Annotated in this window: 53 protein-coding genes and 1 riboswitch (1 of these 54 cut by a window edge); of the genes, 39 read left to right on the top strand and 14 right to left on the bottom strand. The window is 61.3% G+C overall.

Features of this window, described 5'->3' with window-relative positions:
- The 12 genes from zapE to G9X64_RS13665 form a co-directional block, all read left to right on the top strand.
- Window positions 1–772 carry the 3' portion of a cell division protein ZapE gene (gene zapE, locus G9X64_RS13720; protein WP_171376709.1) on the top strand. It extends 392 nt beyond the left edge of the window, so the window shows 772 of its 1164 coding nt (coding positions 393–1164); its start codon lies beyond the left edge, outside the window; the stop codon is at window positions 770–772.
- Window positions 773–948: 176 nt separating this feature from the next.
- Window positions 949–1911 (top strand): malate dehydrogenase, encoded by a 963-nt coding sequence (gene mdh / locus G9X64_RS13715; protein ID WP_003543522.1) that lies wholly within the window; start codon window positions 949–951, stop codon window positions 1909–1911.
- A 36-nt stretch (window positions 1912–1947) separates the two neighbouring features.
- Window positions 1948–3141 (top strand): ADP-forming succinate--CoA ligase subunit beta, encoded by a 1194-nt coding sequence (gene sucC, locus G9X64_RS13710; protein WP_168314797.1) that lies wholly within the window; start codon window positions 1948–1950, stop codon window positions 3139–3141.
- Between the two features lie 19 nt (window positions 3142–3160).
- Window positions 3161–4063 carry a succinate--CoA ligase subunit alpha gene (gene sucD / locus G9X64_RS13705; protein WP_065281498.1) on the top strand — a complete coding sequence of 301 codons (903 nt, stop codon included), beginning with the start codon at window positions 3161–3163 and terminating at the stop codon, window positions 4061–4063.
- A gap of 171 nt (window positions 4064–4234) precedes the next feature.
- Window positions 4235–7219 carry a 2-oxoglutarate dehydrogenase E1 component gene (locus G9X64_RS13700; RefSeq protein WP_168310268.1) on the top strand — a complete coding sequence of 995 codons (2985 nt, stop codon included), beginning with the start codon at window positions 4235–4237 and terminating at the stop codon, window positions 7217–7219.
- 15 nt (window positions 7220–7234) lie between these two features.
- A complete protein-coding gene (locus G9X64_RS13695) occupies window positions 7235–7543 on the top strand; it encodes a YciI family protein (RefSeq protein WP_011653809.1) in 309 nt (102 codons plus the stop codon).
- 39 nt (window positions 7544–7582) lie between these two features.
- On the top strand, window positions 7583–8860 hold the full coding sequence (gene odhB, locus G9X64_RS13690) for a 2-oxoglutarate dehydrogenase complex dihydrolipoyllysine-residue succinyltransferase (RefSeq protein ID WP_168314795.1): 1278 nt from the start codon (window positions 7583–7585) through the stop codon (window positions 8858–8860).
- 13 nt (window positions 8861–8873) lie between these two features.
- The gene (locus G9X64_RS13685) at window positions 8874–9623 is read left to right on the top strand and encodes a DUF4241 domain-containing protein (protein ID WP_168310270.1); all 750 of its coding nucleotides are present in this window, start codon (window positions 8874–8876) and stop codon (window positions 9621–9623) included.
- The gene (locus G9X64_RS13680) at window positions 9620–10150 is read left to right on the top strand and encodes a hypothetical protein (protein ID WP_171376708.1); all 531 of its coding nucleotides are present in this window, start codon (window positions 9620–9622) and stop codon (window positions 10148–10150) included. The genes G9X64_RS13685 and G9X64_RS13680 overlap by 4 nt, the downstream gene beginning before the upstream one ends.
- Window positions 10147–10899, top strand: a complete 753-nt coding sequence (locus tag G9X64_RS13675) for an SDR family oxidoreductase (RefSeq protein ID WP_168310272.1) — start codon at window positions 10147–10149, stop codon at window positions 10897–10899. The genes G9X64_RS13680 and G9X64_RS13675 overlap by 4 nt, the downstream gene beginning before the upstream one ends.
- A gap of 96 nt (window positions 10900–10995) precedes the next feature.
- Window positions 10996–12402 carry a dihydrolipoyl dehydrogenase gene (gene lpdA / locus G9X64_RS13670; protein WP_168310273.1) on the top strand — a complete coding sequence of 469 codons (1407 nt, stop codon included), beginning with the start codon at window positions 10996–10998 and terminating at the stop codon, window positions 12400–12402.
- Window positions 12403–12504: 102 nt separating this feature from the next.
- Window positions 12505–13005 carry a cytochrome b gene (locus tag G9X64_RS13665; RefSeq protein ID WP_168314793.1) on the top strand — a complete coding sequence of 167 codons (501 nt, stop codon included), beginning with the start codon at window positions 12505–12507 and terminating at the stop codon, window positions 13003–13005.
- Window positions 13006–13014: 9 nt separating this feature from the next.
- On the opposite strand, the gene G9X64_RS13660 is transcribed toward G9X64_RS13665, so the two are convergent.
- Together G9X64_RS13660 and G9X64_RS13655 are read right to left on the bottom strand one after the other, a co-directional pair.
- The gene (locus G9X64_RS13660; RefSeq protein ID WP_168314792.1) at window positions 13015–14091 is read right to left on the bottom strand and encodes a TraB/GumN family protein; all 1077 of its coding nucleotides are present in this window, start codon (window positions 14089–14091) and stop codon (window positions 13015–13017) included.
- A gap of 192 nt (window positions 14092–14283) precedes the next feature.
- On the bottom strand, window positions 14284–15219 hold the full coding sequence (locus tag G9X64_RS13655) for a tyrosine recombinase XerC (RefSeq protein ID WP_168310276.1): 936 nt from the start codon (window positions 15217–15219) through the stop codon (window positions 14284–14286).
- A 139-nt stretch (window positions 15220–15358) separates the two neighbouring features.
- On the opposite strand from G9X64_RS13655, the gene G9X64_RS13650 reads away from it, so the two are divergent.
- On the top strand, window positions 15359–16309 hold the full coding sequence (locus tag G9X64_RS13650) for a lysophospholipid acyltransferase family protein (protein ID WP_171376707.1): 951 nt from the start codon (window positions 15359–15361) through the stop codon (window positions 16307–16309).
- A gap of 14 nt (window positions 16310–16323) precedes the next feature.
- Window positions 16324–16821 carry a GNAT family N-acetyltransferase gene (locus G9X64_RS13645; protein ID WP_168314790.1) on the top strand — a complete coding sequence of 166 codons (498 nt, stop codon included), beginning with the start codon at window positions 16324–16326 and terminating at the stop codon, window positions 16819–16821.
- Here G9X64_RS13645 and G9X64_RS13640 read toward each other — a convergent pair.
- Genes G9X64_RS13640 through G9X64_RS13630 form a run of 3 tightly spaced genes read right to left on the bottom strand, consistent with a single transcriptional unit; the run spans window position 16802 to window position 20330 of the window.
- Window positions 16802–17734, bottom strand: a complete 933-nt coding sequence (locus G9X64_RS13640) for a dihydrodipicolinate synthase family protein (protein ID WP_171376706.1) — start codon at window positions 17732–17734, stop codon at window positions 16802–16804. The two genes, G9X64_RS13645 and G9X64_RS13640, sit on opposite strands and share 20 nt — an antisense overlap.
- A 14-nt stretch (window positions 17735–17748) precedes the next feature.
- Complete coding sequence (locus tag G9X64_RS13635; RefSeq protein ID WP_168314788.1) at window positions 17749–18621, bottom strand: amidohydrolase family protein; 873 nt, start codon at window positions 18619–18621, stop codon at window positions 17749–17751.
- Entirely contained in the window at window positions 18618–20330 is a 1713-nt protein-coding gene (locus G9X64_RS13630) for an IlvD/Edd family dehydratase (RefSeq protein WP_168314787.1), read from the bottom strand. The genes G9X64_RS13635 and G9X64_RS13630 overlap by 4 nt, the downstream gene beginning before the upstream one ends.
- 239 nt (window positions 20331–20569) lie before the next feature.
- Here G9X64_RS13630 and G9X64_RS13625 point away from each other — a divergent pair, with 239 nt between their 5' ends.
- Window positions 20570–21595 (top strand): Gfo/Idh/MocA family protein, encoded by a 1026-nt coding sequence (locus tag G9X64_RS13625; protein WP_168310282.1) that lies wholly within the window; start codon window positions 20570–20572, stop codon window positions 21593–21595.
- Between the two features lie 30 nt (window positions 21596–21625).
- Window positions 21626–22297, top strand: coding sequence for a GntR family transcriptional regulator (locus G9X64_RS13620; RefSeq protein WP_168310283.1), 672 nt, complete (start codon window positions 21626–21628; stop codon window positions 22295–22297).
- Between the two features lie 54 nt (window positions 22298–22351).
- Here G9X64_RS13620 and G9X64_RS13615 read toward each other — a convergent pair whose 3' ends face one another.
- A complete protein-coding gene (locus tag G9X64_RS13615; RefSeq protein WP_168314786.1) occupies window positions 22352–23980 on the bottom strand; it encodes a GH39 family glycosyl hydrolase in 1629 nt (542 codons plus the stop codon).
- A gap of 350 nt (window positions 23981–24330) precedes the next feature.
- Here G9X64_RS13615 and G9X64_RS13610 point away from each other — a divergent pair, with 350 nt between their 5' ends.
- From G9X64_RS13610 to G9X64_RS13550, 13 genes are all read left to right on the top strand, one after another.
- Complete coding sequence (locus G9X64_RS13610; RefSeq protein ID WP_171376705.1) at window positions 24331–26232, top strand: ABC transporter substrate-binding protein; 1902 nt, start codon at window positions 24331–24333, stop codon at window positions 26230–26232.
- A 67-nt stretch (window positions 26233–26299) separates the two neighbouring features.
- Window positions 26300–27304, top strand: coding sequence for an ABC transporter permease (locus G9X64_RS13605; RefSeq protein ID WP_029870994.1), 1005 nt, complete (start codon window positions 26300–26302; stop codon window positions 27302–27304).
- 6 nt (window positions 27305–27310) lie between these two features.
- The gene (locus tag G9X64_RS13600) at window positions 27311–28168 is read left to right on the top strand and encodes an ABC transporter permease (RefSeq protein ID WP_171376704.1); all 858 of its coding nucleotides are present in this window, start codon (window positions 27311–27313) and stop codon (window positions 28166–28168) included.
- 4 nt (window positions 28169–28172) lie between these two features.
- Complete coding sequence (locus tag G9X64_RS13595; protein ID WP_168314784.1) at window positions 28173–29207, top strand: ABC transporter ATP-binding protein; 1035 nt, start codon at window positions 28173–28175, stop codon at window positions 29205–29207.
- The gene (locus G9X64_RS13590; RefSeq protein WP_168310288.1) at window positions 29204–30094 is read left to right on the top strand and encodes an ABC transporter ATP-binding protein; all 891 of its coding nucleotides are present in this window, start codon (window positions 29204–29206) and stop codon (window positions 30092–30094) included. Before G9X64_RS13595 ends, G9X64_RS13590 begins: the two co-directional genes overlap by 4 nt.
- A 106-nt stretch (window positions 30095–30200) precedes the next feature.
- On the top strand, window positions 30201–32417 hold the full coding sequence (locus G9X64_RS13585) for a primosomal protein N' (RefSeq protein WP_171376703.1): 2217 nt from the start codon (window positions 30201–30203) through the stop codon (window positions 32415–32417).
- A gap of 80 nt (window positions 32418–32497) precedes the next feature.
- Window positions 32498–32887: an AGROH133_08824 family phage infection protein gene (locus G9X64_RS13580; protein ID WP_168314782.1), complete on the top strand. Its 390-nt coding sequence runs from the start codon at window positions 32498–32500 to the stop codon at window positions 32885–32887.
- 255 nt (window positions 32888–33142) lie between these two features.
- Window positions 33143–33709 carry a F0F1 ATP synthase subunit delta gene (locus G9X64_RS13575; protein WP_171376712.1) on the top strand — a complete coding sequence of 189 codons (567 nt, stop codon included), beginning with the start codon at window positions 33143–33145 and terminating at the stop codon, window positions 33707–33709.
- Complete coding sequence (gene atpA, locus G9X64_RS13570; protein WP_168310291.1) at window positions 33709–35238, top strand: F0F1 ATP synthase subunit alpha; 1530 nt, start codon at window positions 33709–33711, stop codon at window positions 35236–35238. Before G9X64_RS13575 ends, atpA begins: the two co-directional genes overlap by 1 nt.
- Window positions 35239–35266: 28 nt before the next feature.
- On the top strand, window positions 35267–36151 hold the full coding sequence (locus G9X64_RS13565) for a F0F1 ATP synthase subunit gamma (protein WP_168310292.1): 885 nt from the start codon (window positions 35267–35269) through the stop codon (window positions 36149–36151).
- Window positions 36152–36174: 23 nt separating this feature from the next.
- Entirely contained in the window at window positions 36175–37611 is a 1437-nt protein-coding gene (gene atpD, locus G9X64_RS13560; protein WP_168310293.1) for a F0F1 ATP synthase subunit beta, read from the top strand.
- Entirely contained in the window at window positions 37611–37850 is a 240-nt protein-coding gene (locus tag G9X64_RS13555; protein WP_003543462.1) for a hypothetical protein, read from the top strand. The genes atpD and G9X64_RS13555 overlap by 1 nt, the downstream gene beginning before the upstream one ends.
- Complete coding sequence (locus G9X64_RS13550; protein WP_168310294.1) at window positions 37850–38257, top strand: F0F1 ATP synthase subunit epsilon; 408 nt, start codon at window positions 37850–37852, stop codon at window positions 38255–38257. The genes G9X64_RS13555 and G9X64_RS13550 overlap by 1 nt, the downstream gene beginning before the upstream one ends.
- Window positions 38258–38468: 211 nt before the next feature.
- On the opposite strand, the gene G9X64_RS13545 is transcribed toward G9X64_RS13550, so the two are convergent.
- The 7 genes from G9X64_RS13545 to G9X64_RS13515 form a co-directional block, all read right to left on the bottom strand.
- The gene (locus G9X64_RS13545; RefSeq protein WP_168310295.1) at window positions 38469–39206 is read right to left on the bottom strand and encodes a sugar transferase; all 738 of its coding nucleotides are present in this window, start codon (window positions 39204–39206) and stop codon (window positions 38469–38471) included.
- Window positions 39207–39373: 167 nt separating this feature from the next.
- Window positions 39374–40594, bottom strand: a complete 1221-nt coding sequence (locus G9X64_RS13540; RefSeq protein WP_171376702.1) for an acyltransferase family protein — start codon at window positions 40592–40594, stop codon at window positions 39374–39376.
- Between the two features lie 122 nt (window positions 40595–40716).
- Window positions 40717–41727, bottom strand: a complete 1011-nt coding sequence (locus G9X64_RS13535; protein WP_168310297.1) for an ABC transporter substrate-binding protein — start codon at window positions 41725–41727, stop codon at window positions 40717–40719.
- 124 nt (window positions 41728–41851) lie between these two features.
- Complete coding sequence (locus tag G9X64_RS13530) at window positions 41852–42607, bottom strand: ABC transporter ATP-binding protein (protein ID WP_168310298.1); 756 nt, start codon at window positions 42605–42607, stop codon at window positions 41852–41854.
- Complete coding sequence (locus G9X64_RS13525; RefSeq protein ID WP_168310299.1) at window positions 42604–43410, bottom strand: ABC transporter permease; 807 nt, start codon at window positions 43408–43410, stop codon at window positions 42604–42606. Before G9X64_RS13525 ends, G9X64_RS13530 begins: the two co-directional genes overlap by 4 nt.
- 12 nt (window positions 43411–43422) lie before the next feature.
- A complete protein-coding gene (locus G9X64_RS13520; RefSeq protein WP_168310300.1) occupies window positions 43423–44031 on the bottom strand; it encodes a YkoF family thiamine/hydroxymethylpyrimidine-binding protein in 609 nt (202 codons plus the stop codon).
- Window positions 44022–44135: riboswitch (TPP riboswitch) on the bottom strand. It overlaps the preceding gene by 10 nt.
- A gap of 162 nt (window positions 44136–44297) precedes the next feature.
- Window positions 44298–44873, bottom strand: coding sequence for an NADPH-dependent FMN reductase (locus G9X64_RS13515; protein WP_171376701.1), 576 nt, complete (start codon window positions 44871–44873; stop codon window positions 44298–44300).
- A gap of 83 nt (window positions 44874–44956) precedes the next feature.
- Here G9X64_RS13515 and soxR point away from each other — a divergent pair, with 83 nt between their 5' ends.
- From soxR to G9X64_RS13465, 10 genes are all read left to right on the top strand, one after another.
- Complete coding sequence (gene soxR, locus G9X64_RS13510) at window positions 44957–45421, top strand: redox-sensitive transcriptional activator SoxR (RefSeq protein WP_171376700.1); 465 nt, start codon at window positions 44957–44959, stop codon at window positions 45419–45421.
- Between the two features lie 111 nt (window positions 45422–45532).
- Window positions 45533–46303 (top strand): SDR family NAD(P)-dependent oxidoreductase, encoded by a 771-nt coding sequence (locus tag G9X64_RS13505; RefSeq protein WP_168310335.1) that lies wholly within the window; start codon window positions 45533–45535, stop codon window positions 46301–46303.
- A 102-nt stretch (window positions 46304–46405) separates the two neighbouring features.
- Window positions 46406–46747 (top strand): ArsR/SmtB family transcription factor, encoded by a 342-nt coding sequence (locus tag G9X64_RS13500; protein ID WP_171376699.1) that lies wholly within the window; start codon window positions 46406–46408, stop codon window positions 46745–46747.
- Between the two features lie 191 nt (window positions 46748–46938).
- Window positions 46939–47832, top strand: a complete 894-nt coding sequence (locus G9X64_RS13495) for a LysR family transcriptional regulator (protein WP_003543441.1) — start codon at window positions 46939–46941, stop codon at window positions 47830–47832.
- Between the two features lie 135 nt (window positions 47833–47967).
- Window positions 47968–48447 (top strand): formate dehydrogenase subunit gamma, encoded by a 480-nt coding sequence (locus tag G9X64_RS13490; RefSeq protein WP_171376698.1) that lies wholly within the window; start codon window positions 47968–47970, stop codon window positions 48445–48447.
- Window positions 48444–50000, top strand: a complete 1557-nt coding sequence (locus G9X64_RS13485) for a formate dehydrogenase beta subunit (RefSeq protein WP_171376697.1) — start codon at window positions 48444–48446, stop codon at window positions 49998–50000. The genes G9X64_RS13490 and G9X64_RS13485 overlap by 4 nt, the downstream gene beginning before the upstream one ends.
- A gap of 57 nt (window positions 50001–50057) precedes the next feature.
- A complete protein-coding gene (gene fdhF, locus G9X64_RS13480; RefSeq protein WP_171376696.1) occupies window positions 50058–52937 on the top strand; it encodes a formate dehydrogenase subunit alpha in 2880 nt (959 codons plus the stop codon).
- Window positions 52938–52974: 37 nt separating this feature from the next.
- Entirely contained in the window at window positions 52975–53799 is an 825-nt protein-coding gene (gene fdhD, locus G9X64_RS13475) for a formate dehydrogenase accessory sulfurtransferase FdhD (RefSeq protein WP_168310336.1), read from the top strand.
- Window positions 53789–54025 carry a formate dehydrogenase subunit delta gene (locus tag G9X64_RS13470; protein ID WP_168310306.1) on the top strand — a complete coding sequence of 79 codons (237 nt, stop codon included), beginning with the start codon at window positions 53789–53791 and terminating at the stop codon, window positions 54023–54025. The genes fdhD and G9X64_RS13470 overlap by 11 nt, the downstream gene beginning before the upstream one ends.
- A gap of 191 nt (window positions 54026–54216) precedes the next feature.
- Window positions 54217–55836 (top strand): OFA family MFS transporter, encoded by a 1620-nt coding sequence (locus G9X64_RS13465; RefSeq protein WP_171376695.1) that lies wholly within the window; start codon window positions 54217–54219, stop codon window positions 55834–55836.
- Window positions 55837–56240: 404 nt separating this feature from the next.
- Here the strand turns inward: G9X64_RS13465 and G9X64_RS13460 are convergent, their stop codons facing one another.
- Window positions 56241–56717, bottom strand: coding sequence for a chemotaxis protein CheW (locus G9X64_RS13460; protein WP_003543427.1), 477 nt, complete (start codon window positions 56715–56717; stop codon window positions 56241–56243).
- Window positions 56718–56901: the final 184 nt, after the last annotated feature.

The raw sequence follows: 56901 nt of genomic DNA, 5'->3' as shown, positions 1-56901 counted from the left end.
TCCGATGCCGCCGGTCGCCGCAGCGCTCTACGACGAGGCACAACTGCTCTGCTTCGACGAATTCACGGTCACCGACATCGCCGATGCGATGATCCTGTCGCGGCTGTTCTCCGAGCTTTTCGCGCGCGGATGCGTGCTGGTCGCGACCTCGAACGTCGAGCCCGACAATCTCTACCGGGATGGTCTCAATCGCGGCCTCTTCCTGCCCTTCGTCGACTTGCTCAAGCAGCATGTCGATGTCGTCACGCTGGATTCGCCGACCGACTACCGGATGGAGAAGCTGAGCAGCCAGCCGGTCTATCTGGTGCCGATCAACGAGCATAACGACATGGCAATGGATGCGTCATGGACGCAGGCGCTGCATGGGCGCAAGGCGCAACCGCTGGATATTCCGATGAAGGGGCGCCACATCCATGTGCCTCTCGCCGTCGACCGCATGGCGCGCTTCTCTTTCGCCGATCTTTGCGACAAACCGCTCGGGGCGGTCGACTTCCTGGCCATCGCCGAGCGTTTCGATACGGTCTTCCTCGATCACATTCCGTTGCTCGGGCCGGAAAAGCGGAACCAGATCAAACGGTTTATCATTCTTGTCGATACGTTCTACGATCATGCCGTGCGGCTTTACATTTCCGCGGCGGCCATGCCGGAGGAACTGCTGCTGCACCGCCGCGGTACCGAGGGCTTCGAATTCGACCGCACGGCATCGCGACTGTTCGAAATGCGCAGTGCGGAATATCTTGCGCTGCACCATGAAAAACGCGCCGCAGAGTAACAATTTGGTGACAGAATACCTTACGTTTACGTAAGAATTTTTGTATCTAAACGATTGAAAATGCTGCATCAAAATTAATGGATTGCCATTTTTAGGCTTTGGGTCTATGCGATTGCGTCATTGGGCGGTGCCTTGCGCGTCCGTTCGTCGAATTTGATCGCAAAGGAAACAGCGAAATGGCGCGTAACAAGATCGCACTCATTGGTTCTGGCATGATTGGTGGCACGCTGGCGCACCTCGCCGGCCTGAAGGAACTGGGCGACATCGTTCTCTTCGACATCGCGGACGGCATTCCCCAGGGCAAGGGTCTCGATATTTCCCAGTCATCGCCGGTCGAAGGCTTCGACGTCAATCTGACGGGCGCCAGCGACTATTCCGCGATCGAAGGCGCTGACGTCTGCATCGTCACGGCGGGCGTCGCCCGCAAGCCCGGCATGAGCCGCGATGACCTTCTCGGCATCAACCTCAAGGTCATGGAGCAGGTCGGCGCCGGCATCAAGAAATATGCCCCGAACGCTTTCGTGATCTGCATCACCAATCCGCTCGACGCCATGGTCTGGGCGCTGCAGAAGTTTTCCGGCCTTCCGGCCAACAAGGTCGTCGGCATGGCCGGCGTTCTCGACTCCTCGCGTTTCCGTCTTTTCCTCGCCAAGGAATTCAACGTGTCCGTCCAGGACGTCACGGCCTTCGTTCTCGGCGGCCACGGCGACACGATGGTGCCGCTCGCCCGCTATTCGACGGTCGGCGGCATTCCGCTCACCGATCTCGTCACCATGGGCTGGGTCACCAAAGAGCGCCTCGAAGAGATCATCCAGCGCACCCGTGACGGCGGCGCCGAAATCGTCGGCCTGCTGAAGACCGGCTCGGCCTATTACGCGCCGGCCGCCTCGGCGATCGAGATGGCCGAATCCTACCTCAAGGACAAGAAGCGCGTCCTGCCCTGCGCGGCCCATCTCTCCGGTCAGTACGGCGTCAAGGACATGTATGTCGGCGTTCCCACCGTCATCGGCGCCGGCGGCGTCGAGCGCATCATCGAGATCGATCTCAACAAGACCGAGAAGGAAGCCTTCGACAAGTCCGTCGGCGCCGTCGCCGGTCTCTGCGAAGCCTGCATCAACATCGCGCCTGCCCTCAAGTAGTCGCTGGGCTGAAGTAATCGAAACAGGGATACACCCATGAACATTCATGAATATCAGGCCAAGGCTCTGCTGAAGGGCTATGGCGCGCCGGTTGCCGAAGGTGTGGCTATTCTCAAGGTTGAAGAAGCCGAGGCTGCCGCCAAGTCGCTTCCCGGTCCGCTTTACGTGGTCAAGAGCCAGATCCATGCCGGCGGCCGCGGCAAGGGCAAGTTCAAGGAGCTCGGCCCTGATGCCAAGGGCGGCGTGCGTCTCGCCAAGTCGATCGACGAAGTCGTCGCCCATGCCAAGGAAATGCTGGGCAACACGCTGGTGACGGCGCAGACCGGCGAAGCCGGCAAGCAGGTCAACCGCCTTTACATCGAAGACGGCGCCGACATCGCTCGCGAGCTCTATTGCTCGCTGCTGGTCGACCGCTCGGTCGGTCGCGTGGCTTTCGTGGTCTCCACCGAAGGCGGCATGGACATCGAAGCTGTCGCCCACGACACGCCTGAGAAGATCCAGACGATCGCCATCGATCCGGAAGCCGGCGTGACGGCTGCCGACGTTGCTGCGATCTCCAAGGCTTTTCAGCTCGAGGGTGCTGCCGCCGAAGACGCCAAGACGCTTTTCCCGATGCTCTACAAGGCCTTCGGCGAGAAGGACATGGCTCTGCTGGAGATCAACCCGCTGATCGTCATGAAGGACGGCCACCTGCGCGTCCTCGATGCAAAGATGTCTTTCGATGGCAATGCGCTCTTCCGTCACGACGACGTCAAAGCGCTGCGCGACGAGACCGAAGAAGACGCCAAGGAGATCGAGGCCTCGAAGTGGGATCTCGCCTATGTCGCGCTCGACGGCAACATCGGCTGCATGGTCAATGGTGCAGGCCTTGCCATGGCGACCATGGACATCATCAAGCTCTACGGCAAGGAGCCGGCTAACTTCTGCGACGTCGGCGGCGGCGCCGGCAAGGAGAAGGTTGCTGCAGCTTTCAAGATCATCACCGCAGACCCCAAGGTCGAAGGCATCCTCGTCAACATCTTCGGCGGCATCATGAAGTGCGACGTCATTGCCGAGGGCGTGATTGCCGCGGTCAAGGAAGTCGGCCTCAAGGTTCCGCTCGTCGTGCGCCTTGAGGGCACCAATGTCGAGCTCGGCAAGAAGATCCTGAACGAGTCGGGTCTGGCGATCACGGCGGCTGACGACTTGGACGATGCGGCCAAGAAGATCGTCGCGGCGATCAACGGCTAATTTTGAGGGATCTGAAAGAATGTCTATTCTCGTCAATAAAGACACCAAGGTCCTCGTTCAGGGGCTGACCGGCAAGACCGGCACGTTCCACACCGAACAGGCGCTTGCTTACTACGGCACGCAGATGGTCGGCGGTATCCATCCGAAGAAGGGTGGCGAAACCTGGACCGGCGCAAAGGGCGAAAGCCTGCCGATCTTTGCAACCGTTGCCGAGGGCAAGGAAAAGACCGGCGCCAACGCGACGGTCATCTACGTTCCGCCGGCAGGAGCCGCTGATGCGATCATCGAAGCGATCGACGCCGAGATCCCGTTCATCACCTGCATCACCGAAGGCATACCGGTCATGGACATGGTGCGGGTCAAGGCTCGTCTCGACCGCTCCAAGTCGCGCCTGCTCGGTCCGAACTGCCCGGGTATCATGACGCCGGAAGAGTGCAAGATCGGCATCATGCCGGGTTCGATCTTCCGCAAGGGTTCGGTCGGTATCGTTTCCCGCTCGGGGACGCTGACCTATGAAGCCGTGTTCCAGACCTCCAATGAAGGTCTCGGCCAGACGACGGCCGTCGGCATCGGCGGCGACCCAGTCAAGGGCACCGAGTTCATCGACGTCCTGGAAATGTTCCTGGCCGATGAAGCCACCCAGTCGATCATCATGATCGGCGAAATCGGTGGTGCGGCTGAAGAAGACGCAGCGCAGTTCCTCAAGGACGAAGCCAAGAAGGGCCGCAAGAAGCCGATGGCCGGCTTCATTGCCGGTCGTACGGCGCCGAAGGGCCGCACCATGGGCCATGCCGGCGCTGTGGTTTCCGGCGGCAAGGGCGATGCGGAATCGAAGATCGCGGCGATGGAATCGGCAGGCATCAAGGTATCGCCCTCTCCGGCCCGCCTCGGCAAGACGCTGGTTGAAGTCCTCAAGGGCTAAGCCACCTATATAGACCGGGCGGAGGAACGGCATCTGCGCCTTCCGCCCGGCCTCGACAACACGAGACAGCAGATGCGCCGCGGACAGGCGGCAATCGGAATGCGACAGCCGGCCGTCAAGCCGGCAAATTCATCAAAGTCAGGAGGCGGACGGAAGCGTCCGCATATCACCATGGCACGGCAAGAAGCCAACGAGCAGTTTCAGATCACCTCGTTTCTGGATGGCGCCAACGCTGCCTATATCGAGCAGCTTTACGCCTGTTATGAAGACGATCCCAATTCGGTCGACGATCAGTGGCGGTCCTTCTTCAAGGCGCTGGAAGACGATCCGAACGATGTGAAGAAGGCGGCCAAGGGCGCTTCCTGGCGCAAGAAGAACTGGCCGCTTCAGGCAAGCGGCGATCTGGTATCGGCTCTCGATGGCGACTGGGGCATCGTCGAGAAGGTGATCGAGACCAAGGTCAAGGCCAAGGCCGAAGCTGAGGGCAAGCCTGCCGACAGCACCGAGGTGTTGCAGGCGACGCGCGATTCCGTGCGCGCCATCATGATGATCCGCGCCTACCGCATGCGCGGCCACCTGCATGCCAAGCTCGACCCGCTCGGCATCGCCGCTCCGGTCGACGACTATCGCGAGCTGTCGGCGGAGAATTACGGCTTCACGGCCGCCGATTACGACCGCAAGATCTTCATCGACAATGTGCTCGGCCTGGAATACGCGACCATCCGCGAGATGATCGAAATCCTCGAGCGAACCTATTGCTCGACGCTCGGCGTCGAATTCATGCATATCTCCAATCCGGAAGAGAAGGCCTGGATCCAGGAACGCATCGAAGGACCGGACAAAGGCGTGGCCTTCACACCGGAAGGCAAGAAGGCGATCTTGGCCAAGCTCGTCGAAGCTGAAGGCTACGAGCAGTTCCTCGACGTCAAGTTCAAGGGCACGAAGCGTTTCGGCCTCGACGGCGGCGAATCGCTGATCCCGGCGCTGGAACAGATCCTCAAGCGCGGCGGCCATCTCGGCCTCAAGGAAGCCGTGTTCGGCATGGCCCATCGCGGCCGCCTGAACGTGCTCTCCCAGGTCATGGGCAAGCCGCACCGGGCGATCTTCCATGAGTTCAAGGGCGGCTCGGCTGCTCCTGACGAAGTCGAGGGCTCGGGTGACGTCAAGTATCATCTCGGCGCTTCCTCCGACCGCGAATTCGACGGCAACAAGATCCACGTTTCGCTGACGGCGAACCCGTCGCATCTCGAAATCGTCGATCCCGTCGTCATGGGCAAGGCCCGCGCCAAGCAGGACATGAATGCCACCGTCTGGGACGGCGACATCATCCCGCTTTCCGAACGCGCCAAAGTGCTGCCGCTGCTGATCCACGGCGACGCGGCCTTTGCCGGCCAGGGTGTCATTGCCGAAATCCTCGGCCTTTCCGGTCTGCGCGGTCACCGCGTCGCCGGCACCATGCATGTGATCATCAACAACCAGATCGGCTTCACGACAAACCCGGCCTTCTCGCGCTCGTCGCCTTATCCGTCCGACGTCGCCAAGATGATCGAGGCGCCGATCCTGCACGTCAACGGCGACGATCCGGAAGCGGTGGTTTATGGGGCGAAGATCGCCACCGAATTCCGCATGAAGTTCCATAAGCCGGTCGTGCTCGACCTGTTCTGCTACCGCCGCTACGGCCACAATGAAGGCGACGAACCGTCCTTCACGCAGCCGAAGATGTACAAGGTGATCCGCGCCCACAAGACCGTGCTGCAGCTCTATGCGGCCCGCCTCATTGCCGAGGGCCTGCTCACCGACGGTGAAGTCGAGAAGATGAAGGCCGACTGGCGCGCCCATCTCGAGCAGGAGTTCGAGGCCGGCCAACACTACAAGCCGAACAAGGCCGACTGGCTGGACGGCGAGTGGTCGGGCCTGCGCACGGCCGACAATGCCGACGAGCAGCGCCGCGGCAAGACCGCCGTGCCGATGAAGACGCTGAAGGAAATCGGCCGCAAGCTCTCTGAGATCCCGGCGGGCTTCAACGCGCACCGCACGATCCAGCGCTTCATGGAAAACCGCGCCAACATGATCGCCACCGGCGAGGGTATCGACTGGGCGATGGCCGAAGCGCTCTCGTTCGGCGCACTCTGCGTCGAAGGCAGCAAGATCCGCCTCTCCGGCCAGGATTGCGAACGCGGCACCTTCTCGCAGCGCCACTCGGTTCTTTACGATCAGGAAACCGAAGAGCGTTACATCCCGCTCGCCAATCTTTCGCCGACGCAGGGGCGCTACGAAGTCATCAATTCGATGCTTTCGGAAGAGGCCGTGCTCGGTTTCGAATATGGCTATTCGCTTGCCCGCCCGAATGCGCTGACGCTCTGGGAAGCCCAGTTCGGCGATTTCGCCAACGGCGCGCAGGTGGTCTTCGACCAGTTCATCTCGTCGGGCGAACGCAAGTGGCTGCGCATGTCGGGGCTCGTCTGCCTGCTGCCGCACGGCTATGAAGGTCAGGGTCCGGAACACTCCTCGGCCCGCCTCGAGCGTTTCCTGCAGCTTTGCGCGGAAGACAACATGCAGGTCGCCAACGTCACGACGCCGGCGAACTACTTCCACATCCTGCGCCGGCAGTTGAAGCGCGACTTCCGCAAGCCGCTGATCCTGATGACGCCGAAGTCGCTGCTGCGCCACAAGCGGGCGGTCTCGACGCTTGCCGAAATGGCCGGAGAGTCCGCCTTCCATCGCCTGCTCTGGGACGATGCCGAGGTGATCAAGGACGGTCCGATCAAGCTGCAGAAGGACAACAAGATCCGCCGCGTCGTCATGTGCTCCGGCAAGGTCTATTACGATCTTCTCGAAGAGCGTGAAAAGCGCGGCATCGACGACATCTATCTCCTGCGTGTCGAACAGCTCTATCCGTTCCCGGCAAAGGCGCTGATCAACGAGCTGTCGCGCTTCCGCAATGCCGAGATGGTCTGGTGCCAGGAAGAGCCGAAGAACATGGGCGCATGGTCGTTCATCGACCCCTTCCTCGAATGGGTGCTCGCCCATATCGACGCGAAGTACCAGCGCGTCCGTTATACCGGCCGTCCGGCCGCCGCCTCGCCGGCGACGGGCCTGATGTCCAAGCATCTGTCGCAGCTCGCCGCATTCCTCGAGGATGCATTGGGCGGTTAAAACAAGGGGGGCGCAATGGCTTATTTCTTTCTGAGACTGCAGCCGCCGCGCCCCACTTTCCCGCATGACGGGACCGGGGAGGAAATGGCGGCGATGAAACGCCATGCCGAATACTGGCATCGGAACGCTCTCGCGGGATCGGCGATCATCGTCGGCCCCGTCTTCGAGGGTGAAGGCGCCTGGGGCATGGCGATCGTCGAGGTCGAGGATCAGGCGGCGGCGCAGGTTCTTGCCGACGGCGATCCGATCATCGCTTCCGGTTTCGGTTTCCGCTTCGATATCCTGCCGATGCCCTCGATCATCTCGCGGCCGCCCGCCGTCTGAAACGCATAAACGAAAACACACGAAATCAGGATCTGAACAATGGCCACAGAAATCCGCGTTCCAACTCTCGGTGAATCCGTCAGCGAGGCAACCGTCGGCACCTGGTTCAAGAAGGTCGGCGACGCCATCAAGGCCGACGAGCCGATTCTCGAGCTTGAGACCGACAAGGTGACCATCGAAGTTCCAGCACCTGCCTCCGGCACGCTTTCGGAAATCGTTGTCGCCGCCGGCGAGACCGTCGGCCTCGGCGCATTGCTCGGCCAGATCGCCGAAGGTGCTGCCGCTGCTGCGGCGCCGGCTGCTGCTGCACCGGCCGCCGCGCCTGCTGCTCCGGCTCCCGCCCAACCGGCCGCTGCTGCTCCGCCCCAGCCGGCGGTTGCCGCTGCTGCTGCGTCGTCATCGAGCGCCTCCGTCTCCACCATGCCGCCGGCACCGGCAGCTTCGAAGATGCTTGCCGAAAACAACCTTTCCGCCGATCAGATCGACGGTAGCGGCAAGCGCGGCCAGGTGCTGAAGGGCGACGTCATCGCCGCCGTCGCCAAGGGCATTTCCGCTCCGGCCGCCGCCCCCGCGGCGACGCCTGCCGCCGCGCGCGGCCCGTCGACGGTCGAGGATGCCTCGCGCGAAGAGCGCGTGAAGATGACGCGCCTGCGCCAGACGATCGCCAAGCGCCTCAAGGATGCGCAGAACACCGCCGCCATGCTGACCACCTATAACGAGGTGGACATGAAGGCGGTCATGGATCTGCGCAACAAGTACAAGGACATTTTCGAGAAGAAGCATGGCGTCAAGCTTGGCTTCATGGGCTTCTTCACCAAGGCGGTGACGCATGCGCTGAAGGAACTGCCGGCCGTCAACGCCGAAATCGACGGCACCGACGTCATCTACAAGAACTACTGCCATGTCGGCATGGCCGTCGGCACGGACAAAGGCCTCGTCGTTCCTGTCATCCGCGACGCCGACCAGATGTCGATCGCCGAAATCGAGAAGGAACTCGGCCGTCTTGCCAAGGCGGCCCGTGATGGCTCGCTCTCCATGGCCGACATGCAGGGCGGCACCTTCACTATCACCAATGGCGGCGTCTACGGTTCGCTGATGTCTTCGCCGATCCTGAACGCACCGCAGTCCGGCATTCTCGGCATGCACAAGATCCAGGAGCGGCCGGTCGCGATCGGCGGCCAGGTGGTCATCCGTCCGATGATGTATCTGGCGCTGTCCTACGATCACCGCATCGTCGACGGCAAGGAAGCGGTCACCTTCCTCGTGCGCGTCAAGGAAAGCCTGGAAGATCCCGAACGTCTGGTTCTCGATCTTTAAGGGAGCGCTTTCGATGCGGAACCGGATCATGCGAGCGGCGCGCCTTCTTCTTTGCGCTGCCGCCGCGCATGTTCCAGTCTCCGCATCTGCCGCCGGTTGGGATATCGGCAAGGCAAGCAGCAATTTCGAGCTGGTGACGCTTGGTGACGCCGAACTCTCCGGCCGGTCGATCGGCGTGATCCACATGGGCAATGTCGAGCTGACCTCGGGACGCATCGTTGCGGCCGATCCGCTCGCCCAGCCCGATCGTCCGGCGCTCGCGAGAACGGTTGCGCCGGGCGACTATCCGGTGACGCTCTACCAGGCCTTCGGGCGCATCGCCGCCGCCAGCATGCGGTTTGCCGAAGGCAAGCCGGATCATTGGGAGCTTGCGGTCCTGCCCGGGCAGGACCCGGCGACGCTGAAGGACGGCGAGATCTTCGGCTATCCCGTCGATGCCGGCCTCGGCTGTTACATGGACGCCGATACGCCTGATCTGATCGGAGAGCGCGAAGAGCAGGTGCAGGCGCAGAAACCGGATTCCGACGTCAACTATTACGACGACGTGCTGGCGTCGGACCTCGATGCCAACAAAGGCATCTATGCGCTGCACCGGCCGGTCGCCGGCCGACGAGGCAATGTCGCGGTGTTCTGGAGCGGCTGGGGCGACGGTTTCTATCCGGTTTTCTGGGGGCTCGACAGGGATGGCCGCGCGTTGGTGCTGCTGACGGATTTCAGCGTTGTCGAGAATGCCGACGGACGGAAGGAGCCGAAGCTGCAATGAGCGGAAGGAGCGGGATCACGACGAGACGGACAGGCGTGGCTGCAATCGCAGCCGCCGCGTTTTTCGTTGTGCCGGCCTCCACCTTCGGTGCCGAATGCAAGCAGGAGCAGGCTGTCTACGCCGATCGCGACGGTGCCTATGAATTGCGTTTTGCACCGCTGAATTCTCCATCGGCTGCCGCCAGCAACCAGTTCAAGGTCAGCGCACTCAGGACACCCGTCGTGATGGACGGTTATGTCATGCCGTCGGAAGATCCGGTGCGCGCCATCGGCATCCTGATGTTCAACTGCCCCGAAGGCGACGCTACCGGCGCCGATCTTGATGCCTGCACGGTCTGGCAGGGCGCCGTCTATGGCATGGATGCCGAGGGCGAGATGGACAACCTGCAGCCCGAAGGGGCTGCGGCGGCCGAAAAACTCGTTCTCCCCGGCCTTGGTCCCGCCATTCGCGAATCCAGCGCCTGGGGCGAGGGCAAGGCTACGGTGGCACCCTGGGACGTGCTGACATTTAAGGAGTGTGCGACATGAGCGATGCACCTGTTGTTCTCGTTACCGGCGGAAGCCGGGGTATCGGCGCTGCGGCCGCGCGGCTCGCCGCACGTCAGGGCTGGCGTGTTGCGGTGAATTACGCCGCCAACCGCCAAGCCGCGGATGCCGTCGTGGCTTCGATCACTGAGGCCGGCGGCGAGGCCGTGGCGATCCAGGGCGATGTCGGCAATGCTGCGGATATCGTCTCGATGTTTACGGCAGTGGACCGGCATTTCGGCCGGCTCGACGGGCTCGTCAACAATGCCGGCATCGTCGACTATCCCCAGCGCGTCGACGAGATGTCGGTAGAGCGGATCGAGCGCATGCTGCGCGTCAATGTGACTGGCTCGATACTCTGCGCCGCGGAGGCGATACGTCGCATGTCGAGCCGGCATGGCGGGAAGGGTGGGGCGATCGTCAACATCTCGTCGATGGCGGCGATTCTCGGTTCCGCGACGCAGTATGTCGATTATGCCGCTTCGAAGGCAGCGATCGACACCTTCACTGTCGGGCTGGCGCGTGAGGTCGCTGCCGAGGGCATTCGCGTGAATGCGATACGGCCCGGCGTCATCGAAACCGACCTGCATGCCTCCGGCGGTTTGCCGGATCGCCCGCGCGAGTTGGCGCCGTCGATCCCGATGCAGCGCGCCGGCACGCCCGAGGAGGTGGCGGATGCGATCCTCTATCTTCTGTCACCTTCGGCTTCCTATGTAACCGGCGCGATCCTCAATGTGAGCGGCGGCCGCTAGACCGACAGGTGAAAACAACATGCGGTATGTTCTCGAATTCCTCGGCCTGATGTCGCGCGCGGCCAATTAAACGAAAAATCCAAAGGGAAAGAAGCAATGTCCTACGATGTGATCATTATCGGAACCGGCCCGGGCGGCTATGTTTGCGCTGTGAAGGCAGCCCAGCTTGGCCTCAAGGTTGCCGTCGTCGAAAGGCGGGCGACCTATGGCGGCACCTGCCTGAACGTCGGCTGCATTCCGTCGAAGGCGTTGCTGCATGCCTCCGAAATGTTCCATCAGGCCGGCCACGGGATGAGCGCGCTCGGCATCGACGTGCCGGCGCCGACGCTCAATCTCGGCAATATGATGGCCCACAAGGATGCGACGGTGAAGTCGAATGTCGACGGCGTCGCCTTCCTCTTCAAGAAGAACAAGATCGATGCCTTCCAGGGCATCGGCAAGATCGTCTCGGCCGGCAAGGTCTCCGTCACCGCCGATGACGGCAAGGTGCAGGAGATCGAAGGCAAGAATATCGTCATCGCCACCGGCTCCGACGTCGCCGGCATTCCCGGCGTGCAGGTCGAGATCGACGAAAAGACCATCATCTCATCCACCGGCGCCATAGCACTGGAGAAGGTGCCGGAAACGCTGATCGTCGTCGGCGGCGGCGTCATCGGGCTCGAGCTCGGTTCCGTCTGGTCGCGCCTCGGCGCCAAAGTCACCGTCGTCGAATATCTCGACACCATCCTTGGCGGTATGGACGGCGAAGTCTCCAAGCAATTCCAGCGCATGCTCGCCAAGCAGGGCATTAATTTCAATCTCAGCGCCAAGGTCACCGGCGTCGAAAAGGCCGACACGGGCGCCAAGGTCACCTTCGAGCCGGTCAAGGGCGGCGACAAGGTGACGCTCGACGCCGAGGTCGTGCTGATTGCCACCGGCCGCAAGCCCTATACGGCGGGTCTTGGCCTCGAAGAGGCCGGTGTTACGCTCGACAATCGCGGCCGTGTCGAGATCGACGGCCACTACAAGACCAATGTCGACGGCATCTATGCGATCGGCGATGTGGTCAAGGGTCCAATGCTGGCGCACAAGGCGGAAGACGAGGGCGTGGCGCTTGCCGAAATCCTCGCCGGGCAGCATGGCCATGTGAACTACGAGGTCATCCCGAGCGTCGTCTACACCCAGCCGGAAATCGCTTCCGTCGGCAAGACCGAGGAAGAGCTGAAGGCGGCAGGCGTCGCCTATAAGGTCGGCAAGTTCCCCTTCACGGCGAACGGCCGCGCGCGTGCGATGCTGGCGACCGACGGCTTCGTCAAGATCCTTGCCGACAAGGAAACCGACCGGGTGCTCGGCGGCCATATCGTCGGCTTCGGCGCGGGCGAGATGATCCACGAGATCGCCGTACTGATGGAGTTCGGCGGTTCGTCGGAAGATCTCGGCCGTACCTGCCACGCGCATCCCACCATGTCGGAAGCGGTGAAAGAGGCCGCGCTCGCGACCTTCTTCAAGCCGATCCATATGTAATCTTACATATTCGTAACAAAGCATACAGCCGCTTGCCGGAAGGCAGGCGGCTGTTTTAGTTGTTGCGTATCGTAGAATTCAGCATCCGCGAAGGTCCAGAAAATGCAGCAGCCGTCCATCGAGGGTTACAGCCTGAACCAGCGTTTTCTTCACTGGACCGTGGCGCTGCTGATCTTCTTCAACCTGCTGTTTCCCGGCGGTATGAATATCTGGCATCGTCTGATGCGCAGAGGCCAGGTACCGACGCCGGAACAGATTTCGTCGGCGAATATCCATGCCTATGTTGGCATCGCCATCCTGCTGCTTGCCGTCCTCAGGCTCGGGCTGCGTTTTACCAAGGGCGTTCCGGACGAGGTCGCACAGGAGCCGGCGATCTTCCGTCTTGCAGCGAGGCTTGCTCATGCCGGCCTCTACATCCTGATCTTCGCGATGCCGCTTTCAGGCGTCGCCGCCTACTATTTCGGTATCGATCCCGCCGGTTCGTTCCACGCGGATGTCCTGAAGATCATTCTCTGGGCGCTGATCGCGGCGCATGTCGCCGGCGCCCTCGTCCATCAGTTCTATTGGAAAAGCAATGTTCTGCGCCGCATGACGCTCGGCTGACCGGCGGATTCAGTTCACCGCGGTGACGGTGAAGCCCTGCTGGCGCAGCAGTTCGATGACGCCATCCTTGCCGGGCAGGTGCAGGGCGCCGACGGCCATGAAGACGTTGCCGCCGTCGAGAATGGGGGCGGCGCGCTCGGCCATCACCTTATTGCGGTCAAGGATGACGCGCTGCTCGAAGGCGGTATAATCGCTGTTTTCGCCTTCCTCCTCCGGTGTCACGGTTTTCAGCATCGGCATGGTCATGCCGATGTCGCCGGAGAGGTAGAGGTCGGTCATCGTCTCGACGACGTCGCTCATCTTGTCGCCGAGCTCCAGCGTCTGGATCAGCGATTTCAGATGGAATTCGATCGGCAGATCGGCCATGGCCTGGATCTGCTCGGCAAGGGTTTCCAGCCCCTTGACCTGCTTGCCTTCGGCAATCGCATCGGTGGCGATCTTCTGGTCGAGGAACTGCGCGCCTTTTGCCTTGCGGGCGATTTCGCAGGCCGGCAGGGCGACGGCGCTCGAAATCATCCAAGGCCGCATCCTGGAAACGGCGCTGATCGGGATACCGCGCTGCTTGAGGCCGGTTTCGAGACGCGTGTAATCCTCGGGAGAAAGCAGCTTGTCGATCGTCGTGCCGTCGGTGAACATCGTCAGCTCCGGCTTTGCGAGCAGGGCGGCGGTCGCCTTCCGCTCATCGAGGATCTCGTCGGATTCGATGATGATCGTGTCGGCGGCGTCGTGGGCGGCCTGGGCGCGCGGTGGCAGGGCGAGCACGCGCGGATCGGTGACATGCATGCTGCCGAGCAGCCACGAGGGTGCAAGTCCGGGCTTTTCGATCTTCCAGAAGATGCCCTGGCCGTTTGGTGTGGCGTCGGCTTCCTTCAGCGCCTCTGCGTAGCGGGCGGGGTCGTTCTGCTGCAACTCGACCATCAGGTTGCGGCCGGTGCAGGCGACGTCTTCGGCCGCCGCCGGCCTTGCCGTCAGGAAGGCGGCAAACAGGGCAGCGAGAAGCAGCATGTGAAAGGCTGCAATCAGCCAGAGCAACAGATTGGCCGGCACTGCGAGGTAAGACGTCCGGCGGCCGATTGATGTCGTCATGATGGGTGTTCCGATCACATACTCTATAGGCTTCATGCTCTACGCCCGGCTTGCGCATATTCCTTTAAGAGAATGCCTTAACGGAAGCTTAAAGCGCCTCTCATCAAATTGGAGTCATGCGAGGCGCTTTAAGCCCTATGGTTTATGCATGCTGTTGTCCCAAAACCGCTGCGCACTTTTGGGCGACATGCATTACGCGCGCGGATGCGCCCGATCATACACCTCGAGCAGCCGCGATGCATCGACGCCGGTATAGACCTGTGTTGTGGAAAGGCTGGCATGGCCGAGCAATTCCTGGATGGTGCGCAGATCACCGCCACCGGCAAGCAGATGGGTGGCGAAGGAGTGGCGCAGTGCATGGGGTGTCGCCGTCTCCGGCAGGCCGAAGGCGCTGCGCATCTTCTGCATCGTGCGCTGGATGATTGCCGCCTGCAGCTTGCCGCCGCGGGCGCCGCGAAACAGCGGTTCTCCGTTTTCGAGATGATATGGGCAGAGCGCTCGGTATTTCTCGACCGCGTCGAAGACCACAGACAGCAGCGGCACCAGCCGCGTCTTGTTGCCCTTGCCGGTGATGCGCAGCGTCGTCGCGCCCTTCTGCAGGGCGGCGGGAGTAAGATCCAGCGCTTCGGAGATGCGCAGGCCGCAGCCGTAGAGCAGCGTCATGACAGCGGCGTCGCGCGCCGCAATCCAGGGTTCATCATGGAGCTGGGCGTCGTCGCTGACGACGGTGATCGCCTGGGTGTCGGACAGCGGCTTGGGCAGTGATTTCGGCTGTTTCGGCGAGCGCACCGCGCCGGCGCCTGCGGCGTTGACCAGGCCCTTCTTTTCGAGATGGCGCAGCAGCGAACGAAGACCGGCGAGATTGCGGCCGAGCGATCGGGCACCGGACCCCTGCTTGCGCCGGGCCGCCAGGAAGGCGCGGAAATCAGCGGAGCGCAACTCCCTGATATCGCCAAGCGTCACCGGGCCGGCGAGATGGCCGGTCAGAAAGGTCAGAAACTGGCGGGTATCGCGCTCGTAAGCGTCGAGCGTGTGCTCGGAAAGACGGCGCTCACTGGCGAGGTTGTCGAGCCACGCGGCCCGTTCCGCCATCAGGCGCTGATCGGCGATAACAAGCAGTTCGTTCACGTTGCTGGCCTTGATTTTGCCTTCAAGTCCGCCAATTTGGAGCAGGAACAGTTATGGAATTGCTAATGCCGGCCAAGCCTTTGTCATCCTTCGATCATATTCTACTGCGATAGCTTATTCCCCATAGACAGGATCTTTCATGGCACGGCGCGATTCCATGACGGCTTTCGGACAGCTCGCGGAAGCGATCGCTCTCGTTTCACAGGGAAAGCCCGGTCATATCGTCGATACGCTGATTGCCGAACGCGGCCAGAGGATCGTGAAAAATCCGCTCTGGCCGGTCATGCGGCCATTTCTCTATACGCTGCTGCGCTACAACAAAGCGCTCGAATTCGCCAATGCGGTCGCCAAAATGCCGGGCTTCCAATCGTTCGAATATCTGAGCGACGTGCTGAAGCTCGACATCGGCATCACCCATGGTGAACGCATTCCTGATACCGGCGGCTTCATCCTCGTCAGCAACCATCCGACCGGCATTGCCGACGGCGTTGCCGTGTTCGATCTTTTGAAAACGCGCCGGCCGGACATGATGTTCTTTGCCAATCGCGATGCCATCCGCGTCAATCCGCGGTTTGCTGAGATGATCATTCCCGTAGAATGGCGGGAGGAGCACAAGAGCAAGCTGAAAGCGCGCGAGACGCTGCAACTGACGAACCATGCGGTGAAGGAAGGCAAGGCGACAGTGCTTTTTCCCTCAGGCCGCATCGCCTATTGGGCGAATGGCCGGCTGAATGAACGCCCATGGAAGACCTCGGCCGTCGGGTTGGCGCGCAAATATAATCTGCCGATCCTTCCCGTCCATATGACGGCACGCAATTCCGGCCTGTTCTACTGGATGGCGAAGTGGTCGACCGAGCTTCGCGACATGACCGTGTTCCACGAACTGCTGAACAAACGCGGCGACCGCTTCGATTTCGTCATCGGCAATCTCATTCCGGCCGAACAGCTGGACGGCGATCTCAACGAGGTGACGAAGGCGCTGGAGAAACATACGGTGCACGACATGGCCAGGGATGGCGACGCGAGTTTCGTGCCGGCCGGCCTGCCGGTTGCGGCGACGCGCAGCGAGATTCCGGTTCCTGCCATCTAACTACCGGCATTGCCATGACAATCGATATTCGCAGGCTCCGCGATCGGTTGCCGCGGGAGATCGCAGATCTCGAAAGGGAGGCCCGGCGGGAAGGCTATCGCCATGTCGCCCGCCTTATCGACGAATGGTCGATCGGCGATAACAGGTTCGAACATCACGGCGAAAGGCTGCTTGGCGCCTATGTCGATGACGCCATCGTCGGCATCGGCGGCATGACCGTCGAATCAGCCATATCAGGGGCGTTACGGATGCGGCGTTTCTATATTCGTCCCGCAATGCGCAGGCGCGGCATCGGCCGGATGCTTGCCCTAGCTCTGCTCGACCACGCGCGTTCCTGCTGCAGCATCGTCACCGTTCATGCGGGCAACAATGGTGCGGCAAGATTCCGGGAGTCGCTCGGGTTTCAGCCCCACGGACGAGATGGACATACGCATCTGCTCGAGCTGCAGCGCCACAGCGATGATCCAGCGGCTTCGGATTTGCGCCAGTGCATCACGCCCCGATCTCCTTGAGGCGGATGGCTTGGCGCGCCAGCAAGCGCTCGACATCGGCAATATCGAGTGCCGAGAGCTTGGCGCCCGGCTTGCGCAGGGTGGCGGACTTGATTACGCCGCGCTTGGCAAGCACATATTTGCGCGACGCAAGACCGATGCCCTGCTGCTGTTCGTAGCGGGCGAGCGGCAGATAGGCATCGAAGATCACATGGGCGCGATCGGGATTTCCGGCTGCATAGGCCTCGACGACGCCGACCATCATCTCGGGATAACAAAAGCCGGTCATAGCGCCATCGGCGCCGCGGCCCATCTCTTCGGGCAGGAAAAGCCCGCCATTGCCGCAGAGGATCGAGATGCGCCGCATGGCGCCCTTGTCGCTGGCGGCACGAAGTGCCGAGATCTTCGACAGACCCGGCCAATCCTCATGTTTGAGCATGACGCAGTTCGGCACCTCGTTGACGATGCGCTCGATGACCTTGGGCGCGATCGTCACGTTGGTGGTGAGCGGATAATCCTGCAGCACGAAGGGCGTATCGCCCAGGGCCTCGCCGACCGACTGGTAGAAGGCGAAAGCCTGATCGTCGGTCTTGACGGTCCAGGGCGGCGCGACCATGACGCCGGCGGCACCTTCACCCATGACGGCTTCGGCGAGTTCGCTCATCGGCGCAAGCCCCGGCGCCGAAACGCCGACGACGACGGGAAGGCGCCCGTCGAGGCGCCTCAGCACCCGTTCGACCACTGTCCGCGACTCCTCGGCGGTCAGCTTCGGAGCCTCGCCGAGCTGACCAAGCGCCGTCAGGCCGGTGACGCCGGCACCCTCGTAGAAATCGACCATGCTGTCGATACTGGCGAGATCGAGCGCGCCGTCATCGGTGAACGGGGTTACGGCGATCACATAGACGCCCTTGGCATCTTCAGTCAGTCTGGCCATTCGTGCTCTCCAATTCAGCGGCCGAAGAACAGCGCTTCGGCATTTCGAACAAAAATCTTTTCAGCAATCGCGGGGTCGTCGATGGCGGCCTGCATGGTCTCTACCAGCTCAGTGTCATCGGGCATGCCGTCCCACAATTCGGTGTGCGGCCAATCACTGCCCCAGAGCAGCCTTTCTGCATGGCTGGCGGCAAGAGCGCAGGCGACCTCGGCAAAACCGTCGCAATTCACATCCTTCGTCAGACGATAGGGCGCGGTGACTTTGACGTAGGCCTCGGCTCCGTCCATCAGTCTTTTCAGCGCATCGACATGCGATGATCTCGTCTCTCTGGCAAGCGGAATGAAGCCGAGATGATCGATGACGATGGGCAGGCGGATGCCGGACAACGTTGCCGCAATATCGGGAAGTTGTTCGGGATTGATCTGCAACTGCAGCGACCAGCCGAGGGGGACAATGCTTTCCGCCAGTGTCCTGGCGGCGGCGAGTGGGAGGCCGCCCTTGTTGCGCGTATTGATCCGCACGCCGCGCACGCCGAGCCGGTCGAGCCGCTCTATCTCGGTTTCTGCGGTTTCGGGATCGATGACGACGATGCCGCGCAGACGATCTGGATAGGCGGCCAGCGCATCGAGCAGCACCCTATTGTCGAGGCCATAGACGCTTGGCTGCACCAATATGCCCTTGGCGATGCCAAGGCTGCCGGAGAATTCGATCCAGTCGGAAATCGTCGCGATGTCTGGCGTGTAGCTGCGTGGGGTGTTGAGCGGAGCGCCGGCGCGAAAGACGTGGAAATGCGTATCGACCGTGCCCTGCGGCAGTGCCGCCCGCGGCAGTCGCGTCAGCGGCCGGCGGGGCAGGCAAAGCGGTGCCTCCATATCAGCGGCGCTCATCGCGCGTCGAGCTCCTCGCTTTGCAGGAAATCGAAGTCGGCGCCTTCGTCGGCCTGGAGCACGCGCTCTTGATAGAGCTTCGCATAACCGCGCGACGGCGCAGGGGAAGGCCGATTGACGACATCAATCATGCGGCGATCGAATTCCGCCTGGTCGATATCGAGGTCGATACGCCGGCCCTCGACGTCGAGGCGAATGCGATCGCCGGTGCGTACGATGGCCAGAGGGCCGCCATCGGCAGCCTCAGGCGCGATATGGAGGATGATCGTGCCGAAGGCCGTGCCGCTCATGCGGGCATCGGAAATTCGCACCATGTCCTTCACGCCCAGCCGCGCAAGCTTGCGGGGGATGGGTAGGTAGCCGGCTTCCGGCATGCCCGGCGCACCCTTTGGTCCGGCATTGCGCAGAACCAAAACGTCATCGGCATGGACGTCGAGATCGTCGCTGTCGATGCGCTGCGTCATATCCTCGACCGAATCGAAGACGACGGCGCGTCCGATATGCTGCAGCAGATCCTTGGAGGCAGCCGATTGTTTGATGACGGCGCCGCGCGGCGCAAGATTGCCGTGCAGGACGGCGATCGTTCCGATCGGCTTCAACGGTTTCTCGACGGTGCGTATGATGGTCTGGCCCGGCTCGTCGACGACATCGTCGATGATTTCGCCGATCGTTCTGCCGTAGACCGTCGCGGCGCTGCCGTCGATTTCATGGCGCACCGCCTTCAACAAAGCCGGGACGCCGCCCGCCTCGTGGAACTGCTCCATATAATGCTGGCCGGAGGGCTGCAGGTCGACGAGCAGGGGAATGCTTCGGCCCAGCCGGTCGAGTTCGGCCATGTCGAGGCGCAGGCCGAGGCGGCCGGTGATTGCGGCAAGATGGACGACGGCATTGGTCGAGCCGCCCATCGCCTGCAGCGCGACGAGACCGTTGCGGATTGTCTGCGGCGTCAGGATATCGCGCACCGTCGGGGCAGCCTCATCCATGGCGAGACGCGCGGCGACACGCCCCGTCTCCTCGGCAAGGCGAACCCGTTCGGATTCGACGGCGGGCGCCGAACCGGCGCGAGGGAGGCAGAGGCCCATGACTTCGGTCAGGTTCGCCATGGTGCTCGCCGTGCCCATCACCGTGCAGGTGCCGATCGAGCTGGCCAGCTTGTTGTTGACCTCGGCGATCTCGGCCTCGTCGATCTCTCCGGCGCGGAAGCGTCCCCAGAAACGGCGACAATCCGTGCAGGCGCCAAGCCGTTCACCCTGGTGGTGGCCGACGGCCATCGGACCGGTCGGCAGGAAGATCGCCGGTATCTCGCTGCTGGCAGCTGCCATGATCTGGGCCGGCAGGGTCTTGTCGCAGCCGCCGATCAGGACGACGGCATCCATCGGCTGGGCGCGGATCATCTCTTCCGTTTCCATCGCCATCAAGTTGCGCAGATACATCGAGGTCGGCGAGGCAAAGCTCTCGTGGATCGAGATCGTCGGAAACACCATGGGCATCGCACCCGCCAGCATCACGCCGCGCTTGGTTGCCTCGATGAGTTGCGGCACATTGCCGTGACAGGGATTGAAATCGCTGTAGGTATTGGCGATGCCGACGATCGGACGGTCGAGCGCATCGTCCGAATAACCCATGGCCTTGATGAATGCTTTGCGCAGGAAAAGGGAGAATCCCTGATCGCCATAACTCGTCAGCTTGCGGCGAAGACCGTTCGACAAACCTGTTCCTCCCTCGCCAAATTGATCCATGGCCGTGGCGTCAGGGTAGAGGGATACGGAGGATTGTCAATAAATAAGATGGCGCCACTGTATCGTATTTTTGGATTTCGTCGGTAATCACCATAAAATACAATGGGAATCTCGAGATTCGTGCTTTCGTTTAACAATCAACCGATTGGCTTTTGCGGAGAAGCAGGATAGATTATTGATAAAATGGGATTGAATACAGAGGAAGCGCGATGATGGGAACGGAACGACGGCGTATCGGCATTGTCGGTGCCGGCTGGGTCAGTGCCTACCATCTGCCCGCATGGATGCGGCAATCGGAAAGAGCCGAGGTCGTGGCGATTGCCGACCCGTCGCCGAGCGCCATCGAAGCCCGGCTTGCCGCCTTCGATATTGCGCGCAACTATGCCAGCGTGCAGGCGATGCTGGATGCCGAGCAGCTCGATGCCGTTGATATTTGCGCGCCGCGGGAATTCCATGTCGAACTGGTCCGGCTGGCGGCAGCAAAAGGGCTCGACATCATCTGCCAGAAGCCGCTCGCACCCTCCTGCGGCGAGGCGGTCGAGTTGCTGGAAGGCCTTTCCGGCAGGGGCAGGCTGATGGTCCATGAGAACTGGCGGTTCCGCGCCTATTATCGACGGCTGAAGGCGTGGCTCGACGAGGGGCTTGCCGGCGAGATCCGCCAGGTGCAGTTCGAATTCCTGTCCAGCGGCATGATCGCGGATGCGGAGGGAAGAAGGCCGGCGCTGATACGCCAGCCGTTCTTTCGGACGCAGGAGCGGCTGCTGGTCATGGAAGTCATGATCCATCATCTCGATACGCTGAGATATCTTCTGGGCGAGATGGAGGTGGTCAGTGCGCGGCTTGAGAGGAGTAATCGCGATATCGTCGCTGAGGATGTCGCCAGCGTCGTCCTGCGCCGGACGAGCGACGGCGTTCTCGTCACCGCAAATGCCAATCTCGCCGTGCATGGCGCGCCGCCGGCGCCGCGCGATCACCTACGCATCTTCGGTACGCGCGGCACGCTCGAACTTAACGGCAATCTGCTCTCGGCTGAGGGTGCGCAGCAGCGCCGGGAGAGCTTCGATCCCGACGAGACCTACCAGGGCGCCTATGACGCGACCATTTCGCATTTCCTCGACAGCCTCGACGGAAAGGTGGCGATGGAGACATCGCCGGGCGATAACATCAAAACGCTTGCTCTCGTCGAAGATATCTATCGCTTGAGCCGGTTCGACCCGGAACGCAATCCACTGTAACATGGCCCGCCGCCGTCAGAGGAGATGACATTGCAGACGCTCAACGAAAGCCGCGAAGACGGTATCGAGCATGATGATCTCAGCATTGCCCGCGCGCTGGAGGAGGATATCATTTTCGGGCGGCTTGCGCCCGGAACCCGTCTGACCGAAGACGCGCTCCTTGCCCGCTTTCATGTCACGCGCCATTTCGCCCGGCAGGCGATCGTGCAGCTCGAGACGATGGGCATCGTCGTTCGGGAGCGCAACAAGGGGGCGACGGTCCGTTCGCTGACTGCTCGCCAGGTTCAGGAAATCTACGATGTGCGTGAGTTGCTGCAACGGCAGGCAGCGCTGTGGATAAAGCTGCCGGCACCCGAGGCATTGATCGAGGAACTGCTGGCGCTGCACGAGGAGCATGGCAGACACATCGAATCCGGCTATCTCAGGGGAGTGCACGAGGCCAATGACAAATTTCACCTGACGCTCTTCGGCGCCTGCGGCAATGCCCATCTGGTGCAATCGATCGAGCTCTATATGCGGCTCAGCCTGCCGGTTCGCGCCAATTCAATGTCGAGCAAGGAATCGTTGCGCATCTCGCATGAGCACCACCGGTTGATGATCGAGATGTTGCGCGGTGGGGATAACTGGGTGCTCGCCCAGCTCTGCGTCGACCATCTGCAGCCGAGCAAGAAACGTTATCTCGCCTATGTCAGCGAGAATTGACCGTGTCACGTGAAGGGAGCGCAAACTTTCGATCGCGCTCCCTCGCCTACCGGCTCACCAATCAAGGCGCAGGAGAGACACGCCCTGACGCGGTAGGGAGACCTTGAGGGCGACCCTGCCGTCATCGACCTTGACCGACGCCTCACCGTCGATCTCGGCGAGCTTTCCCGAGGCTTCCAGTCTGGCATAGTCTTCGCCGGCCGGATTCTGCGGTTTGCCCATCGCCTTCCAGACGCCAAAGGCGTTGGAATGCTCCTCGTCCATCCTGAAATGCTTGAGCGAGGCGGACTTGTCGCCCCAGCCGTCGAGATTGACCGTGATATTGGCGGTCGGCCCGGCTTCATCATCGTCGTGGTAGTGCCAGACGAGAATGGAAATGCCCTTGTCGTCACGGGTTGCCACGACGTTGATATCGGGCTTGCCGCGCACGCCATGGCTCATGATATCTTCGATGTCCCGGCGATAATCGCTTTCCGATTCCAGCCATTCGCCGCCGAGTTTGCCGAGCATGCGGAAGCCGTTGAGAACAGCCTTGTCGACGCCGTTGGTGGCAAGATCGCGGAAGCCGTCGAAATAGGGCTGGTCATCGAAGAGGAACGCCCAGGTGACCGCGCCTTCGATGTGGATGTTGGCGCGTCGTGCAAGCTCATAGGTGCGGATCATGCTCTCGACGACATAGACGCCGTAGAGCGGGCCGTTGCGATAACCGTTCTGGGGATGGACGCGTGCGGAGCAGGCCGCACAGCCTTCTGGATCGGATTCGCCGATCACCACGGGCAGGTGGCGGAGTTCCGGAAACTCGTTGATGATGGCAAGGTTCGTCTCGATGTCGCGGAGCTGTTTGTGCAGGCCCATCCGCACGTGACCCTCGTAGATCACAGGATTGCCCTTGGCGTGGAAGGCGAGGAAATCGATCGGCGACTTGTTGTCGACCACGTGCTTGAGGAAGGCGCGCAGGAAGGTCTGGGCCTTTTCGTTGGCAAAGGCGCCGCAGGTATGCGGACCGCCGACGCGGGCCTTCGGAAGCGCGCGTTTCAAGGCCTTGGCGCTGACGTCATACATTTCGCAAAACTGCGGGATGGTGCCTGTCCAATAGTGACCGTCCGGCTCGTTCCACACTTCCCACGGCCAGCTGGAAACGACGTCTTCGCCATATCTTTCGGCAAGATGGCGCGCCCATGCTTCGATCAGGTCGCCCCATTTCTTCAGGTCGTTTGGCGGGGCCGTCCAACCCGTGGTGATCGTTGCGTATTTGTCGGCCGGCTCCCATTGGTGGCGATAAGGACCGCCGAAATCGGAGAGCGCTTCGGGCGTGAAGCCGATCTGGATGAGCGGGATGTTGCCGGCCTCGACATAGGTGTCGAAGATCTTGTCGATGATTGTCCAGTCGTAGACCGGATTACCGCTCGCATCCTCGGTATAGGCATTGGTCGAACCCCATTTGAGGGCAGGCAGGCCATCGCCGCTGGTCAGAAGATTGTGCGCGCGGATGCGCGGCGGCTCCGGGCTGAGCTCTGTCAGTTCCTTGAGCAGCTTCCTGCCATGCGGTGAGTAAGTGTAGTTCGGCTCGTCGTATCCGAACCAGTTCCACAAGGGTTCGTATTTGCCGGTCGGCCGGTTGGCGTGAACGGAGATTGTCACGTCATAGGGGCTGCTCATCCTGGTGTCCTCTTGAACGGTCATGCAAAAGCCTCCTCCCGAAAGCAGCTGACCTGTCTGGTGATCAAGTACGGCCTCTTGGGAGGGCGCCGTGCTCGCCGCAAAAGCTAAGCCAAACACTCACTTTGTCAATAATATAAAAAAGCACGTTACTGCGCTACGCCAAAAATGCCTGAAAATGCGCAATTTTTTATAGGCCGCAAAATTATCAGTTGCCGTTTATCAAAAAATTGTCGATAACTATGGCGTGGGTTCTCCCGTCGCCGAGGAGTGCACGTGCCCTGCGGCACGCGCAGGCAGGGGTTCGCTGGACGCCATCGTCAATTGATTACGGGAAGCGCTCGCCGTGGCGAGTTGAGGAGGAGGAACATCCGATGAAGTTCCCTAAATATGCAGCCATTGCCTTATTGTCGCTCATGGCCCTTCCGGCATTTGCGCAGGATTTCATTGCCGGCATACCGCGCAACGAAACGCTGATCATCCAGGGTACGCCGCAGCAGAATGCCGACTGGTTCAACCTCTGGGCTCCCGGCGGCGGGGCGGCGGCAAACATCAACGGCCTGCAGCAGCTGACTACCGATACGCTGTGGTTCATCAATCCCGAGGGCGGCAAGGATGCCTGGCAGAATGCGCTGGCCAGCGAGCCGCCGAGCTACAACGCCGATTTCAACGAGATGACGGTGAAGTTGCGCAAGGGCATCTTCTGGAGCGACGGCGTCGAATTCACCAGCGATGACGTGGTCTATACCGTGCAGACGCAGATCGACCATCCCGGCATGGCCTGGAGCGCGCCCTTCACCGTCAATGTCGCGAGCATGGAAAATCCGGATCCGCAGACGGTCGTCTTCCATCTGAAGAAACCGAACTCGCGCTTCCACACGCTTTTTACCGTGCGCTGGAATGCCGCCTGGATCATGCCGAAGCACGTCTTCGAGAAAGCCGCAGATCCGCTGTCCTTCAACAATAATCCGCCGGTTTCGCTCGGCCCTTACCAGCTGCAGAGCTATGACAAGGGCGGCAACTGGACTATCTGGAAGCTGCGCGACGACTGGCAGCGCACGTCGATCGGCCTAGCTGCGGCACAGCCGCCCGAGGTCAAATACGTCGTCTATCGTGCGGCCGGCAATCCGGAGGCCCGCGTTATCGAACAGCGCAACCACAATCTCGACGTCATCAACGACATGGCGCCCGAGGGCATGTTCTCGATCATGCGCGACAGCAAGAGCACGGCCTCTTGGCTAAAGGGCTTTCCTTTCGCGCATCCGGACCCGACGCTGCCTTCCGTTCTCTTCAATACGAAGAAGGCGCCCTTCGACAACAAGGACGTGCGCTGGGCTCTCGCTCTGCTGATCGATATCCGCGAAGTGGCGCTTGGCTCCTATCGCGGCGCGGCCAATATCGCCGCCCTTGCCACGCCGCCGACGGGTTCTGCCCCGGACGATTATTACGCACCAATGCAGGACTGGCTGACGAATTTCGAACTCGACACCGGTTCCCGCAAGATCAAGCCCTACGATCCCAATATCTCGTCGCAGATCGCCAATATGGTGCGTAGCCAATGGGCCGATCAGATCCCGACCGATCCGGCCAAGCTGCAGCGTACCTTCGGCTTCGGCTGGTGGAAGAAGGACGTTCAGGCTGCAACCGAGCTGCTGCAGAAGGCAGGCTTCAAGAAAAGCGGCCGCCAGTGGGTGAAGCCCGACGGCACGCCCTTTACGATCCGCCTGCAGGTGGAAGGCGATGCCATCCCGACGCTTGCCCGCGCCGGCACGGTGATTGCCCAGCAATGGTCGCAAGCCGGCATCGCCACCAAGGTCGACGTCGCCGGCCCGACCAATGGCCAGCGCCTCAGCACCGGCGATTTCGAGACGGCGATCTACTGGAGCATCGAGACCTGGGGCGGTCATCCCGACCTCTCCTTCTTCCTCGACAGCTATCATTCGGAGTTCATCAAGCCGGTCGGGCAGATCCAGCCGCCGCGCAATCTGCAGCGCTGGCAGGATCCGCGTCTCGACCAACTGATCGAGAAGAACCGATCGATCGCCTTCGATTCGCCGGATGTCGCCAAGCTCGGCCAGGACTTCCTGAAGCTTGCCGTCGAGGAAATGCCGATGATCCCGCTGATGGCCTACAACAAGTTCGCACCGCTCGATACGACCTACTGGACCAACTATCCGAGCGCGGACAACCCCTATTCGGCCTCGGGTCCGAACTGGTCGAACATCCGCTACATGGTGGTCGGGCTGAAGGCCAATCCGGATGCGCCGAAGCCTTGATCGAGGCACAACAAAGGAAACAGCCGGCCGCCGGCTGTTTCCGTTCTGCTATTGAAGGGTCGATGTCATGAACGGCTTTCTGATCTATGCGGCAAAACGCTTTCTGCAATTTCTCTTCGTGGTCTTCACCGGCATCACGCTGGCCTTCCTGATCGCGCATTTTTCGCCGGTCGATCCGATCGAGCAGACCGTGTCGCTGTTGACGAGCTTCGGCTCCACCGATCCGCAGGCCGTCGAAATCCTTCGCGAATCGCTGCGTGAACTTTACGGCACCGGCGGCCCGCTGCTCGACCAGTATTTCACCTTCTGGGGTCGCGTCCTGACCGGCGATTTCGGCCCGTCTCTCTCCTCTTTCCCGACCCCCGTCATGACCGTTATCGGCCGGGCATTGCCCTGGACGGTCGGGCTTCTGACGCTCGCAACAATCATTTCCTGGATCATCGGCAATTTTCTCGGCGCGCTTGCCGGCTATTTCCGCAGCAGCAAGCTGCTGAAGGTTGCCGGTATCGTCATCATGGCGTTGCAGCCGATCCCGACCTACATCATCGGCCTCAGCCTGGTGATCCTCTTCGGCTTCATCTGGCCGATCCTGCCGATCAGCGACGGCGCGCAGGTCAATCTCGCGCCCGCCTTCAACTGGGCCTTCATCAGCTCGGTGATCGAACACGGCATCCTGCCGGCCCTGACCCTCGTGCTCGTCGGTATCGGCGGCTGGTTCATCTCGATGCGCTCGCTGGTTTCCAACATCGTCACCGACGACCACGTCGTCTATGCCGAACTTGGCGGCGTGCGCTCGCGCAGCATCTTTTCGCAATATGTGGCGCGCAACGCCATGCTGCCGCAGGTCACCGGCCTGGCACTCAGTCTCGGCAACGTCTTCGGCGGCGCCGTCATCGTCGAGTTCGTCTTCAATTATCCCGGGATCGGTAAGCTTCTGATCTCCGGCATTTATTCCGGCGATTACAGCCTCGTGCTCGGTGTCACCACAATCGCCATCATCGCGGTTGCCGCCGCGGTCTTCGTGATCGACATCATCTATCCGCTGATCGATCCACGCGTGAAACTGGGGTAATCCGTAATGTTCAAAGTCCTCAGAGACCTGCTGCGCTACAACAAGGAGTTCCTGCTCGGAACCATCCTGATCGCTATCATCCTGGCGCTGATCGTGGTGTCGTTCTTCTCGCCCTATGACGAGAATGCCATCTATGTCGTCGCGCCCGACATGCCGCCTTCGGTCGAATTCTGGCTCGGCACCACCTCGCGCGGCCAGGAGGTTTTCTGGCAGATCGCCGCCTCGATGCGAAATACGCTGTTCTTCGGCATCATCGTCGCCTTCGTCAGCCGCATCATCGCCATCGCCGTCGGCCTGATCTCCGGCTATATCGGTGGCCGGACCGACCAGATCATCATGGCGGTCAACGATACGCTCGGCGCACTGCCGAACATTCCGATCCTGCTGCTCCTGGTCTTCGTGCTTCGCGACCAGATGACGTGGTTCATGCTGGCGATCACCGCAGCGCTGCTCGGATGGACGCATGACAGCCGCCTGATCCGTTCCGTCGCCCTGTCTCTCCGGCAGCGGGAATTCACCCGGCACGCGGTCTTCTCGGGCATGCGCACACGGCAGATCCTCATCCGCGAACACCTGCCCTATGTCATGCCGATCGTCTTCTTCACGACGATGAACAATATGATCTGGGCGATCGGCCTCGAGGTGACACTCTCGGTGCTCGGATTTTCCGACATCAACCGGCCGACGATCGGGGGTATGATCTACTGGGCCAATGCGCATTCCGCGATGGTATCGGGCATATGGTGGTGGGTCGCCTTTCCGATGCTCTTCGTCGTCATCCTATTCCTTGGCCTGTTCATGCTCGCCATGTCGGTCAACGAATATATCGACCCGCGCTCGCGTCTGGCCCGCATGGGAGCTTGAGGAGATGCAGAACCTGATGAGGACGCAGCCTTTGACCCTTGCCGAAAACGCCATGGACGCACTGACGATCGACGGGCTGAAATGCTATTACGTCAATGACTATTTCGGTGTGCGGCGGGAAATCCGCGCAGTCGACGATATCAGCCTGACCATCCGCAAGAACGAGATCTACGGCATTGCCGGCGAATCCTCGAGCGGCAAGACATCACTGATCAAGACGTTGGCCGGCGCCATCCGCCCGCCGATGCGCGTCGTCGGCGGAACGGTGAAATTCAATTTTGCCGACGGACCGATCGATGTCTACGGCGAACCGAACAAGATGAAGGCGGCACGCTGGCGTCATCTTTCTTACATCATGCAGGGCTCGATGAACGTGCTGAACCCGGTCAGAAGGGTCAAACACGCCTTCACCGATTTCGCCTCCCGCCATATGAACCTCGATCCCGCCGCCTTCCGCGCGCGCGTCGAGGCGCATCTTGCCAGGCTGCATCTCGATCCGCATGTGCTCGAGGCCTTTCCGCATCAGCTTTCGGGCGGCATGCGCCAACGTCTGACGATTGCTCTCGCCACTGTCTGCGAGCCGGAATTCATCATCGCCGACGAGCCGACGACGGCGCTCGACGTGCTTGTGCAGCAGGACGTTCTGGCGCTGATCAAGGAAGTGCAGGCCCGCATGCAGTCCTCGGTCATCTTCGTGACCCACGACATGTCGGTGCATGCCGCCATCACCGACCGGCTGGCCATCATGTATGCGGGACGGCTGGCTGAGGAGGGGCCGACGCAGACGATCTTCGACAATCCCCAGCACCCCTACACCGTCCACCTGATCGGCAGCCTGCCGCGCATCGGTGATGTCTCGACGCGAAAGAGCCTCAGGGGCAAGCCGCCGGCACTTTCGGATCCGCCTTCGGGATGCCGCTTCCATCCACGCTGTCCGATCGCGATTGACAAATGCGCACGTGAAGTGCCGGCCATGCTGCCGAGCGCGACGGGCGGGCGGGTCGCATGCTTCCGTGCCGGGGAGTACCAGATCCAATGAGCAGCCACTTCCTTCTCGAACTCGACCATGTGACCAAGCTCTTTCCGATCGGCGGTTTCTTCTCGCGCGAAAAGATGAAGGCGGTCGACGATGTCAGCTTTGCGCTTACCGCCGACAAGCCCGAGATATTCACGATCGTCGGTGAATCCGGCTCCGGAAAATCGACGCTGGCGAAAATGATCCTCGGCAGCGAAAAGGCCGATCGGGGCAGCATTCATTTCGACGGTACGGATGTGAAGGCGGTGCGTTCGCGCAGGGATCGTGAGGCTTTCATGGCCAAGGTCCAGCCAGTCTTTCAAAATCCCTTCGAAGCTTTCAATCCGCTGACGCGGATCGACGAGTATCTGCTGGCCACCGCCCATCGCTTCAAGGGAGCAAAGAGCCGCGCCGAAAAAGAGGCGTTTGCCGACATTGCCCTCCAACGTGTCGGCCTGTCGATGGCGGAGATAAAAGGCCGCTTCTCCCACGAGCTTTCAGGCGGTCAATTGCAGCGCATCGCCGTCGCCCGTGCGCTGATACCCGAGCCGAAGCTGATCGTGGCGGACGAGCCGGTCTCGATGGTCGACGCATCGCTTCGCATGTCGATCGTCAATCTCTTCCGCGATCTGCGTGACGCTCTCAAAGTCTCGATCGTCTACATCACCCATGACCTTGCGACCGCCTATTACATTTCCGATCGCGTGGTGATCATGCGCAAGGGCGTGGTGGTGGAGAGCGGCGATGCCAGGGACGTGCTCGAACATCCGAAACACGCCTATTCGATCGCGTTGAAGAACGCTGTCCTGCCGCCCAATCCGCGCGAGGCATCGGCGATCCTGCGCCTGCGGCAACGCAATGCCGAGACAAGTGAAGCCTATTCCGGCAGTGGCGACCGCCTTGCCAGGTGAAGCGCAATTTCTGAGCTTCACACTTTAAATCGTCGCGACGACCCGGAACGCGTCGCTCCCTCTTTGCGGTTCCAATTCGATCGATTTGCGGGCATGGTCTCGCGCGATGAGCACAGATTCGTCCGATCTCTTTGGCGCGCTTTTCGAGGCACCGCCCGCGAACCGAACGGTTCCCGTGCTGGTGCCGATGCCGGCGCCGAAACCCTATTCCTATTCGGTGCCGGATGGCATGGCGGTCGAGCCCGGTTCGGTCGTGCAGGTGCCGCTCGGCCCGCGGCAGGTGATCGGCGTCGTCTGGGACGGCGGCGAGGACGGCGTCGATCCGAAGAAGCTTCGGCCGATCAGCCATGTCTTCGACTGCCCGCCGCTTTCGAGCGAGATGCGGGATTTCATCGATTGGGTGGCGACCTATACGCTCTCGCCGCCCGGCCTCGTCGCGCGCATGGCGCTCCGGGCGCCGAACGCCTTCGAGCCGGAACCGATGGTGGAGGGGCTGAGGTTCGTCGGCGGCGAACCGGAGCGGATGACGCCGGCGCGTGCCCGGGTGCTTGACACCGCCTCCGACGGCTTTTCATGGACACGCAGCGGCCTTGCGCATGCGGCGGGCGTCTCGACGAGTGTCGTCGATGGGCTGATCACGCTCGGTATCTTCGAGACTGTATTCCTGCCGCCGCCGCCGGTCGTTGCGATGCCGGATCCGGATTTTGCCGCCGCACGTCTCGAAGGGCCGCAGAAGCAGGCGGCCGAAGAGATCGTTTCCGATGTCGGCAAGGGCGAATTTTCGGTGTCGCTGATCGACGGGGTGACCGGCTCCGGCAAGACCGAGGTTTATTTCGAGGCGATTGCCGAGACGCTGAAACGTGGCAAGCAGGTGCTGATCCTGCTGCCGGAGATCGCGCTGACGGCCAGTTTCATGGAGCGCTTCCAGGACCGCTTTGGGGCAAAGCCGGCCGAATGGCATTCCGATCTTGCGCCGCGCATGCGCGAGAAGGTCTGGCGCCAGGCGGTGACCGGCGAAGTGCGCGTCGTGGCGGGCGCTCGCTCTGCGCTCTTCCTGCCCTTCGAGGATCTCGGCCTGATCATCGTCGACGAGGAACACGATCCCGCCTACAAGCAGGAGGATCGCGTCTTCTACAATGCTCGTGACATGGCCGTCGTGCGCGGCCGCATCGGTGATTTTCCCGTCATTCTGGTGTCGGCGACGCCGTCGGTCGAAAGCCAGGTCAACGGCCAGAGCGGGCGCTACAGCACCGTCCACCTGCCGACGCGTTTCGGCGATGCGGCGATGCCGGACCTACATCTGGTCGATATGCGCAGGCACGCGCCGGAGCGGGGCGGGTTCCTGTCGCCGGTGCTGATCCGGGCGATCGGCAAGACGGTGGAAAAGCGCGAACAGGCGCTGCTCTTTCTCAATCGGCGCGGTTATGCGCCGCTGACGCTCTGCCGGGTCTGCGGCCACCGGTTCCAATGCCCGCAATGTTCGAGCTGGCTGGTGGAGCATCGCTTCCGCAAGCAACTGCAATGCCATCAATGCGGCCATGCCGAGCGCACGCCGGAGGCGTGCCCGGAATGCGGCACGCTCGACCATCTCGTCGCCTGCGGGCCAGGCGTCGAGCGCATCGCCGAGGAGGTGGAACGGCATTTTCCGGAGGCGCGGACGATCGTTCTCTCCTCGGATATCATGGGCGGGGTGAAGCGGCTGCGGCTAGAGCTGGAAGCGATCGCCAAGGGCGAAGCCGATATTGTTATCGGCACCCAGCTTGTGGCCAAGGGCCACAACTTTCCGCTGATGACGCTGGTCGGCATCGTCGATGCCGATCTTGGCCTTGCCAATGGCGATCCGCGCGCGGCCGAGCGCACCTTCCAGCTTTTGTCGCAGGTGACGGGCCGGGCCGGGCGCACCGGCCTTAAGAGCCATGGGCTGCTACAGACCTATCAGCCGCAGCATCCTGTCATGCAGGCAATTGTTTCCGGCGATTCCGACGCCTTCTACGAGCGCGAGATAACCGAACGCGAACGCGCCCTGTTGCCGCCTTTCGGCAGGCTCGCCTCGATCATCGTTTCGGCCGAAACCCGCCATGATGCTGAAAACCATGCGCGCGGCATGCGCAACGCCGCACCGCAGGTGTCGGGCATCTCGGTGCTCGGCCCGGCCGAAGCGCCGCTCGCCCTGGTGCGCGGCCGCCACCGCTTCCGTCTTTTGGTCCACGGAAGGCGCAATTCGGACATGCAGGGGTTCCTACGGGCGATGCTGTCGCAATCGCCCAAGGAACGGGGATCGGTGCAGGTGCAGCTGGATATCGATCCGCAGAGTTTTCTCTAAATGAATGGGGGCCGCCATTCCCTCCTTTTTCGGCGCATGCCATAAAACACTGATTCATCCGGGTGATTTGGGGCTGACGCATGGAGTTTTACTTTCCGACCGAGTTTGGCGAGCAGCTTGCCTTTTGCTCCGCTGCTTTCACGGCGCTCGCTGGCTTCATCATGATGTTCGCGCCGGGCCACACTTTCCGTCTTCTCGGCCTGCAGGCGCAGGAAGGGCGGCCGGAAGGATATGGAGAGGGACGCTCGATGGGTGGTTTCTATCTCGGTTTCGGGCTGTCGGCGATCATGCTCGCCCAGGACTGGATCTACATGGCGCTCGGCGCCTCCTTCGCGATGGCTGCCTTTGCCCGTATCATCTCGATCCTGTCCGATAAGGGGAGTAATCTCGTCAACTATTTACTCCTGGTTGTGCAAGTCGCTTTGGCCGCGCTACCGCTGCTCTATGTCTTCGGCTTCACTCAGACGTGACTCTCGCTCCCGTCAGGTGGCTTCTTTGGCCTGCTTTCCGGCCATTGCGCGATTTTGCAGACAGAAATTCATGTGAAAGGCGTATTCGGGCATTACGCGTGTTGCGAGTCCGAACATCCTATGTTAGACGGACCCCGAATTTCGGAAGAAGCAAGAGGCTTCTCTTGTGATTTCTGGGGGAAATCAAAACGAATTCAAGATCATAGGTTCGGCGCCCGCCGAGAGCCGGATTTTGGGTTGAAATCAGGGAAATTTGTGCCAGTGGCAGACACGTCCCAGCTTACTTCTGGTGTTGCAGAACGCTATGCCTCGTCGCTTTTCGAACTGGCGCTCGAGCAGGGCGCCGTCGACAGCGTCACCGCCGATCTTGACCATTTCCAGGCTATGCTGGATGAGAGCGCCGATCTGAAGCGCTTCGTTGCAAGCCCGGTTTTTTCCGCTGAAGACCAGCTGAAGGCGATCGTCGCCATCAGCGAGAAGGCTGGCATTAGCGGTTTCTTCGCCAATTTCCTGAAGGTCGTGGCGCGCAACCGCCGCCTGTTTGCCCTGCCGGGCATGATCAAGGCCTTCCGCATCATCGCCGCGAGCCATCGCGGTGAAATCTCCGCCGAGGTCACCTCGGCGCATGCGCTTTCGCAAGCGCAGGAAACCGAATTGAAGGTGGCACTCAAGAGCGTTACCGGCAAAGACGTGACGATTGCCGTCACGGTTGATCCGTCAATTCTTGGTGGTCTGATCGTGAAGGTCGGGTCCCGTCAGATTGATACGTCTCTTCGTACCAAACTCTCTACCCTTAAGCTCGCATTGAAAGAGGTTGGCTGATGGATATCCGCGCCGCGGAAATTTCCGCAATTCTCAAAGACCAGATTAAAAATTTCGGCAAAGAGGCAGAAGTCTCGGAAGTCGGCCAGGTTCTCTCCGTCGGTGACGGTATCGCTCGTGTCTATGGTCTGGACAATGTCCAGGCCGGTGAGATGGTCGAGTTCCCGGGCGGCATCCGCGGCATGGCGCTGAACCTTGAAGCCGACAATGTCGGCGTCGTCATCTTCGGTGCCGACCGCGACATCAAGGAAGGCGACACCGTCAAGCGGACCGGCGCCATCGTCGACGTTCCGATCGGCCCTGAGCTGCTCGGCCGCGTCGTCGACGCGCTCGGCAATCCGATCGACGGCAAGGGCCCGATCAACGCGACGCGCCGTTCGCGTGTCGACATCAAGGCTCCGGGCATCATTCCGCGCAAGTCGGTTCATGAGCCGATGTCGACCGGCCTCAAGGCCATCGACGCGCTGATCCCGGTCGGCCGCGGCCAGCGCGAGCTGGTTATCGGCGACCGCCAGACCGGCAAGACCGCGATTCTTCTCGATGCCTTCCTCAACCAGAAGGCCATTCACGACAACGGTCCGGAAGGCGAGAAGCTTTACTGCGTCTACGTCGCCGTCGGCCAGAAGCGTTCGACCGTCGCGCAGTTCGTCAAGGTGCTCGAAGAGCGCGGCGCACTGAAGTATTCGATCATCGTCGCCGCCACCGCGTCCGACCCGGCGCCGATGCAGTTCCTGGCTCCATTTGCCGGTTGCGCCATGGGTGAATATTTCCGTGACAACGGCATGCATGCGCTGATCGGTTACGACGACCTGTCCAAGCAGGCCGTGTCCTACCGCCAGATGTCGCTGCTGCTGCGCCGCCCGCCGGGCCGCGAAGCCTATCCGGGAGACGTTTTTTACCTGCACTCGCGCCTGCTCGAGCGCGCTGCGAAGATGAACGACGACAAGGGCGCCGGTTCGCTGACCGCTCTGCCGGTCATCGAAACGCAGGGTAACGACGTGTCGGCCTTCATTCCGACCAACGTCATCTCGATCACCGACGGCCAGATCTTCCTTGAAACCGACCTGTTCTACCAGGGTATCCGCCCGGCCGTGAACGTCGGTCTGTCGGTTTCCCGTGTCGGCTCGGCGGCACAGATCAAGGCGATGAAGCAGGTCGCCGGCTCGATCAAGGGCGAGCTTGCCCAGTATCGCGAAATGGCCGCCTTCGCCCAGTTCGGTTCGGACCTCGACGCTGCGACGCAGCGCTTGCTGAACCGCGGCGCACGCCTGACCGAACTCCTGAAGCAGCCGCAGTTCTCGCCGCTGAAGACGGAAGAGCAGGTCGCCGTGATCTTTGCTGGCGTCAACGGCTATCTCGACAAGCTGCCGGTCGCTTCGGTCGGCAAGTTCGAGCAGGGCTTCCTCTCATACCTGCGTTCGGAAGGCTCCGCCATCCTCGACGCGATCCGCACGGAAAAGGCAATCAGCGACGATACCAGGAGCAAGCTCACCGCTGCTCTCGATAGCTTCGCAAAGTCTTTCTCGTAATCGGGCCCTAAGTTAGGACGGATAACGGATGCCTTCACTTAAGGATCTGAAAAACCGGATCGCCTCCGTCAAGGCGACGCAGAAGATCACCAAGGCGATGAAAATGGTCGCCGCGGCGAAGCTTCGGCGTGCGCAGGAGGCGGCCGAGGCCGCTCGGCCCTATTCGGAGCGCATGGGTGCAGTTCTGGCGAACATCGCCAAAGCTGTCACCGATGCCGACGGCGCGCCGGCGCTGATGACCGGGACCGGTAAGGACCAGGTTCATCTGCTGGTGGTGTGCACGGCCGAACGCGGTCTTTGCGGTGGCTTCAACTCGCAGATTGCGCGCTTCGCACGCGAACATGTGCGCAGGCTGGTTGCCGAGGGCAAGACGGTGAAAATCTTCACCGTCGGCAAGAAGGGTTACGACATCCTTCGCCGCGAATTCTCTTCGCTGATCATCGAGCGCAAGGAATTGCGCGACGTCAAGCGCGTCGGCTTCGAGAATGCGGATCAGATCGGCAAACGCATCATCGAGATGTATGCTGCCGGCGAATTCGACGTCTGCACGCTGTTCTATTCCGAGTTCAAGTCGGTGATCAGCCAGATTCCGACGGCGCAGCAGCTCATCCCGGCTTCAACGGGAGCTGTGCAGACCGAGGATGCTGCGCATGCGGGCGCCGTCTACGAATATGAGCCGGATCCGGCATCGATCCTCGAAGATCTGATTCCCCGCAACATCTCCGTCCAAGTCTTCCGCGCGCTCCTTGAGAACGTCGCAGGCGAGATGGGCGCCAAGATGAGCGCGATGGATAATGCGACGCGTAATGCCGGTGAGATGATCAACAAGCTGACGTTGAGCTACAACCGCCAGCGTCAGGCGCAGATCACCAAGGAACTCATTGAAATCATTTCGGGCGCGGAAGCGCTCTGAGGCTAGGAAAAGAGGGTCAGAAAATGGCTGAGGCAGCTACCCCCAAGATCGGCTCTGTCGGAAGAGTCACCCAGGTTATCGGCGCCGTCGTCGACGTTGCTTTCGAAGGCGAACTGCCGAAGATCCTGAACGCGCTGGAAACCAGCAACAACGGCAACCGCCTGGTTCTCGAAGTTGCGCAGCACCTTGGCGAAAACGTCGTCCGTACCATTGCGATGGACTCGACAGACGGTCTTGTGCGCGGCCAGGAAGTCGGCGACACCGGCGCTCCGATCATGGTTCCGGTCGGCAACGAGACGCTCGGCCGCATCATGAACGTCATCGGCGAGCCGGTCGACGAAGCCGGTCCGCTGGTCACCGCTCACAAGCGCGCCATCCACCAGGATGCGCCGTCCTATGTCGAGCAGTCGACGGAATCGCAGATTCTCGTCACCGGCATCAAGGTCGTCGACCTTCTGGCTCCCTATGCACGCGGCGGCAAGATCGGCCTCTTCGGCGGCGCCGGCGTTGGCAAGACCGTTCTGATCATGGAATTGATCAACAACGTCGCCAAGGCGCATGGTGGTTACTCGGTTTTCGCAGGCGTCGGTGAACGCACCCGCGAAGGCAATGACCTCTACCACGAAATGATCGAATCGAACGTCAACAAGCATGGCGGCGGCGAAGGCTCCAAGGCGGCACTTGTTTACGGTCAGATGAACGAACCGCCGGGCGCGCGCGCCCGCGTCGCCCTGACCGGCCTGACTGTCGCCGAACACTTCCGCGACCAGGGGCAGGACGTTCTGTTCTTCGTCGACAACATCTTCCGCTTCACCCAGGCAGGTTCCGAAGTGTCGGCTCTGCTCGGCCGCATCCCGTCCGCCGTCGGTTATCAGCCGACGCTCGCAACCGACATGGGTCAGATGCAGGAACGCATCACCACGACGACGACCGGCTCGATCACCTCGGTTCAGGCCATTTACGTTCCGGCCGACGACTTGACCGACCCGGCGCCGGCAACCTCGTTTGCTCACCTTGACGCAACGACGGTTCTGTCGCGCTCGATCGCTGAAAAGGGCATCTACCCGGCGGTCGATCCGCTCGACTCCACCTCGCGCATGCTCGATCCGATGGTCGTCGGCGAAGAGCACTACGAAGTCGCCCGTAAGGTCCAGTCGACGCTGCAACGCTACAAGGCCCTGCAGGACATCATCGCCATCCTTGGCATGGACGAACTGTCCGAAGAGGACAAGATCGCTGTCGCGCGCGCCCGCAAGATCGAGCGTTTCCTGTCGCAGCCGTTCTTCGTCGCCGAAGTCTTCACCGGCTCGCCGGGCAAGCTGGTTGCTCTCGAAGACACGATCAAGGGCTTCAAGGGCCTCGTCAACGGCGAATACGATCATCTGCCGGAAGCTGCCTTCTACATGGTAGGCTCGATGGAAGAAGCGGTCGAAAAGGCCAAGAAGCTCGCAGCTGCTTAATGAGCGATGCGCTAGACGAGATATTCTGCTGCGACTCCCTGAAAGGGGTCGTGGCGGATCTTCCGGAACCAGCAGCGCCGACTGTCTATCGCGCCGATAATGGCGTGCTCATGATGGTGGTGGGTCTGGTCCAGAGCGAGGAAGGCCTCGGTTATCTCGATCAAGCGATAATGCACTGCCCGTTCTGCGGGACTAAATTGCAAGATGCGAAAGCCATAGCCGAGAAGGTAAGTCACTGATGGCTGACAATTTCAACTTTGAGCTCGTTTCGCCGGAGCGTCTGCTGCTGTCGGAGATGGTGACGGAGGTCGTCATCCCCGCGACTGAAGGCGAGATGACGGTCATGGCAAACCATGCGCCGACGATGACGACGATCAAGCCGGGCGTCGTGAGCGTGCGTTCGGCCTCCGGTAAGAAGCAGGACTACGTGGTGTTCGGCGGTTTTGCTGATATCCTGCCGACCGGCTGCACATTGCTTGCCGAATCCGCGGTTCCGGTCGAGGAACTCCACAAGGACGAGCTGACCCGTCGCATCGAGGCCGCCCGCCAGGAGCTCGAACATACCGAGCTGCACGAGCACAAGTCTAAGCTTGAGCACTTCATCATGGAACTGACGCATCTGAGCGGCGTCGTTCAACAGGATTGATTGCAATCGGTAAGATCAATGAAAGGCGGCCGCGATGGCCGCTTTTTTGTTTCTGTCTTCATCTGTCAGTGTGCAGGAAAACAGCGTTATCGACCGAGTTGAAATGAAGACGCGGCCGCAGCAATTCAAAGTGCCAATGCGACCTTTGCGCGTCTGAAAAGACGCGTTGCGCTGTAGGACCGCCTACCTCCGGCAGTGATGCCGGATCATCTCAGAAGCCGGTGCCGCCGCGCAGCTCGATGACGACCGTCTTAAGCAGTATCTTCAGGTCGAGCAGAAGGCTGAAATTCCTGACATAATAAATATCGCAGGCGATGCGAGCGCGGGCTTGCAGCGGTCGTGCCGTCGGGCCGCGCCAGCCGCGTGTCTGCGCAAGACCGGTGATGCCGGGGCGCATGATGTGGCGGTGGTGGTAGTCCGGCACCAGTTCCTCGTAGAGCTGGCCGGCTGCCCGCATATTGATGGCGTGGCAGCGCGGGCCGACCAGTGACATCTCGCCCCTGAGGACGTTGAAAAGCTGCGGCAGCTCGTCGATATTGGTCTTGCGGAGCACCGCGCCGATGCCTGTCATCCGGCTGTCGCCCTTGACGGTCTGTTGAATACCGCTGGGATCACAAGCTTCCGCGCGCATCGACCGGAACTTGAAGACCGTGATCTTCCGGCCGTTCAGCCCCCAGCGGATCTGGCGGAAAAACACCGGACCGCCATCGTCGAGTTTGATGAAAAGAGCGATTGCCAGAAAAAGCGGCGCGAGCGCAATGAGGGCGCTGACTGAGGCGACGATGTCGATCAACCGCTTCACGCCCAGCCGCACAGCCATCTTTTGTTCGATAAGGGAAAAGCTATCCGGCTGGCGAATGTTGGAGTTCGCTATAACCAGGGTCTTGGTTTTGTCCTGACGCTGAGACGGATCGAAGCGTGGATTCGTCTTCGAAGTAAAAGCATTCATTACGCAAGGTCCACAAGTTTAGATGCGATACTGAACAACAGTGAGACAAATACATGGTCACGTATCGTTTGTCATCGGTATAAATAAGAATTTGATAACCCTAAAGACACCAAAAATGGGAGTATTCCGCGTTAACCTTAATGCCCGTAGTTGCGCTTACGGGAAATTTATACTTTGAAAGGAGTAGCCCGATTGGGTTGACGAGATGTCAGCCGGTTGCCGAAATCGATCGCCGGTTTTTCCAGCAGGAAGTAGCTGAGGCTCGCGACCAGAAGGGTGAGCGCCGCCGCAAGCCCGCAAGATTGCAGCCAGCCGGCGACGACATTTTCCGAGGAAGCGCCGAACGAACCCGGGTCGAGCCTCTGGATCAGTATCAGGATGATCTCCTGCCAGATATAGATGCCGAAGGAGATCTTTGCGATGTAGCGGACAGGAGCATTGTCGAGCAGCTTGCCCAGGCGTTGCGAATGGCTGAGCGAAACGAGCGCCGTTGCGACCGCCAGCGGAAAGACCGGAAAACCATAGGGGATTTCGAGCCAGCCGTAAGCTTCGGCGGAGCCGCCGGGCGATATGATGAGGCGGTAGGCGGCAATGGCGAGGGCGAGGAGCGCGGTGGCATCGAACCAGGAAGAGCACCTTCTTGGCAGCAAGACCTCGACGCCGGCGGCAAGCGCGCCGAGCGCGAAGACGGCGAAGAAGCCGATCGGGTTATATCTCGGCATCCATTCCTTTGCCCCGCCCTGCAGGCCGTACTGCCAGCCGCGTTCGATGTCGTCGAGCGGAAAGAGGGTCAGGATCAGCAGATGGGCGAGGAGTACGCCCGTGATGACGCAAAGCCAAGCGAAACGAGCACGCAACGGGCGCTGCCTGAGGAGTGGCAAACGAAACAGCAGGAGAAAGCAGACCGGCAGGAGCAAATAGCTGGTGACCTCGAAGGGAATGGACCAGAGCGGCCCGTCGGCTTCGACAGGAAACAAGGTGCGCCAATGCCACTGGCTCATGAACAGCAGCCCGGAGACGTAGCGGAGCACGAGCTCAGGCGTCAGCGGCAGAGCAAGCAGCTTCAGGCTGAGGACGAAGCCGATGGTGGCGGCGAACCAGAAGCCCGGAGCGATGCGCGCCATCCTGCGGATCGTGTAATGCCGGAGGCTCGGCATGTCGCCACCCGCGTCGAGCGCGCGCCAGAAGGGATGAGCAAGAAGAAAGCCGCTGAGCACAAAGAAGATGGCAACGCCGAAATTGCCGAAGCGGAGGATGTTTGCGGTCGGTCCCAGTTCGTCGGGGATTCTGCGCATATCCAGCCGCAGCGCGAAGTGGTGGGCGAGCACCAGCAGACAGGCCGTCGCGCGCAGAAAGTCCGCTCCGGCCAGTCTCTCCTCTTGTCGCATCCTGCCTCCCCACCTTGCCCAGAGCATGATGCCGAAAAGTGTGAGCGGTTTTCGGACGACATCATGCTCCGGATCTGGGACATTGCAGCGGAAAGCCGCGACGGGCAAGGCAGGCGTTGGGCTCAGTCGAGGAGTTCGTTGGTATAATAGGTGGAAAAGTCCGGCTTCTCCTTGAGTGCGGCGCCATTCGCATCGACCAGAATGCCATTCTCCATCAGGAAGCCGCCGAGGGCCTCGGCCTTTGCCGGGTCGAGCCTACCGATCACACCGGCCTCGGATTTCAGAAAGTGCCCCTCGATCAATGCCTTCTGAGAAGCCTTTACCAGTTCCGTATTCATCAGTGCGCCGTTGCTTCCAGAGATCAGCAGGTCGCAGGCTTCGTCGGGATGATCGACGGAGTAGGCATAACCCTTTCGTGTCGCCTGGATGAAGGCGCGGGCGTGTTCCCGACTTGCGGAGAGATAGGCGTCGCTGGAGACGATGACCGTTGTCTGTTCGTCGGGAATGCCATAATCGGAATAGTGGAAGCGGCCGATCTTCCGGTTTTCCAGTTCGGCGGCAATGCCTTCCCAGGTGTAGATCTCCAGCGTGAAATCGATCGAGCCATTGTCCAGCGCCTCGTAAGCGGAGGTGCCGAGGGTGACGGTCTTGACGTCGCCTTTGCCGCCATCATTGCGGATCATCGCGGAGATCAGCGCACTCTCCCAGGTGCCGCCAAAGCCGCCATAGGTCTTGCCGTCGAGGTCTTTCGGGCTCTTGATGTCGTCGCGTCCACCCTTGAAGATCAGGCGTGCGGTTTCCGTCTGGACGACGCCGTAGACCATCTTCACGTCACCGCCGCCAGCGCGTTGCGTGAGGGTCTCGATCTCGCTGCTGATGCCGAAATCGGCAACGCCGTTCGACACCAGCGTTCCGGCGCTGGTATCGGTGAAGGGGAGAATCTCGACATCGAGCCCGGCATCGGCATAAAAGCCCTTCGCCTTGGCGACATAAATGCCGATATGGTTGGTGTTGGGTGTCCAGTCGAGCGCGATGCGAACCTTTGCGGGTGCCGATTGGGCGAAGGTGGGGCGGCTGGCGAGGCTTGCCGCGATGGCGGCGAAGATCGTCTGGCGACGGGTGAGAAGCAGCATGGTGACCTCCTCAGGTCTCAGAGCATGATGCCGAAAAGTGTGAGCGGTTTTCGGACGACATCATGCTCTAACTCTTTAAATTAGAAAAGGATTCAGATTTTAGGCCGGCCGGCCTAAAATCATCCTATTCTACCGGATGAAGCAGGGTTTGCAGGATTTCGGTTTCGATCGCCTGGGCCGCCGGCGAGCCGAGATCGGCAATGCTTCTCGGACGGGGCAGGGGAACGCGGAATTCACGGATGATACGCGCCGGACGGGCCGAAAGCACGTAGATCCGGTCGGAAAGGAACACGGCCTCGCGAACATCATGGGTGATCAGCAGCGCCGTCCAGCGGTGCTCGGTCCACATGCCTTGCAGCCATTCCTGGATCTGCGTGCGCGTCAGCGCGTCGAGCGCGCCGAAAGGCTCGTCGAGCAGCAGCATGTCCTGGGTCTGGACGACGGTGCGCAGCAGTGCGGCGCGCTGGCGCATGCCGCCTGACAGGTCGGAGGGATAGTGATGCTCGAAGCCGGCAAGGCCGAAGCTCTCGAACAGCGGCGCGACGGCGGCGCGGGCCGCGCGGCGGTTCATGCCTTTCACCTCGAGACCGAGTGCCGCATTGTCGATGATCCGGCGCCAGGGCATCAGCGCATCGCGTTGCGGCATGAAGGCGAAGGAATGCGGCGCCTGTTCCAGCGGCGCGCCCTTGAAGAGCATGGTGCCGAAATCGGGCCGAAGCGCCTGTGTCAGCAACCTCAGTACCGTCGATTTTCCGGAGCCGGATGGGCCGACGATCGAAACGAACTCGCCGCTTTCGACAGCGAGCGAAATATCGTCCAGCACCTTCATGCCGTCGAAGGACTTCGAGATGTTGCGCAGCTCAACCATTGCATCGCTCATCGGCGCTGCTCCCCGGATTGTTGCCAGGGCATGACGAGGCGCTGGATCATCAGCGTCAGCCCGAAGAGGCAGAGTGTCAGCACGGCGCTGACGACGACGGCGGCGAGCACGAGATCGGGGCGGAAATTGTTCTTGGCGTTCAGGATATAGATGCCGAGGCCGCGGGCGGCGCCGGCATATTCGGCAAAGATCGCGCCGACGACGGCATAGGTGATCGAGATCCGCAGGCCGGCGAAGAAATAGGGCAGCGAGGAAGGAAGCCGTGCCAGGCGGAAAATGCGCCAGCGGCTCGCCTTCATCGAATTCAGTAATTCGGCGATGTCGCGGTCGGTTGATTCATAGCCCTGCAGCAAGGCGACGAGCAGCGGGAAGAAGGTGACGAGCGCCACCAGCAGGACCTTCGGCAACAGGCCGAAGCCGAACCAGAGGACGACGAGGGGCGCGATCGCCACCAGCGGCAGGGTCTGGCTGGCGATGAAGATCGGCAGCAATGCCCGGCGCATGAAGGGCACGAAATCCATGAGGATCGAGGCGGCGAAGGCGAAGGCAAGCGACAGGGCGAAACCTCCGAGTGTCGCGCCGAGCGTCGGCCAGGTGTTGGCGATAAGCGCCTCGCGGTTCAGCCAGCCCTGGATGACGATGCGCGAAGGCGCCGGCAGGATGGAAGGTTTGATACCGGAAAGATCGACATAGAGTTCCCATGCCGCCAAGAAGGCGCAGCCGGCCAGCAAGGCGGGTATGCCCCGGTAGAGAGCGGAGCGGAGCGCGGCAAGGCGCGAATCCGATGGTTTTGACGGTGTCATCAGCGTTCGATTTCAGGCTTTCGTCGGGCTATTCGCGGACACGGTGATGTCGAGGGTCACATGTCCCTCGGGGTCGCCGAAGCGATAGAAGGCCTGACGAATGGTTGCGAAGACCGTGCCAGCGTCACCAGAGAGCCTGGTGCAGAAATTCTTGGCGCGGTCGAAGGTGCCGGAGCGCTTCAGGAAGTCGATGCAGCCATAGATCTCGTCCATATGGGTGCCGGTGCCCATGACGTAGAGCGAGAATTGCGCAGCGGTCGGCTGTCCGGTCTCGGCGGTGGTTTCAACGGCGGCAAGTGCGGCTGTTATACGCTCGGCAAGCGGCTCCACCTGACCGAGGGAAGGGTTGACGCCGCAGATGGCGTCGTCCGGCTCGCCGGGGCAGCCGCGTGAAACGGCAGCGGAAAGGACGCAATGCTCGCCGGTCTTAGCGGCGGCGACGAAAAGATCGTGCATGGCGGCGAAGAGAATGTCAGGCGGGCCGACCAGCAGCGTGGAGATATCATCGGTCTCGATGCGCAGCCGGTCGCGATAGGGATCGAGCGCCTTGACGGCATCGAGAATGATGCCGACGAAATTGCCGGACATCGGATAGAGTGACACTTGTGCGCCTGAGAACATCTGAACCTCGCTCCGCTGGCATTACCCAGATCAGCTTTGAAGGGTCCAGAGGCTTGCACCTCACATCTCAGCCCCGGCGATACGGAGCTCCCCTGTTATTTGCGCGGAAACTATCACCGGGATTTTCCCCCCGCAACAGCAAAATTGCGAACCCGTCCGTGCGGTCGGAATGAACCGGATGTGACGGAAAACACCCGGGCGGAGGATCTGCCCGGGTGTTCCCAAAGGTTCCGTACCTGCCGGGAACGGAACCGGAGCCCTTCGTCTTAAGCGGCGATATCGGCGTAGGGATGATCGCCGCGCGCGGCAATGAGCGCCCGCGTCCACCATTCCAGCCGCGCCATCATCCGGTCGAGCGTGTGCAGAGCGTCGCTCGGATCGTCAAGCCGTCCGGCGACGTCGAAGCGGCTCCATGGCGCGGAAAAGCTGACCGAATCGCGGATGGTGACGGCGTGGAGTTCCGCAAAGACGAGCCGTAATTGCTCGACCGCGCGCAGGCCACCGGAAATGCCGCCATAGGAAACAAAGGAGACCGGCTTGCCCTGCCAGGGCTCGAAAAACAGATCGATGGTCGATTTCAACGCGGCGCTGAAGCTGTGATTGTATTCCGGCGTGACGATGATGAAGGCGTCGGCCATGCCGAGCCGCCCGGAGAGCCTGTCGATTTCGGGGTGCGCCATGTCACGGTCGGGCGGCAGCGCAAAATCCAGTGGATCGATGATTTCGATATCGAATTGCGGGAAGCGGACGAGTTCCTGCGTCAGCCATTTGACCACCCGGTCGCAGATTCGGCCCTTTCTTGTACTTCCGTAGATCACCGCCAGCCTGATGGATGTTTTCATGCGCCGCTCCTTCTCGCGATTGGGCTTTACGATTGCTGGAGCAAGGCTTATAAAACCTCAACTAATCTTGAGGTCAAGAGGCAATGGATACAATTCCGGCAACGCCGCTCGGCAAGCTCCTGACGGTCGGCGAAGTGGCGGAGCGCAGCGGCCTGGCCGTCTCGGCGCTGCATTTTTACGAGACCAAGGGGCTGATCTCGAGCATCCGCTCCCGCGGCAATCAACGGCGCTATGGGCGCGATGTGCTTCGCCGGCTCGGCATCATCAAGGTGGCGCAGCGTGTCGGCATTTCGCTTTCGGAAATCCAGGCGGCGTTCGAGTCCCTGCCGCAGGGACGCACGCCGACCGTCGCCGATTGGCAGACGCTGTCGGCGCTGTGGAAGGATGATCTCGACGCGCGAATCAGGCGGCTTAGCCTGCTGCGCGACCGTCTGACCGGCTGCATCGGCTGCGGCTGCCTGTCGATCGAAAGCTGTCCGTTGCGCAATCCCTGCGACCGGCTCGGCAAGGAAGGGCCGGGCGCGCGGCTTCTGGAGACGGAAAACTAACCCCGGTCCTCCCCAGGAAAGATCGATACGCGCCTTTCTTTCAGCCGGCGCGCTCATATGTTAAGGGCGAATGACACAACCGGCGGCACTGTCCGCGAGGAGGACGGCTTCGTGTTCCATCCCAGACTGTTCGAAAATCGCAATGTCGTAGTGACTGGCGCCGGCCGCGGCATCGGCCTTGAAGTGGCCCGGCAGTTCCTGGACTGCGGCGCGAAGGTGATCGTCCATACCGGGCGCAAGCCGGGACGCGACCTGCCGGATTTCCTGCTGACGGCTGAATCCGAAAGACGGGCGCTGCTGCTTAATGCCGATTTTTCCGCGGTCGGTGGGGCAGCGCAATTTGCCGAGGATGCTCTCGCCTTCTTTGATAGGGTCGATGTGCTCGTCAACAATGCCGGCACCATGCTTGGCCGTTTTCCCGCTGCCACGCTCACCGACGCAGAATATGAGGCGGTCGTGCGGCTCAACCAGACATCGGTAGTGGCGCTGACGCGGGCGCTGCTGCCGGCATTGAAGGCGGCTGAAGGCGCGGCCATCGTCAACACGGTTTCGATTTCGGCGCTGACAGGCGGCAGCCCCGGCTCTTCGATCTATTCGGCCTCGAAAGCCTTCGTTGCGACGTATTCCAAGGCGCTTGCCCGTGAGCTTGCACCGGACGGAATCCGCGTCAATTGCGTGTCGCCAGGAACGATCGAGACGGATTTCCATGAGCGCTATTCCTCCCGCGAAAAGCTGGAGCAAACGAGAAAGTCCATCCCCCTGCAGCGGCTCGGCACGGCGGAGGATTGTGCTCCCGCCTATCTGTTCCTGGCGGCTCCCGCCCTCTCGGGTTACATCACCGGACAGGTGATCGAGATCAATGGCGGTCAGCTTATCTGCTGATTTACTTGGACCTTTTTTGGCATTTCTTCATTTTGACCAATTCGCTTCTGCGAATATGCTATTGTGCTGATCTACCTCATCGCCGTCCTTCCGAGATACCGAATGCCTTTGCCCAAACCCAAGCCGGGGATGTCCGGCCAGGAATTGCACACACTCGCTGGACAAGCCCATGAAGCGAGCGGCCTGCTGAAAGCGCTAGCGCACCAGACCCGGCTTCTGATCCTCTGCATACTGGCGAACGAGGAGCGGACGGTGAGTGAAATCGAAAATATCCTCGGCATACAGCAGGCAATGGTCTCGCAGCAACTGGCGCGGTTAAGGCTCGAAGGCCTGGTCCATACGCGCCGTCAGGGCAGGCTGGTCTATTACAGCATCGGCAATGTCAGCGTGCTTGCCTTCCTCGAATCGCTGTTCGATCTTTTTCCGGCTGCAGAGAACAGTTAGAGCATGATGCCGAAAAGTGTGCGCGGTTTTCGGACGACATCATGGTCTATTTCTTTGATTTAGATCAGGATTCAGATTTTAGGCCGATCGGGCCTAAAATCATACTGATCTAGAGATCGCTCTTGCGGAGCACCGCTGCTGCGTCAAAGATGAACTGACCCGGATGATGTCATGCCGGATCGGGAGACCGGATGATCGACAAGCTGGAATTCTTCATCGCCCTTGCCAATGAAAAGCACTTTGGCCGCGCTGCGGAGGAGTGCGGGATCTCGCAGCCGACGCTTTCCGCGGCCATCCGCCAGCTCGAGGATCAACTCGGCGTCATGTTGGTGCAGCGCGGTTCGCGGTTCCAGGGGCTGACGCCGGAGGGGCAGCGCGTGCTCGAATGGGCCCGGCGCATCGTCGGCGATGCCCGCACCATGCGTGAGGAGATGCGTGCCGCGCGCCGCGGGCTTTCCGGCCACATTCGCCTCGCCGCCATTCCGACCGCGCTCGCCATGCTGTCGCGCATCACCACGCCCTTTCAGGAGCGGCATCCCGGCGTGACCTTCTCGATCGTCTCGCGGAATTCGCTGCAGGTACTGAGCATGCTCGAAAACCTCGAAATCGATGCCGGCATCACCTATCTCGAAAACGAGCCGCTCGGCCGCGTCACGACCGTTCCCCTCTATGCGGAGCGCTATAATCTGATCACGGCTGCCGGCAGCCCGCTGTCCGATCGCGACAACGTGACCTGGCGGGAGATCGGCGACCTTCGGCTTTGTCTATTGACTGCCGACATGCAGAACCGCCGCATCATCAACCGCCACTTGACGGAAGCAGGCGCAACAGCGCATCCGACGCTCGAGTCCAACTCGATGATCGTGCTGTTCTCGCATGTCAGGACCGGACGCTGGGCGAGCATCATGCCGCGCAACGTCGCCAAATCCTTCGGATTTCCAGTGGAAATCCGCATGATCCCGATCGTCGAGCCGGAAGCGCATCATCTGGTCGGCCTTGTTGCGCCTTATCGCGAGCCCTTCACGCCGCTTGTCTCGGCTTTGCTGCATGAAGCGAGAGTGCTCGTGCAAGACGAAGAACTTTGATAGAAAAAACCTATCAAGCAACGAGATAGCTTTATTGATCGCCGGCTGCTTCCCTGAGATGGTGGTGACGGAATAGCATCCGGCTGGGGGAGGCCCGCTATTTCGCAACGAGCAAGCCGCTGGGAGGGCTGCCTTATGACCATTCATATCGCCGAAGGCGATATTGCAGCACGCACTCGGGCCATCGTCGCCGATCTTCGCTTTCTCGAAGGGCCGCTGCTTCCCATTCTGCACGAGGTTCAGCAAGAATTCGGCTATGTGCCGCAGGAAGCCATGCCTGTTATCGCGGAGGAATTGAACCTCTCCCGCGCCGAAGTGCATGGGGTGGTGACCTTCTATCACGATTATCGCGACCATCCCGCCGGCCGGCATGTGCTGAAGCTCTGTCGCGCCGAAGCCTGTCAGTCGATGGGCGGCGATGCGTTGGCCGAACGTGTGAAGGCGCTGCTCGGCATCGATTTTCATCAGACGACGCTCGATGGTGGCGTGACGCTGGAGCCGGTCTACTGTCTCGGGCTCTGCGCCTGCGCGCCGGCGGTGATGCTCGACGGCGAGGTCTATGGCCGGGTCGACGATCGGACGGCGGCGGAACTCGTCGCGGAGGCACGCCGATGACGGTCAGGATATATGTTCCGCGCGATGCCGCAGCGCTGGCGCTCGGGGCCGAACAGGTGGCAAAGGCGATTGCCCAGGAGATCGCCGCCCGCGGCTTCGATGCCGAGATCGTGCGCAACGGCTCGCGCGGAATGTTCTGGCTGGAGCCGCTGGTCGAGGTCGAGGTTGCCGGCAAGCGCATCGGCTATGGACCGGTGAAGTCAGAGGATGTGCCTGATCTGTTCGGTGCCGGGATGATTGATGGAAGCGAGCATCGGCTCTGTCTCGGGGAGGTTGAAGACCTCCCGTTCCTCAAGGAACAGACCCGCCTGACCTTCGCCCGCTGCGGCGTCACCGATCCGCTTTCGCTTGGCGATTACGAGGCGCATGGCGGTCTTGCCGGGCTTCGCCGCGCCGTTTCGATGACACCCGTTGAAATCGTCAAGGAAATCACCGATTCCGGCTTGCGCGGCCGCGGCGGTGCCGGCTTTCCCACCGGCATCAAGTGGAAGACCGTTCTCGAGGCCGCCGGCGAACGCAAATATATCGTCTGCAATGCCGACGAGGGCGACAGCGGCACCTTTGCCGACCGGATGATCATGGAGGGTGATCCCTTCATGCTGATCGAGGGCATGGCGATATCAGGGCTCGCGACCGGGGCGACCAAGGGTTTCGTTTATACGCGTTCGGAATATCCGCATGCGATCGCTGTCATGACCGAGGCTGTCGGCATCGCGCGCCAGGCCGGCATTCTCGGGCCATCGGTGCTCGGCTCCGGCCGCGCCTTCGATATCGAGGTGCGCACCGGCGCCGGCGCCTATGTCTGCGGCGAGGAGACGGCGCTGCTCAACAGTCTCGAGGGCAAGCGCGGCGTCGTGCGTGCCAAGCCGCCGCTGCCGGCGCATAAGGGGCTGTTTAACTGTCCGACCGTCATCAACAACGTGATCTCGCTGGCTTCGGTGCCGGTCATCATGGAAAAGGGTGCGGCCTTCTACCGCGATTTCGGCATGGGCCGCTCGCGCGGCACCATCCCGCTGCAGATTGCCGGCAATGTCAGATATGGCGGCCTCTATGAAACGGCCTTCGGTCTTTCGCTTGGAGATATCGTCGACAGGATCGGTGGCGGTACAGTGACGGGACGGCCGGTCAAAGCTGTGCAGGTGGGCGGACCGCTCGGGGCCTATTTCCCGCGGGCGCTGTTCGACACGCCGTTCGACTACGAATCCTTCGCCGCCAAGGACGGACTGATCGGCCATGCCGGCATCGTCGTCTTCGACGACACGGCCGATATGCTGAAGCAGGCGCGTTTCGCGATGGAATTCTGCGCCGTCGAAAGCTGCGGCAAGTGCACGCCCTGCCGCATCGGCTCGACGCGCGGCGTGGAGACGGCCGACAAGATCGCACACGGGATCGAGCCGGAGAAGAACCGGGCGCTGCTTGCCGATCTCTGCAATACGATGAAGTTCGGCTCGCTCTGTGCGCTGGGCGGTTTCACGCCCTATCCTGTCATGAGCGCCATGACGCATTTCCCGGAGGATTTTTCGCCGGCACCTCTGGTGGAGGCGGCGGAATGACGCGTTTTTCATGGAACGCCTGCGCTGACCTCACCATCTCAAGCAAGGAGACCAATCATGTCTCTCGTCCATGAAATCGACTACGGCACGCCCGCTTCGAAATCCGAGGCCATGGTGACACTCACTATCGACGGACAGCAGATCAGCGTGCCGGAGGGCACCTCGATCATGCGCGCCTCGATGGAGGCCGGCATCAAGGTGCCGAAGCTCTGTGCCACCGATATGGTCGATGCTTTCGGCTCCTGCCGGCTCTGCCTCGTCGAGATCGAGGGTCGCAACGGCACGCCCTCCTCCTGCACGACGCCGGTGGCGGCAAACATGGTGGTGCACACGCAGACGGGGCGATTGAAGGATATCCGCCGCGGCGTGATGGAACTCTATATCTCCGACCATCCGCTCGACTGTCTCACCTGCGCGGCCAACGGCGATTGCGAATTGCAGGACATGGCGGGCGCCGTCGGCCTGCGCGATGTGCGCTACGGCTACGAGGGCGACAATCACGTCAAGGCGCGCAGCAATGGCGACATCAATCTGAAATGGATGCCGAAGGACGAATCCAATCCCTATTTCACCTATGATCCCTCCAAGTGCATCGTCTGTTCGCGCTGCGTGCGCGCCTGCGAGGAAGTGCAGGGCACCTTCGCGCTGACGATCGAGGGCCGCGGCTTCGGCTCGCGCGTTTCGCCCGGTATGCACGAGCATTTCATCGATTCCGAATGCGTCTCTTGCGGCGCCTGTGTCCAGGCCTGCCCGACGGCGACGCTGACGGAGAAGTCGGTGATCCAGATCGGCCAGCCCGAGCATTCGGCTGTGACGACCTGCGCCTATTGCGGCGTCGGCTGTTCCTTCAAGGCGGAGATGCGCGGCGAGGAACTGGTGCGCATGGTGCCGTGGAAGGACGGTCAGGCCAATCGCGGCCATTCCTGCGTCAAGGGCCGCTTCGCTTATGGCTATTCCACTCACAAGGACCGTATCCTCAATCCGATGATCCGCGAAAAGGTCAGCGATCCCTGGCGGGAAGTGAGCTGGGACGAGGCCTTCGCGCATGTGGCGACGGAATTCCGCCGCATCCAATATCAATACGGCCGCGAGGCGATTGGCGGCATCACCTCGTCGCGCTGCACCAATGAGGAAACGTATCTGGTGCAGAAGCTGATCCGCGCCGGTTTCGGCAACAATAATGTCGATACCTGCGCCCGTGTCTGCCATTCACCGACGGGTTACGGCCTCGGCCAGACCTTCGGCACGTCGGCGGGCACGCAGGATTTCGACAGTGTCGAGCATTCCGACGTCGTCATCGTCATCGGCGCCAATCCGACCGACGGACATCCGGTGTTCGGCTCGCGGCTGAAGAAGCGGCTGCGCCAAGGGGCCAAGCTCATCGTCATCGATCCGCGCCGCACCGATATCGTCCGCTCGCCGCATATCGAGGCCTCCTATCACCTGCCGCTGAAGCCCGGCACCAATGTCGCGGTCATGACGGCGCTGGCGCATGTGATCGTCACCGAAGGGCTCTATGACGAGACGTTCATCCGCGAGCGCTGCGACTGGTCGGAGTTCGAGGACTGGGCAGCCTTCGTCGCCGAACCGCAGCACAGTCCCGAAGAGACCGAGATCTTCACCGGCGTGCCGGCGGCGGATCTGCGCGGCGCGGCGCGACTCTATGCCAAGGGCGGCAACGGCGCGATCTATTATGGCCTCGGCGTCACCGAACACAGCCAGGGCTCGACCACGGTGATCGCTATCGCCAACCTGGCGATGGCGACCGGCAATATCGGCCGTCCCGGCGTCGGCGTGAACCCGCTGCGTGGCCAAAACAACGTGCAGGGTTCCTGCGACATGGGTTCTTTCCCGCACGAATTGCCGGGCTACAGGCACATTTCCGACGATGCGACGCGCGATATCTTCGAAAAGCTCTGGGGCGTGAAGCTCAACAACGAGCCGGGCCTGCGTATTCCGAACATGCTGGATGCGGCAGTCGACGGCTCCTTCAAAGGCATCTACATCCAGGGCGAAGACATCCTCCAGTCCGATCCCGATACCAAACATGTCGCGGCCGGGCTTGCAGCGATGGAATGCGTCGTCGTGCAGGACCTGTTCCTCAACGAGACCGCCAATTACGCCCATGTCTTCCTGCCGGGCTCGACCTTCCTCGAGAAGGACGGCACCTTCACCAATGCCGAGCGCCGCATCAATCGCGTGCGCAAGGTGATGTCGCCGCGCAACGGCTATGGCGACTGGGAAGTGACGCAGAAGCTTGCCCAGGCGATGGGGCTCGACTGGAATTACACCCATCCGTCGGAGATCATGGACGAGATCGCCATGACGACGCCGAGCTTCGCGATGGTCTCCTACGACTATCTCGAAAAAATGGGCTCGGTGCAGTGGCCCTGCAACGAGAAGAGCCCGCTCGGCTCGCCGATCATGCATGTCAATGGCTTCGTGCGCGGCAAGGGCAAGTTCATCCGAACCGAATATGTGGCGACCGACGAGCGTACCGGTCCGCGCTTCCCGCTGCTTCTCACCACCGGCCGCATCCTCAGCCAGTACAATGTCGGGGCGCAGACAAGGCGAACCGAGAATGTCGTCTGGCATGCGGAAGACCGGCTGGAAATCCATCCGCACGATGCCGAGCAGCGCGGCGTTCGCGATGGCGACTGGGTGAAGCTCGACAGCCGCTCCGGCGACACGACGCTCAGGGCGCTGATCACCGATCGCGTCGCGCCGGGTGTCGTCTATACGACCTTCCATCATCCCACGACGCAGGCGAACGTCATCACCACCGATTTCTCCGACTGGGCGACGAACTGCCCGGAATACAAGGTGACGGCGGTGCAGGTCTCGCCCTCCAACGGGCCGAGCGAATGGCAACTCGAATATGACGAGCAGGCGCGGCAATCGCGCCGCATCGCCGGCAAGCTCGAGGCGGCGGAGTGATGATGCGGGGGCGGCTCTGTAAGCAGGAACGCGCATGATGACCTTCACCGTCACCGCCCATGTCCCCGAGACCGCCCGCCGCAACGGCGTCCTCCAGACCGGTTCGCGCATCGTGCCGGAAGAGGTGCCGATCGCCTTTTCCTATGGCGGCAGTTCGCATGCTGTGATGATGGCAACGCCTGATGATCTCGAGGATTTTGCGATCGGATTCAGCCTGACCGAAGGGATCATCACCGGGCCGGCGGAGATATCAGGCATCGAGGTCGTCGAGGGCGAGCAGGGGATCGATGTGCAGGTGAGCCTGGTCGACGACGTCGCCGATCGGCTGCGGCTACGCCGCCGCAGCATGGCGGGACCGGTCGGCTGCGGGCTCTGCGGCATCGAATCGATCGAACAGGCGGTACGACCGGTGCCGGATGTCTCGAGATCGCCACTGGCGCTGTCGCATGCGGATATCGTCCGCGCCGTTTCGCTTCTGAACGAGGCGCAGCCGCTGCATCGTGAGACGCGGGCGGTGCATGGCGCCGGGTTCTATCGTCCCGGCAGGGGGCTGATTGCCGTACGCGAAGATGTCGGCCGGCACAATGCGCTGGACAAGCTCTGCGGCGCCGTCATCCGTGCTACTGAAAGAGGTGGGGACGGCGCCGTTGTCGTCACCAGCCGGATCTCCGTCGAGATGGTGCAGAAGGCGGCGATCCTCGGCAGCCCGGTGCTCATCGCCATTTCGGCGCCGACGGCTCTCGCCATCCGCACGGCCGAAGAAGCCGGCATGGCGCTCGTCGCGCTGGTGCGTGGCGAGGATTTCGAGATTTTCACTCACCCGCACCGCATCTCGCCCGGAAGCATTGCCGATGTCGCATGATACCAAGACCAAGCTCGTCTATATGGCAAACCAGATCGCCACCTTCTTCAAAAGCCAGCCGGAAAGCGAGGCCGCGCAGGGGGTCGCCACTCATATCAACAAATTCTGGGACCCGCGCATGAGGCGGCAATTGTTCGAAATTCTGGAGAATGAGGAGAACGGCCTGGACGCGCTCGTGCTTCAGGCCGTTCCTCTTATCCGAAAGCCGGAGCCGGTAAAACACTAAAGCGCGCTCCTCGCGCTTTAGGTCTTTATTTCAATGTTTTAGTCCTAAAAACCAGGATCGATCCGTGCGGGAGGGGAGGCAGGAGCAACCTGCCTGCACATGTGCCGGTGACCAGTAAAAGCTGAAATCAAACCAGATTTGAATCAAGGAGGAGTTTTCATGACTGCAGCGGAAACACGTACAGACGGGCGTTGGCGGGCCTGCTCGATCGGGAAAGGATCGTCGCAAGGCCTGGGTTCAATCGGTGGCTGGTGCCGCCGGCAGCGCTCGCCATTCATCTCTGCATCGGCATGGCCTATGGTTTCAGCGTGTTCTGGCTGCCGCTTTCCAAATCGCTCGGGATCACGGCCTCGACGGCCTGCCCCGATCTGACACTCGCCTCGGCGCTGTTCACCACGACCTGCGACTGGCGCGTTGCCGACCTCGGCTGGATCTATACGCTGTTCTTCGTCCTGCTTGGTTCATCCGCCGCCATCTGGGGCGGCTGGCTCGAGCGCGCCGGTCCGCGCAAGGCGGGCGTCGTTTCCGCCTGCTGCTGGTGCGGCGGCATCATTCTTGCCGCGATCGGCGTCATCACCCATCAGCTCTGGCTGATGTGGCTGGGTGCCGGCGTCATCGGCGGCATTGGTCTCGGCCTCGGCTACATCTCGCCGGTCTCGACGCTGATCAAATGGTTTCCCGACCGGCGCGGCATGGCGACCGGTATGGCGATCATGGGCTTCGGCGGCGGTGCGATGATCGGCGCTCCATTGGCCAACCTGCTGATGAGTACTTTCAAGACCGACAGTTCGGTCGGCGTCTGGCAGACCTTCATCGTCATGGCGGTGATCTATTTCGTCTTCATGATGGGCGGCGCCTTCGGCTATCGCATTCCGCCGGCCGGCTGGCGCCCCGAGGGTTGGACGCCGCCTGCAGCCAAGAGCACGATGATCACCACCAAACATGTGCACCTGCGCGATGCCCACAGGACAAAACAGTTCTGGCTGATCTGGGCGGTGCTTTGCCTCAACGTTTCGGCCGGTATCGGCGTTATCGGCATGGCCTCGCCAATGCTGCAGGAGATCTTCGCCGGTTCGCTGATCGGCCTGCCGGATGTCGGCTTCGCCCAGCTCGACGCCGGGCAGAAGGCATCGATCGCCACGATCGCCGCCGGTTTCGCCGGTTTGCTGTCGCTCTTCAACATCGGCGGACGGTTCTTCTGGGCGTCGCTGTCCGACAAGATCGGCCGCAAGAATACCTATTACTGCTTCTTCGTCCTCGGCATCGTGCTCTATGCGCTGGCGCCGACCTTTGCGGGCATGGGCAACAAGGCGCTGTTCGTTCTCTCCTTCGGCATCATCTTGTCGATGTACGGCGGCGGCTTCGCGACCATCCCGGCCTATCTTGCCGATATTTTCGGCACGCAGTTCGTCGGCGCCATCCACGGCCGGCTGCTGACGGTCTGGGCAACGGCCGGCATCGTCGGTCCCGTCGTCGTCAACTATATCCGCGAAGCGCAGATCGCCGCCGGCGTGGCACCCGGTCCAACCCTTTATACCGGCACCATGTATATCCTCGCCGGCATGCTGGCGCTCGGGCTCATCGCCAATTCGCTGATCAGGCCGCTGTCGGACAAATGGTTCATGTCCGATGACGAGGTCGCCGCGTTGCAGGCGAAGTCGGCGGCCGTCAATGCCGGACCGACGGGTTCCTTCGGCATCGGCACAGGCGGATTGGACGCCAAGGCGATGCTTGCCTGGGGCGTCGTCGGCATTCCGCTGCTGTGGGGTGTCTGGGTGACGCTGAGGGCAACCTTCGCGCTGTTCGGCTAAGCCATCAAAGCGCGTCGCAAGGGCTTCATGCGGCGCGCTTCATCGTCGTATACAGCGCAATCCGGTCAAAGTGTCGCCTGCACCGGCATGGTTGAGAACTCTTCCCAGCTTTGGGCGGTCGCTGCGCCGGCGCCATGCGCAACGCTTCACAGCCATGCTGACGGGGCATGGTTAATATCGCGTATAAAAGCTGTCGCTAATCTTATGATGCCAGGATTAAAGTCGCAGCTTAAGAGCAGTTCAGGTTTTCGCGGAAGCGGAGAACCGCTCTAAGCTTTTGTTTTTACGCAATTCCGGACGGAAAACCGCTTCGCACTTTTCCTGGAAAGGCTCTACCGTGTATCTCGCGCAATAAAAAAACCGCCCGAGGGGGCGGTTTTCAATAAATTAGCGGGTTTTCAGAATTAGGCAGCCAGTTCATCCGTCTCGTTTTCCTTGAACATCTTGGCGAGGTTCAGGAAGCAAATCATGCCATTCTCCGAAGCGATGATGCCTTCGCAATAAGCCCGGTCGAACGACGCGGTCACCTCAGGCACCGGCTGGACCTGGCTGGACGAGATGGTGAGAATGTCCGAGACGCGGTCGACAAGCATGCCGATGACCATGCTGTGAACCTCGGCGACGACGATGGCGCTGCGCTCATTGGCGACCGTGCTCTTCATGCCGAGCTTGAAAGCAAGATCGATGATCGGGATCACCGAGCCGCGCAGGTTCATGACACCGATGACATCGGCCGGCGCATGCGGGATCGGCGTCGACGGCGCCCAGCCGCGGATTTCGCGGATGGTCGTGGTCTTGACGCAGAATTCCTGGTCATGCAGGCGGAAGGCAATAATCTCGAGCGTATCGCCGCTGAAGTTAGTCGAATTGATCGTGGCCATTAGAATTCTTCCCAACTATCGTAAGCCAGGGCAGAAGCGGATGCGCCACCATTGGCGCGGACAAGCTTTGCCTTCATACCACGCGATGGCTTTGCGCTCGGCGAAGCATCGTTACGGTTATTGTCAACATTAGCGAAAGAGTGTTGCCCAAATCTAAATTGGTAGACGGGATTGCGAAGGTTTT

Origin of the sequence: Rhizobium sophorae (assembly GCF_013087515.1) — a bacterium.
In the GTDB taxonomy this organism is placed as follows: domain Bacteria; phylum Pseudomonadota; class Alphaproteobacteria; order Rhizobiales; family Rhizobiaceae; genus Rhizobium; species Rhizobium sophorae.
This window is presented reverse-complemented; position numbering and strand designations above follow the sequence as displayed.

Bases quoted from the DNA above. Each gene is read 5' to 3' on its own strand.
- G9X64_RS13525 (WP_168310299.1), bottom strand. From the start codon at position 43,410: ATGACACCGTCAAAACCATCGGATTCGCGCCTTGCCGCGCTCCGCTCC.
- G9X64_RS13540 (WP_171376702.1), bottom strand. From the start codon at position 40,594: ATGCGACAAGAGGAGAGACTGGCCGGAGCGGACTTTCTGCGCGCGACG.
- G9X64_RS13660 (WP_168314792.1), bottom strand. From the start codon at position 14,091: ATGACGACATCAATCGGCCGCCGGACGTCTTACCTCGCAGTGCCGGCC.
- G9X64_RS13530 (WP_168310298.1), bottom strand. From the start codon at position 42,607: ATGAGCGATGCAATGGTTGAGCTGCGCAACATCTCGAAGTCCTTCGAC.
- G9X64_RS13680 (WP_171376708.1), top strand. From the start codon at position 9,620: ATGAGCGGAAGGAGCGGGATCACGACGAGACGGACAGGCGTGGCTGCA.
- G9X64_RS13615 (WP_168314786.1), bottom strand. From the start codon at position 23,980: ATGACCGTTCAAGAGGACACCAGGATGAGCAGCCCCTATGACGTGACA.
- G9X64_RS13625 (WP_168310282.1), top strand. From the start codon at position 20,570: ATGATGGGAACGGAACGACGGCGTATCGGCATTGTCGGTGCCGGCTGG.
- G9X64_RS13695 (WP_011653809.1), top strand. From the start codon at position 7,235: ATGGCTTATTTCTTTCTGAGACTGCAGCCGCCGCGCCCCACTTTCCCG.
- G9X64_RS13490 (WP_171376698.1), top strand. From the start codon at position 47,968: ATGACCATTCATATCGCCGAAGGCGATATTGCAGCACGCACTCGGGCC.
- G9X64_RS13665 (WP_168314793.1), top strand. From the start codon at position 12,505: ATGCAGCAGCCGTCCATCGAGGGTTACAGCCTGAACCAGCGTTTTCTT.
- G9X64_RS13580 (WP_168314782.1), top strand. From the start codon at position 32,498: ATGGAGTTTTACTTTCCGACCGAGTTTGGCGAGCAGCTTGCCTTTTGC.
- atpA (WP_168310291.1), top strand. From the start codon at position 33,709: ATGGATATCCGCGCCGCGGAAATTTCCGCAATTCTCAAAGACCAGATT.
- G9X64_RS13565 (WP_168310292.1), top strand. From the start codon at position 35,267: ATGCCTTCACTTAAGGATCTGAAAAACCGGATCGCCTCCGTCAAGGCG.
- G9X64_RS13515 (WP_171376701.1), bottom strand. From the start codon at position 44,873: ATGAAAACATCCATCAGGCTGGCGGTGATCTACGGAAGTACAAGAAAG.
- G9X64_RS13685 (WP_168310270.1), top strand. From the start codon at position 8,874: ATGCGGAACCGGATCATGCGAGCGGCGCGCCTTCTTCTTTGCGCTGCC.
- odhB (WP_168314795.1), top strand. From the start codon at position 7,583: ATGGCCACAGAAATCCGCGTTCCAACTCTCGGTGAATCCGTCAGCGAG.
- atpD (WP_168310293.1), top strand. From the start codon at position 36,175: ATGGCTGAGGCAGCTACCCCCAAGATCGGCTCTGTCGGAAGAGTCACC.
- G9X64_RS13460 (WP_003543427.1), bottom strand. From the start codon at position 56,717: ATGGCCACGATCAATTCGACTAACTTCAGCGGCGATACGCTCGAGATT.
- G9X64_RS13555 (WP_003543462.1), top strand. From the start codon at position 37,611: ATGAGCGATGCGCTAGACGAGATATTCTGCTGCGACTCCCTGAAAGGG.
- mdh (WP_003543522.1), top strand. From the start codon at position 949: ATGGCGCGTAACAAGATCGCACTCATTGGTTCTGGCATGATTGGTGGC.
- G9X64_RS13550 (WP_168310294.1), top strand. From the start codon at position 37,850: ATGGCTGACAATTTCAACTTTGAGCTCGTTTCGCCGGAGCGTCTGCTG.
- fdhD (WP_168310336.1), top strand. From the start codon at position 52,975: ATGACCTTCACCGTCACCGCCCATGTCCCCGAGACCGCCCGCCGCAAC.
- G9X64_RS13675 (WP_168310272.1), top strand. From the start codon at position 10,147: ATGAGCGATGCACCTGTTGTTCTCGTTACCGGCGGAAGCCGGGGTATC.
- G9X64_RS13700 (WP_168310268.1), top strand. From the start codon at position 4,235: ATGGCACGGCAAGAAGCCAACGAGCAGTTTCAGATCACCTCGTTTCTG.
- G9X64_RS13595 (WP_168314784.1), top strand. From the start codon at position 28,173: ATGCAGAACCTGATGAGGACGCAGCCTTTGACCCTTGCCGAAAACGCC.
- G9X64_RS13495 (WP_003543441.1), top strand. From the start codon at position 46,939: ATGATCGACAAGCTGGAATTCTTCATCGCCCTTGCCAATGAAAAGCAC.
- G9X64_RS13485 (WP_171376697.1), top strand. From the start codon at position 48,444: ATGACGGTCAGGATATATGTTCCGCGCGATGCCGCAGCGCTGGCGCTC.
- G9X64_RS13640 (WP_171376706.1), bottom strand. From the start codon at position 17,734: ATGGCCAGACTGACTGAAGATGCCAAGGGCGTCTATGTGATCGCCGTA.
- G9X64_RS13645 (WP_168314790.1), top strand. From the start codon at position 16,324: ATGACAATCGATATTCGCAGGCTCCGCGATCGGTTGCCGCGGGAGATC.
- G9X64_RS13610 (WP_171376705.1), top strand. From the start codon at position 24,331: ATGAAGTTCCCTAAATATGCAGCCATTGCCTTATTGTCGCTCATGGCC.
- lpdA (WP_168310273.1), top strand. From the start codon at position 10,996: ATGTCCTACGATGTGATCATTATCGGAACCGGCCCGGGCGGCTATGTT.
- G9X64_RS13500 (WP_171376699.1), top strand. From the start codon at position 46,406: ATGCCTTTGCCCAAACCCAAGCCGGGGATGTCCGGCCAGGAATTGCAC.
- G9X64_RS13590 (WP_168310288.1), top strand. From the start codon at position 29,204: ATGAGCAGCCACTTCCTTCTCGAACTCGACCATGTGACCAAGCTCTTT.
- G9X64_RS13605 (WP_029870994.1), top strand. From the start codon at position 26,300: ATGAACGGCTTTCTGATCTATGCGGCAAAACGCTTTCTGCAATTTCTC.
- soxR (WP_171376700.1), top strand. From the start codon at position 44,957: ATGGATACAATTCCGGCAACGCCGCTCGGCAAGCTCCTGACGGTCGGC.
- G9X64_RS13545 (WP_168310295.1), bottom strand. From the start codon at position 39,206: ATGAATGCTTTTACTTCGAAGACGAATCCACGCTTCGATCCGTCTCAG.
- G9X64_RS13535 (WP_168310297.1), bottom strand. From the start codon at position 41,727: ATGCTGCTTCTCACCCGTCGCCAGACGATCTTCGCCGCCATCGCGGCA.
- sucC (WP_168314797.1), top strand. From the start codon at position 1,948: ATGAACATTCATGAATATCAGGCCAAGGCTCTGCTGAAGGGCTATGGC.
- sucD (WP_065281498.1), top strand. From the start codon at position 3,161: ATGTCTATTCTCGTCAATAAAGACACCAAGGTCCTCGTTCAGGGGCTG.
- G9X64_RS13585 (WP_171376703.1), top strand. From the start codon at position 30,201: ATGAGCACAGATTCGTCCGATCTCTTTGGCGCGCTTTTCGAGGCACCG.
- fdhF (WP_171376696.1), top strand. From the start codon at position 50,058: ATGTCTCTCGTCCATGAAATCGACTACGGCACGCCCGCTTCGAAATCC.
- G9X64_RS13470 (WP_168310306.1), top strand. From the start codon at position 53,789: ATGTCGCATGATACCAAGACCAAGCTCGTCTATATGGCAAACCAGATC.
- G9X64_RS13520 (WP_168310300.1), bottom strand. From the start codon at position 44,031: ATGTTCTCAGGCGCACAAGTGTCACTCTATCCGATGTCCGGCAATTTC.
- G9X64_RS13600 (WP_171376704.1), top strand. From the start codon at position 27,311: ATGTTCAAAGTCCTCAGAGACCTGCTGCGCTACAACAAGGAGTTCCTG.
- G9X64_RS13635 (WP_168314788.1), bottom strand. From the start codon at position 18,621: ATGAGCGCCGCTGATATGGAGGCACCGCTTTGCCTGCCCCGCCGGCCG.
- G9X64_RS13650 (WP_171376707.1), top strand. From the start codon at position 15,359: ATGGCACGGCGCGATTCCATGACGGCTTTCGGACAGCTCGCGGAAGCG.